At 43.4% G+C, this 57,671-nt stretch carries 52 protein-coding genes and 1 tRNA gene (1 of these 53 running past the window's edge); 27 read left to right on the forward strand and 26 right to left on the reverse strand.

Features of this window, described 5'->3' with window-relative positions; genetic code table 11:
- On the forward strand, nt 1–475 hold a 475-nt coding region (locus tag L4C35_RS05645; protein WP_428461965.1), incomplete at its 5' end, for a transposase.
- 43 nt (nt 476–518) lie between these two features.
- On the opposite strand, the gene L4C35_RS05650 is transcribed toward L4C35_RS05645, so the two are convergent.
- Complete coding sequence (locus L4C35_RS05650) at nt 519–818, reverse strand: hypothetical protein (RefSeq protein WP_428461966.1); 300 nt, start codon at nt 816–818, stop codon at nt 519–521.
- Nucleotides 819–1,174: 356 nt separating this feature from the next.
- Between L4C35_RS05650 and L4C35_RS05655 the strand changes: the two genes are divergently transcribed.
- On the forward strand, nt 1,175–2,155 hold the full coding sequence (locus tag L4C35_RS05655; protein WP_428461967.1) for an integron integrase: 981 nt from the start codon (nt 1,175–1,177) through the stop codon (nt 2,153–2,155).
- Between the two features lie 436 nt (nt 2,156–2,591).
- Here L4C35_RS05655 and L4C35_RS05660 read toward each other — a convergent pair whose 3' ends face one another.
- On the reverse strand, nt 2,592–3,896 hold the full coding sequence (locus L4C35_RS05660) for a Y-family DNA polymerase (RefSeq protein WP_428461968.1): 1,305 nt from the start codon (nt 3,894–3,896) through the stop codon (nt 2,592–2,594).
- Nucleotides 3,896–4,282 carry a LexA family protein gene (locus tag L4C35_RS05665; RefSeq protein WP_428461969.1) on the reverse strand — a complete coding sequence of 129 codons (387 nt, stop codon included), beginning with the start codon at nt 4,280–4,282 and terminating at the stop codon, nt 3,896–3,898. Before L4C35_RS05665 ends, L4C35_RS05660 begins: the two co-directional genes overlap by 1 nt.
- 324 nt (nt 4,283–4,606) lie before the next feature.
- On the opposite strand from L4C35_RS05665, the gene L4C35_RS05670 reads away from it, so the two are divergent.
- Nucleotides 4,607–4,771, forward strand: a complete 165-nt coding sequence (locus L4C35_RS05670) for a hypothetical protein (protein WP_162845618.1) — start codon at nt 4,607–4,609, stop codon at nt 4,769–4,771.
- A gap of 226 nt (nt 4,772–4,997) precedes the next feature.
- Nucleotides 4,998–5,072, forward strand: a tRNA-Gly gene (locus L4C35_RS05675).
- A 204-nt stretch (nt 5,073–5,276) separates the two neighbouring features.
- On the opposite strand, the gene fdhF is transcribed toward L4C35_RS05675, so the two are convergent.
- Complete coding sequence (fdhF, locus tag L4C35_RS05680) at nt 5,277–9,452, reverse strand: formate dehydrogenase subunit alpha (RefSeq protein WP_428461970.1); 4,176 nt, start codon at nt 9,450–9,452, stop codon at nt 5,277–5,279.
- Between the two features lie 444 nt (nt 9,453–9,896).
- Between fdhF and L4C35_RS05685 the strand changes: the two genes are divergently transcribed.
- Both L4C35_RS05685 and L4C35_RS05690 read left to right on the forward strand, forming a co-directional pair.
- Nucleotides 9,897–10,853, forward strand: coding sequence for a chemotaxis protein CheV (locus L4C35_RS05685; RefSeq protein ID WP_428461971.1), 957 nt, complete (start codon nt 9,897–9,899; stop codon nt 10,851–10,853).
- A 310-nt stretch (nt 10,854–11,163) separates the two neighbouring features.
- A complete protein-coding gene (locus L4C35_RS05690) occupies nt 11,164–12,375 on the forward strand; it encodes a glycosyltransferase (protein WP_428461972.1) in 1,212 nt (403 codons plus the stop codon).
- A gap of 6 nt (nt 12,376–12,381) precedes the next feature.
- On the opposite strand, the gene L4C35_RS05695 is transcribed toward L4C35_RS05690, so the two are convergent.
- Both L4C35_RS05695 and pdsO read right to left on the reverse strand, forming a co-directional pair.
- Complete coding sequence (locus tag L4C35_RS05695) at nt 12,382–12,606, reverse strand: hypothetical protein (RefSeq protein WP_428461973.1); 225 nt, start codon at nt 12,604–12,606, stop codon at nt 12,382–12,384.
- A gap of 74 nt (nt 12,607–12,680) precedes the next feature.
- The gene (gene pdsO, locus L4C35_RS05700; RefSeq protein WP_428461974.1) at nt 12,681–13,415 is read right to left on the reverse strand and encodes a sortase-associated OmpA-like protein PdsO; all 735 of its coding nucleotides are present in this window, start codon (nt 13,413–13,415) and stop codon (nt 12,681–12,683) included.
- A 289-nt stretch (nt 13,416–13,704) separates the two neighbouring features.
- Here pdsO and pdsR point away from each other — a divergent pair, with 289 nt between their 5' ends.
- The 3 genes from pdsR to L4C35_RS05715 all read left to right on the forward strand — a co-directional run bounded on the left by pdsR (nt 13,705) and on the right by L4C35_RS05715 (nt 17,660).
- Nucleotides 13,705–14,394, forward strand: a complete 690-nt coding sequence (pdsR, locus tag L4C35_RS05705) for a proteobacterial dedicated sortase system response regulator (RefSeq protein WP_107302696.1) — start codon at nt 13,705–13,707, stop codon at nt 14,392–14,394.
- Nucleotides 14,395–14,445: 51 nt separating this feature from the next.
- Entirely contained in the window at nt 14,446–16,626 is a 2,181-nt protein-coding gene (gene pdsS, locus L4C35_RS05710; protein WP_428461975.1) for a proteobacterial dedicated sortase system histidine kinase, read from the forward strand.
- A 401-nt stretch (nt 16,627–17,027) separates the two neighbouring features.
- Nucleotides 17,028–17,660 (forward strand): hypothetical protein, encoded by a 633-nt coding sequence (locus L4C35_RS05715; RefSeq protein WP_428461976.1) that lies wholly within the window; start codon nt 17,028–17,030, stop codon nt 17,658–17,660.
- A gap of 52 nt (nt 17,661–17,712) precedes the next feature.
- Here the strand turns inward: L4C35_RS05715 and L4C35_RS05720 are convergent, their stop codons facing one another.
- Together L4C35_RS05720 and L4C35_RS05725 are read right to left on the reverse strand one after the other, a co-directional pair.
- Nucleotides 17,713–18,036 carry a hypothetical protein gene (locus L4C35_RS05720; protein ID WP_428461977.1) on the reverse strand — a complete coding sequence of 108 codons (324 nt, stop codon included), beginning with the start codon at nt 18,034–18,036 and terminating at the stop codon, nt 17,713–17,715.
- A gap of 247 nt (nt 18,037–18,283) precedes the next feature.
- Nucleotides 18,284–18,682, reverse strand: coding sequence for a VOC family protein (locus tag L4C35_RS05725; RefSeq protein WP_428461978.1), 399 nt, complete (start codon nt 18,680–18,682; stop codon nt 18,284–18,286).
- A gap of 452 nt (nt 18,683–19,134) precedes the next feature.
- On the opposite strand from L4C35_RS05725, the gene L4C35_RS05730 reads away from it, so the two are divergent.
- The 5 genes from L4C35_RS05730 (at nt 19,135) to L4C35_RS05750 (ending at nt 22,276) form a co-directional block, all read left to right on the forward strand.
- Nucleotides 19,135–20,049, forward strand: coding sequence for a polyprenyl-phosphate transporter (locus L4C35_RS05730; RefSeq protein WP_428461979.1), 915 nt, complete (start codon nt 19,135–19,137; stop codon nt 20,047–20,049).
- A 212-nt stretch (nt 20,050–20,261) separates the two neighbouring features.
- Nucleotides 20,262–20,723, forward strand: coding sequence for a hypothetical protein (locus L4C35_RS05735; protein WP_428461980.1), 462 nt, complete (start codon nt 20,262–20,264; stop codon nt 20,721–20,723).
- Nucleotides 20,720–21,343, forward strand: coding sequence for an SCO family protein (locus L4C35_RS05740; RefSeq protein WP_428461981.1), 624 nt, complete (start codon nt 20,720–20,722; stop codon nt 21,341–21,343). Before L4C35_RS05735 ends, L4C35_RS05740 begins: the two co-directional genes overlap by 4 nt.
- Before the next feature lie 20 nt (nt 21,344–21,363).
- A complete protein-coding gene (locus tag L4C35_RS05745; RefSeq protein WP_428461982.1) occupies nt 21,364–21,834 on the forward strand; it encodes a copper chaperone PCu(A)C in 471 nt (156 codons plus the stop codon).
- A gap of 178 nt (nt 21,835–22,012) precedes the next feature.
- Nucleotides 22,013–22,276, forward strand: coding sequence for an Lpp/OprI family alanine-zipper lipoprotein (locus L4C35_RS05750; protein ID WP_048899034.1), 264 nt, complete (start codon nt 22,013–22,015; stop codon nt 22,274–22,276).
- Nucleotides 22,277–22,460: 184 nt separating this feature from the next.
- Here the strand turns inward: L4C35_RS05750 and L4C35_RS05755 are convergent, their stop codons facing one another.
- The 5 genes from L4C35_RS05755 to L4C35_RS05775 all read right to left on the reverse strand — a co-directional run bounded on the left by L4C35_RS05755 (nt 22,461) and on the right by L4C35_RS05775 (nt 27,351).
- Nucleotides 22,461–23,372, reverse strand: a complete 912-nt coding sequence (locus L4C35_RS05755) for a L,D-transpeptidase family protein (protein WP_428461983.1) — start codon at nt 23,370–23,372, stop codon at nt 22,461–22,463.
- 232 nt (nt 23,373–23,604) lie between these two features.
- On the reverse strand, nt 23,605–24,729 hold the full coding sequence (locus L4C35_RS05760) for an acyl-CoA desaturase (RefSeq protein ID WP_428461984.1): 1,125 nt from the start codon (nt 24,727–24,729) through the stop codon (nt 23,605–23,607).
- Nucleotides 24,730–24,866: 137 nt separating this feature from the next.
- Nucleotides 24,867–25,361, reverse strand: coding sequence for a hypothetical protein (locus L4C35_RS05765; protein ID WP_428461985.1), 495 nt, complete (start codon nt 25,359–25,361; stop codon nt 24,867–24,869).
- Between the two features lie 108 nt (nt 25,362–25,469).
- Nucleotides 25,470–26,867 (reverse strand): MATE family efflux transporter, encoded by a 1,398-nt coding sequence (locus tag L4C35_RS05770; protein ID WP_428461986.1) that lies wholly within the window; start codon nt 26,865–26,867, stop codon nt 25,470–25,472.
- Between the two features lie 58 nt (nt 26,868–26,925).
- Nucleotides 26,926–27,351, reverse strand: a complete 426-nt coding sequence (locus L4C35_RS05775) for a MarR family winged helix-turn-helix transcriptional regulator (protein WP_428461987.1) — start codon at nt 27,349–27,351, stop codon at nt 26,926–26,928.
- A gap of 258 nt (nt 27,352–27,609) precedes the next feature.
- Here L4C35_RS05775 and msrP point away from each other — a divergent pair, with 258 nt between their 5' ends.
- The 4 genes from msrP (at nt 27,610) to L4C35_RS05795 (ending at nt 31,685) form a co-directional block, all read left to right on the forward strand.
- Nucleotides 27,610–28,629 carry a protein-methionine-sulfoxide reductase catalytic subunit MsrP gene (gene msrP / locus L4C35_RS05780; RefSeq protein ID WP_428461988.1) on the forward strand — a complete coding sequence of 340 codons (1,020 nt, stop codon included), beginning with the start codon at nt 27,610–27,612 and terminating at the stop codon, nt 28,627–28,629.
- Nucleotides 28,629–29,258 (forward strand): protein-methionine-sulfoxide reductase heme-binding subunit MsrQ, encoded by a 630-nt coding sequence (gene msrQ / locus L4C35_RS05785; protein ID WP_428461989.1) that lies wholly within the window; start codon nt 28,629–28,631, stop codon nt 29,256–29,258. Before msrP ends, msrQ begins: the two co-directional genes overlap by 1 nt.
- 199 nt (nt 29,259–29,457) lie before the next feature.
- Nucleotides 29,458–30,090, forward strand: coding sequence for a hypothetical protein (locus L4C35_RS05790; RefSeq protein ID WP_428461990.1), 633 nt, complete (start codon nt 29,458–29,460; stop codon nt 30,088–30,090).
- A 185-nt stretch (nt 30,091–30,275) separates the two neighbouring features.
- Nucleotides 30,276–31,685: an amidohydrolase gene (locus L4C35_RS05795; protein ID WP_428462332.1), complete on the forward strand. Its 1,410-nt coding sequence runs from the start codon at nt 30,276–30,278 to the stop codon at nt 31,683–31,685.
- Nucleotides 31,686–31,783: 98 nt separating this feature from the next.
- Here L4C35_RS05795 and L4C35_RS05800 read toward each other — a convergent pair whose 3' ends face one another.
- Genes L4C35_RS05800 through L4C35_RS05815 form a run of 4 tightly spaced genes read right to left on the reverse strand, consistent with a single transcriptional unit; the run spans nt 31,784 to nt 37,272 of the window.
- Nucleotides 31,784–34,855, reverse strand: coding sequence for an efflux RND transporter permease subunit (locus tag L4C35_RS05800; RefSeq protein ID WP_428461991.1), 3,072 nt, complete (start codon nt 34,853–34,855; stop codon nt 31,784–31,786).
- Nucleotides 34,852–35,118, reverse strand: a complete 267-nt coding sequence (locus L4C35_RS05805) for a hypothetical protein (protein ID WP_428461992.1) — start codon at nt 35,116–35,118, stop codon at nt 34,852–34,854. Before L4C35_RS05805 ends, L4C35_RS05800 begins: the two co-directional genes overlap by 4 nt.
- Nucleotides 35,115–36,194, reverse strand: coding sequence for an efflux RND transporter periplasmic adaptor subunit (locus L4C35_RS05810; RefSeq protein WP_428461993.1), 1,080 nt, complete (start codon nt 36,192–36,194; stop codon nt 35,115–35,117). Before L4C35_RS05810 ends, L4C35_RS05805 begins: the two co-directional genes overlap by 4 nt.
- A 1-nt stretch (nt 36,195) precedes the next feature.
- Entirely contained in the window at nt 36,196–37,272 is a 1,077-nt protein-coding gene (locus L4C35_RS05815; protein WP_428461994.1) for an efflux RND transporter periplasmic adaptor subunit, read from the reverse strand.
- A 161-nt stretch (nt 37,273–37,433) separates the two neighbouring features.
- Between L4C35_RS05815 and L4C35_RS05820 the strand changes: the two genes are divergently transcribed.
- Nucleotides 37,434–38,165, forward strand: a complete 732-nt coding sequence (locus tag L4C35_RS05820; protein WP_428461995.1) for a TetR/AcrR family transcriptional regulator — start codon at nt 37,434–37,436, stop codon at nt 38,163–38,165.
- 121 nt (nt 38,166–38,286) lie between these two features.
- On the opposite strand, the gene L4C35_RS05825 is transcribed toward L4C35_RS05820, so the two are convergent.
- The 6 genes from L4C35_RS05825 to nhaD all read right to left on the reverse strand — a co-directional run bounded on the left by L4C35_RS05825 (nt 38,287) and on the right by nhaD (nt 46,349).
- Nucleotides 38,287–39,126, reverse strand: coding sequence for a 2OG-Fe(II) oxygenase family protein (locus L4C35_RS05825; protein ID WP_428461996.1), 840 nt, complete (start codon nt 39,124–39,126; stop codon nt 38,287–38,289).
- 263 nt (nt 39,127–39,389) lie between these two features.
- Nucleotides 39,390–39,692 (reverse strand): hypothetical protein, encoded by a 303-nt coding sequence (locus tag L4C35_RS05830; RefSeq protein ID WP_428461997.1) that lies wholly within the window; start codon nt 39,690–39,692, stop codon nt 39,390–39,392.
- A gap of 179 nt (nt 39,693–39,871) precedes the next feature.
- On the reverse strand, nt 39,872–41,905 hold the full coding sequence (locus L4C35_RS05835) for a diguanylate cyclase (protein ID WP_428461998.1): 2,034 nt from the start codon (nt 41,903–41,905) through the stop codon (nt 39,872–39,874).
- Nucleotides 41,905–42,429, reverse strand: coding sequence for a YfiR family protein (locus L4C35_RS05840; RefSeq protein ID WP_428461999.1), 525 nt, complete (start codon nt 42,427–42,429; stop codon nt 41,905–41,907). Before L4C35_RS05840 ends, L4C35_RS05835 begins: the two co-directional genes overlap by 1 nt.
- Entirely contained in the window at nt 42,429–44,537 is a 2,109-nt protein-coding gene (locus tag L4C35_RS05845) for a TonB-dependent receptor plug domain-containing protein (RefSeq protein ID WP_428462000.1), read from the reverse strand. Before L4C35_RS05845 ends, L4C35_RS05840 begins: the two co-directional genes overlap by 1 nt.
- Before the next feature lie 384 nt (nt 44,538–44,921).
- Nucleotides 44,922–46,349, reverse strand: coding sequence for a sodium:proton antiporter NhaD (nhaD, locus tag L4C35_RS05850; protein ID WP_428462001.1), 1,428 nt, complete (start codon nt 46,347–46,349; stop codon nt 44,922–44,924).
- A 299-nt stretch (nt 46,350–46,648) separates the two neighbouring features.
- Between nhaD and L4C35_RS05855 the strand changes: the two genes are divergently transcribed.
- The 4 genes from L4C35_RS05855 (at nt 46,649) to L4C35_RS05870 (ending at nt 50,345) form a co-directional block, all read left to right on the forward strand.
- Nucleotides 46,649–47,494, forward strand: a complete 846-nt coding sequence (locus tag L4C35_RS05855) for an ABC transporter ATP-binding protein (protein WP_428462002.1) — start codon at nt 46,649–46,651, stop codon at nt 47,492–47,494.
- The gene (locus tag L4C35_RS05860; protein ID WP_428462003.1) at nt 47,491–48,498 is read left to right on the forward strand and encodes an ABC transporter ATP-binding protein; all 1,008 of its coding nucleotides are present in this window, start codon (nt 47,491–47,493) and stop codon (nt 48,496–48,498) included. Before L4C35_RS05855 ends, L4C35_RS05860 begins: the two co-directional genes overlap by 4 nt.
- Nucleotides 48,495–48,989 carry a hypothetical protein gene (locus L4C35_RS05865; protein ID WP_428462004.1) on the forward strand — a complete coding sequence of 165 codons (495 nt, stop codon included), beginning with the start codon at nt 48,495–48,497 and terminating at the stop codon, nt 48,987–48,989. Before L4C35_RS05860 ends, L4C35_RS05865 begins: the two co-directional genes overlap by 4 nt.
- A 150-nt stretch (nt 48,990–49,139) precedes the next feature.
- Nucleotides 49,140–50,345: a serine hydrolase gene (locus L4C35_RS05870; protein ID WP_428462005.1), complete on the forward strand. Its 1,206-nt coding sequence runs from the start codon at nt 49,140–49,142 to the stop codon at nt 50,343–50,345.
- A gap of 20 nt (nt 50,346–50,365) precedes the next feature.
- On the opposite strand, the gene sgrR is transcribed toward L4C35_RS05870, so the two are convergent.
- Both sgrR and L4C35_RS05880 read right to left on the reverse strand, forming a co-directional pair.
- Nucleotides 50,366–52,060 carry an HTH-type transcriptional regulator SgrR gene (sgrR, locus tag L4C35_RS05875; RefSeq protein WP_428462006.1) on the reverse strand — a complete coding sequence of 565 codons (1,695 nt, stop codon included), beginning with the start codon at nt 52,058–52,060 and terminating at the stop codon, nt 50,366–50,368.
- Between the two features lie 216 nt (nt 52,061–52,276).
- Nucleotides 52,277–53,068 (reverse strand): hypothetical protein, encoded by a 792-nt coding sequence (locus L4C35_RS05880; RefSeq protein WP_428462007.1) that lies wholly within the window; start codon nt 53,066–53,068, stop codon nt 52,277–52,279.
- Nucleotides 53,069–53,318: 250 nt separating this feature from the next.
- Here L4C35_RS05880 and L4C35_RS05885 point away from each other — a divergent pair, with 250 nt between their 5' ends.
- The 4 genes from L4C35_RS05885 to L4C35_RS05900 all read left to right on the forward strand — a co-directional run bounded on the left by L4C35_RS05885 (nt 53,319) and on the right by L4C35_RS05900 (nt 57,144).
- Nucleotides 53,319–54,047, forward strand: coding sequence for a nitroreductase family protein (locus L4C35_RS05885; protein WP_428462008.1), 729 nt, complete (start codon nt 53,319–53,321; stop codon nt 54,045–54,047).
- A 190-nt stretch (nt 54,048–54,237) separates the two neighbouring features.
- Nucleotides 54,238–54,756, forward strand: coding sequence for a hypothetical protein (locus L4C35_RS05890; protein ID WP_428462009.1), 519 nt, complete (start codon nt 54,238–54,240; stop codon nt 54,754–54,756).
- Between the two features lie 127 nt (nt 54,757–54,883).
- On the forward strand, nt 54,884–55,423 hold the full coding sequence (locus tag L4C35_RS05895) for a heme NO-binding domain-containing protein (RefSeq protein WP_428462010.1): 540 nt from the start codon (nt 54,884–54,886) through the stop codon (nt 55,421–55,423).
- A 2-nt stretch (nt 55,424–55,425) separates the two neighbouring features.
- A complete protein-coding gene (locus tag L4C35_RS05900) occupies nt 55,426–57,144 on the forward strand; it encodes an ATP-binding protein (RefSeq protein WP_428462011.1) in 1,719 nt (572 codons plus the stop codon).
- Between the two features lie 27 nt (nt 57,145–57,171).
- On the opposite strand, the gene L4C35_RS05905 is transcribed toward L4C35_RS05900, so the two are convergent.
- Nucleotides 57,172–57,671, reverse strand: the 3' portion of a protein-coding gene (locus L4C35_RS05905; protein WP_428462012.1) for an amino acid aminotransferase. The gene runs 682 nt beyond the window's last position; 500 of the gene's 1,182 nt are visible here — the last part of the coding sequence; the start codon falls outside the window, past its right edge — the gene reads right to left on this strand; it ends in the stop codon at nt 57,172–57,174.

Here is a 57,671-nt window from a genome sequence, read left to right on the forward strand (position 1 = left end):
GACCAAGCTAATCAACGACCAAGCTAATCAACTAAAGGCTGACAGAAAAGCACGCCGTTGGATAAAGCGCTCGCGGTGGGTACTGCTGAAAAAAAGAGAGAACTTAAGCGCTAAACAGGCAAGTTACCTAGATGAAATACTGTCGATTAATCGAGATCTCATGATAACGCACTTACTTGGGGCTCAGCTCAAGGAGCTTTGGTATTGTGATTCAGAGGAGCAAGCTATCGGGTTATGGGAAGTATGGTGGCAGCAGGTGAATGAGAGTGGCATACAGCCTCTCATCAACTTCGCTAGAAAACTCAAACCTTACCTTCACGGTATCGTGGCATCCGCTTCATATCATCTGAATACTTGTACGCTGGAGGGGATCAATAACAAGATAAAACTCATCAAGCGTATGGGATACGGATATCGAGATACGGAATATTTCTTCCTAAAGATAAAAGCGGCTTTCCCCGGAAAGCCGCGATGAACCAGAAAAATGCCATAGGTTGGCAGTCAGGTTGAAGCGATTGTTATGTGCTAATTTCGTTATACATATGTAGTATTGGAAAAACCTGCTCCCAAGCTTCTTTTACTATTTTACCTCTATCATCGTTTGGCGTAGCTAAACGGTACACCCTCGCTTCAAGATTCAGTATTCTATTAAATTCTTGATTGCCTTGGTTGAGCTGAATGATCTTAAACAATCTTGCGCACATAGCTAAATGCCCTAAATAAATCTCCCTGTGACTTGCATCTACGTCATTCCCTTCTAAGGCCAAATGTAAAACCTCGGTTAAATCAGCCAAGTTGCAGAGTATATATTCTTTCAATGGAAAACCCTTTTTGTACGCTCAGACGTTCCTTAAGTTATTTTTCAACTTGCTTGTCAAAACATCATTTTATCACACTCAAAAAAGGACTTACATCAAACTATTTTGATGTTTTTTTAGGATCTGGCACATAACATTTTCTTCTACGTAACCGAGTCGTAAAACCTACCAGTGCGGGTAGATAGACGTATCAGTTAGGACCTATTCTTTACGGCCTTTTTGAAACTGACCTTACACTCATTTTCAGTGTTATTTGCTCTCGCTACTAATTCTGGTCATCGCCTTTGCTCTGCTCTTGTGCACAATCTCTATCTGGCCTAACTTTACTGTATATAAAAACAGTTAAATTTAAAAGTATGGATATACCAACCCCATTAAAACAACACTCGGATAATTTCACTCAGCGCTATCGTCGTTATATGCGAGCGCGAGGGTTAGCCTATAGTAGCGAGAAAACCTACTTATACTGGGCTATGCGCTTTATTAAGCATGGGAAATACAAGCGTCAAAGTGACATTCGCTCAGATGATATTTCGACTTATCTTGAGTTTCTTGTGATTAAACGGAATATTTCCCCAAATACGCAAAAGACAGCACTTAACGCGTTAGTCTTTTTATGTCGTGAGTTTTTAAAACTTGAGGTTGAAGATTTAGCCTTTTGTAAGTCAAAGAAGGCAATCAAACTTCCTGTTGTTTTCTCTCATAGTGAGGCAACAACGGTGATAGAAGCCCTAGATTATCCATTTAAGCTTATTGCACAACTCATGTATGGCAGCGGGCTTCGCTTGAATGAGGCACTTAGGCTCCGCCTTAATGATATTGACTTCAATGCAGGTACAATTACAGTAAGAAGCGGTAAAGGGAATAAAGACAGGCAAACTTTGCTCGCCAAGTCACTCTATGCTGATATTAGTCAGCAAATAACACAAGTTAACCTCACCCATGATAGAGATCTAAACAATAATCTGGGGGAAGTTTATATGCCCTTTGCGTTAGCCAGAAAATACCCCAACCATGCTAAATCGTTACATTGGCAGTATCTATTCCCTGCCCCCAAAATCAGTAAAGATCCTCGTACAGGGCGGCACCTACGCCATCACATCATGGATCGCACAATGCAACGACGGATGAAACTTGCCATAGCAGCATCAAATATTACAAAAAAAGCAGGGTGCCACACCTTTAGGCATAGTTTTGCGACACGGCTATTAGAAAGCGGTACTGATATTCGAAGCATCCAAGAACTGCTTGGTCATTCTGATATTAAAACAACACAGATTTATACTCACGTTGTGGGAATACACCATACAGGGGTTATAAGTCCGATGGATAAATAACTCTACTTTATCCACGCTACCGCACACCCGTTTCATTTTGAGTGTCTACGTGTATTCGCACCAATGTATGAAATAGCATACTACACGAACGAAAACCCAAAAATAAGAGCCAACATCAAACAACTGTTGATTTTTAAGGCTAACCTATTATTTAAATCATGGAAGGCCTGCAATATATAGAGCTAAAAGCACGTTAACTTACATGATTAATGAAAAATGCACTTACCAGAGAACATAAAAGAAACTGATTTTTAACAGATTACTTAACAACGCTAGCATGCCTTATAAATAGTAAGCTACACACACCATCCCAAATAGCGACAATCTATCCCCAACTATGGGATTAACATTGGTTACTACAGTTTAGATTTTACAGCAAAAATGAGAGAGAGGGATGATATAGAACATGCATGTAATGACAGGAAATATAGGCAAGCTAGCATGAGGCGACTTGAAGCTCGTCTAATCGTGTCGTCCAGCGATTAGACCGAAATGCTTGTCTCATATGCCAATTGGTTGAACTCATAACAGAGGCTGGTTTTAATCCATTTTTATAACGAGAGTTGATCGAATCGCTGATCGACATTAAGTCTCTGCGCTTTGACTCAACCAATGCACTTGTATCAAACATATCAAGTTGAAATGTGTTATTCCCCGCGTCTGATAGCTCATCGAGGATCACTCCAACTTTTTGATACTCATAGCCTGCACGATAAATTTGCGTTAGTTGGCTCAGTGCACAATCTAAAAACTTGTAGGTATCCTGACTTGGGCACGCTAAAGGAACAGCACTACTGCGGTTATATTGTGGCGCATCTTTATGTCGGTTAGTACGCAAAAATATGCCCACAATATTGGCCTGACTCCCCTGCCGACGCAGTTTTTCACCCGCACACTGACAATGGAACGCAAGCGCTGCCTTTAAATCATCAAACTGAGTAATGCCAACCCCAAAGCTGCGGCTCGATAAAATTTGTTTTTTAACGTCATCGATATCCCTTGGGTCAATACAAGCTATGCCCTGTAGCTCCAACACTGTTCGAGCTAATCCAACATTCCAAAGCCGTTTAATATCCGATGGTTCACTGTCTGCAAGTTGTAGCGCATTAACGATGCCCGCTGTTTGTAAGCGTGTCGCTGTTTTTGCACCAACGCCCCATATTGATTGCACATCCGTACGCTCTAGCAGCCAACGTCGCTTGTGGTCAGAATCAATCTGAATCACACCTCTCACTTTGTGTTCATACTGCTTAGCGGCTTGATTCCCAAGTTTGGCTAAAGTCGGTGTCGCGCCAATTCCAACACGCACTGGCAACCCAATATTGCGCTCAATCGTTGCCTTCATTTCGCGACCATATTCAGTTAAATCCTCGAGTTTAAATCCGTCTAAACGCACAAATGCTTCATCTATGCTGTATTGCTCTACATGCGGCGAGAACTGACTCAGCTCTTCGATAAATCGGCGGCTCATATCTGCGTATAAGGTATAATTTGAGCTACGCACCTGGACACCTAATTGTTTAGCTTCACGAGAAATTTTGAACCATGGCGCTCCTCGATTTATCCCTAAAGCCCTTGCTTCGGGTGTCATGGCGACGCAGCAACCATCATTGTTACTCAAGACCACCAGCGGCTTATTCGCCAGCGTAGGATCAAACAACTGCTCACAAGAGCAATAGAAAGATTTCGCATCCACCAGCGCCCACACTTGGTTTCGGTTACCATCAAATCCGACTGTCATTACACTTTCAACAAGTCATGAATATTGCGTGTCACCACACCGAAGATTTCAGAGTCTTCAGGTAATGGAAAAGGCGCCATCATGCTACTCTCCGCTTTCAACCACCAGCCGCCGTTATGACGAATTAAACGCTTACAGGTAAATTCATCATAAATACGCGCAATAACAATCCGCCCCGGCGCGATAGGCTCAGCCCTATCAACCACCAGCAGATCGCCGTCATAAATTCCAATCCCTGTCATCGAATCACCTGCCGCACGCAACATGAAGGTCGCATTCGGGTTACGGATCAGAAAATCATCCAGATCTAAGTTTTCTTCATGGCCATCAGCAGGCGATGGAAAACCACAGCGCACTGATTCAGTAAAAAAAGGGAGCAGAGCCATCTATTGCCTCATCAAAAACAAATAACTGTATATTTATACAGTTTAATTGTATTCCCGACAAAACGTTACTATTTATGTGGATTTACCTTTATAAATGAACACTAAATCACCATAGGGCTATGATACTAAACAGAAAGAATGCTCACACTCTCTTCTAGACCTCGCCTTTTAGGCTTAGCCACATAGAAGGGAATAGGAAAAAGTCGCTATTGAGTCCTATATTTAAACCACTGAGGATAAGTTACTGGCTTTAGCCCTAACTTACCCCATTATTTAGTTGTTCACTCGCACAGCCACTGATGCTATGCATCAAGGGAGATAGATATGGAATTTAAAAATTCTCATGGTGAAACAGCCCAACTCGCAGATAACCTCACATTGAAAGAAGTGGTCGACATGGGGTTTTCAATTGATATTTGCGATGACAATTATGATCCGCAAGAACATTGGCAGATTAAGCAAAAGAAACAGCAGGAAGGGGAATATTAATTCTCATATTGCTCTGAACAATGACGATCCAAAAGACATAAATGTATCGCTTGTTCAGAGCAAAGCTGAGTGATAAAAACCGCTAAAAGTTTGTTTTTTAAACGTTCAATCGACATTTATGTGATATAGATCACACTGGAAAAATAAGCACTTTCTTTAAACTGAAAATTTGCCATTATGTATCTCGTTCGATGCAAATCACCTTCTGAATTTACTTCAGCATAAAGCGGGCATCGTATAATGGCTATTACCTCAGCCTTCCAAGCTGATGATGCGGGTTCGATTCCCGCTGCCCGCTCCAGTTTCTTATTTGTTACAATCCCAGCTTTTATAATTAAACGCTTTAATGCGTGTTTTTCTGTATCTGTTATTCAGACTAATTCCAATAATACGCAGACCATTAGCCTAAAAAAAACCAGCAGGCGTTATACCTACTGGCTTCATAAAGTACATCTTCAAGCAGCAACCATAGAACAGCACCCTCATGGTTGTGCAACAATAACGCTTAGGCTACCGCTTCTACTACTTTTTCCAATTTCACCGCCGCTACCTTAAATTCAGGGATTTTGGCATGCGGATCCGTTGCTGTGGTTGTTAAACGGTTCGCCGGTGATTCAGCAAAATGGAAAGGTACAAAGACCACACCCACTTGCATACGCTTCGTCACAAACGCTGGCGCTTCAATAAAGCCTCGGCGAGTGGATAAACGCACTACTTCACTATTACGAATACCTAAACGTTCAGCATCCGTAACCGACATCATCACACGAGGGCCCGCAAGGTTATCTAACCCCTTGGTTTTGCGTGTCATCGTGCCTGTGTGGAACTGCTCTAATAAACGCCCTGTCGTTAATACCAAGGGGTATTCATCATCTGGCAATTCAGCAGCATAACGGAATGGAATAGCAGCCATCTGCCCTTTACCACGGATAAAGCTTTCCGTGTGCATGATGCGCGTACCTTGATGATTGTCATCTCGACACGGCCATTGCAAACCATCACGGCCAACGCGATCCCAATGAATACCTGCGTATTGCGGCGTCACTTGGGTGATCTCTTCGGTAATATCTTTCACAGAAGTGTACTGCCAATCCGCGCCCATCGCCTGAGCCACATCTTGAATAATACGCCAGTCTTCTTTCGCTTCACCCGGTGGATTAACCGCTTTTGAAATGCGTTGTACACGACGTTCCGTATTGGTGAAGTGACCATCTTTCTCGGCAAACGAACAAGACGGCAGAACAACATCCGCATACTGCGCGGTTTCTGTTAGGAAGATATCTTGCACAACCAAGAAATCTAACGCTTCTAATGCTTCAATCACGTGCGCTTGGTTAGGATCACTCAACACTGGGTTTTCACCCATCACGAATAAGCCTTTCACTTTATGGTGACAAGCTGCATCAATGATTTCTGTTAGTGTGAGTCCGGCTTCGCTTGGTAAGGCTGGCTGCTGCCATGCTTCAACAAACTTTGCGTGAACCTCTGGATTATGGACTTTCTGATAACCCGGGAAGTTGTTTGGTAACGCGCCCATGTCACACGCACCCTGCACATTAGACTGACCACGCAGTGGATTAATACCACCACCTTCAATACCTATGTTGCCACACAGCATTTGTAAGTTAGCAATCGAACGTACGTTGTCGTGACCTGTCGTGTGCTGAGTAATACCCATAGAGTAATAAACAGCAGTGCGTTCCGCGGTACCTATCATCTTGGCCATTGCTTTCACGTCGGCGGCTTTAATGCCCGTGATGAGTTCAACTTTTTCTGGCGAGTATGCCTCTTGCATCACTTCTGCTTTTAACGCTTCGAAACCTTCGGTGCGATCATCGATATAAGCACTGTCATGCCAGTTATTTTCGATGATTTGCTGCATGATGCCGTTAAGTAGCATTACATCGGTGCCTGGACGTTGCGCGACATACAGCTCTGCATGTTCTGCAATGTCGATCTTCTTCGGATCGGCGACGATCAAGCGAGCACTACCCTGCTTCAACGCCTGCTTAATGTGCGAACCAATGATAGGGTGAGCCGCAGTGGTGTCAGAGCCAATAATAAACACCAGATCAGAGTGTTTGATCGATGGAATATCATTGGTCATCGCGCCACTACCAATAGAGGCTTCAAGGCCTGTCACTGTCGATGCATGACATAAACGGGCACAGTGATCGATGTTATTGGTTAACAGTTCACGGCGGAACAGTTTCTGGAAAGCATAGTTATCTTCGTTGGTCGTTTTCGCCGACGAGAAGCCCGCCAGTGCATTACCACCGTGCTGCGTTTTGATGGAAGAAAGCTTATCGGCCACAAGTGTGATCGCCTCTTGCCACGTTGCTGGTTGCAACTCACCATCACGGCGGATCAATGGCGTGGTTAAACGCTCATCACTGCCGACAAAATCAAAACCAAAGCGCCCTTTCACACACAGCATACCTTGGTTAACTGGTGAATCTTTAGCGCCCTGGACATAACGGATTTGGTTACGTGATTCATCCACCAGCATGGTCAATTTACAGCCCACACCGCAGTAGGTACAAATGGTATCGACTGGCTTAAGCATTTCGATACGGCCTTGGGATTTATCACGCGCATCGGTCAATGCACCTGTTGGGCAAACCTGCACACAGGCGCCACATTGCACACAATTTGAATCGCCCATGCCGTAGCGCTTGTCAGAGCCCTTATCCCCACCCTTATCAAAACCAGGACGACATTCAGGGCGGTTCGCACTGGTGCCATCTTCGTTTTTCAAAAAGCTCAATACGCCATGAACCGCTTGGTTACTACAGGTATCAACACACTGACCACAACTGATACAACGGTTGGCATCGAATACTATAAATTCAGAGGTGTTATCGACCGCGAATTTTTGGCAACTGGCTAAATCAATCTCGGTTTCTTCAACTTTATATTCGGTCGCAAAATCACGCAGCTTACAATCTGTATTGGCTTGGCAGCCACACTCTAGGCAGCGCTCTGCTTCACGGATCGCATCTTCATTACTAAAGCCCGTTTCAACTTCCGCAAAGCTCAGCTCTCGCTCTTTGCTTGTTAGCTCAGGCATCACAGAGCGCATCACCTTCTTGAGGCTTTCGAACTGCTTGGTATCTACTTGTTTAAGTTTTGGCGCTTTTTGCGAATTAAACGGCTTAACAGGAATGTGTTCCATCGAACCGTTGAAGAAACGATCAATTGCCTCAGCCGCGACTCGACCATCCGCTACCGCTTCAATTGCAGTAGCAGGGCCACGACGGAAATCACCAATACTGAACACATTGCCCGTGCCTGAGTGCATGGTCTCTGGGTTCGCATCTTGCGTGTTCCAGCGCGTTAATGGCAAATCGAGCTTTTCATTGTCCATGAAAGACAAATCAGGCTTTTGCGATACTGCCGCAATGACAGTATCAAAGGCTTCGGTGAAGTACTCACCTGTGGCTTCAGGGCGACGACGGCCAGAAGCATCTGGTTCACCCAGTGCCATTTTTTCCAATTTTACTTCACAAACACGGCCATTCTGATCGGCAATGTTTTCGACAGGATTGGTCAAAAAGTGGAATTTCACACCCTCGTGCTCGGCTTCCACAATTTCGTAATCTTCCGCGGGCATTTCATCACGGGTACGGCGGTAAATTAGCGTGGTATCCGCCCCCGCACGCACCGCAGTTCGTGCACAGTCAATCGCGGTGTTACCCCCACCGATGACAGCCACTTTTTTACCCGTGGTGTATTGCTTATCGGTCACATAGTCTTTGAGGTAATCAACACCTAGGTAACAGCCATCAAATTCACTGCCTTGATAGTGCATTTCAACCGCTTTAGAGGCGCCAACAGCCAAACAGACAGCATCATAGTCATCGCTCAATTGCGATAAGGTGAAATCATCACCCAGTTTTTTACCGGTTTCGATTTGCATACCGTTACGGCACATCAATTCGATTTCTTGATCAAGAATCGCTTTTGGCAGACGGTACTCCGGAATACCGTAACGTAGCCAACCGCCAGCATGGGGCATAGATTCAAATACAGTGACGTTGTAACCTTCGTTAGTTAAGTAATAACCACAGGTTAAACCACCAGGGCCACTGCCCACGACCGCAATGGATTTACCTTTCGCGGGCTTTTGTTCTGGTACATAACTTTCTTGAGCAGCAAGATCGATATCCGCCGCATGGCGCTTCAACTGACGAATAGCCAGAGGCTCATCGACAATACTGCGGCGACATTCGGTCTCACAAAATGCAGGGCAAACACGACCAATAGATAAAGGCATAGGCAACGTGCGCTTAATCACTTCTACCGCTTTTTGGTGGTCATTTTGCGAAATATGGTAAAGGTAAGATTGAATATCCACACCTGCAGGGCATGCCGTTTGGCAAGGTGCTTCACAGTCTGCATAGTGATCAGACATGATGCGATTCAACGCTTTTTGGCGGGTCGATACTATCTCTTCTGACGTGGTGGTGATCGTCATACCTGCTTGAGGTTTGATTTCACACGCACGTTGGATACCTTGTCCCTCGACATCTACAACACAAAGACCACAAGGGACTTTTTCGCCCTTTTGGTTCAATCCACACAAAGACGGAATTTCAATTTGATGCTGACTTGCAGCATCAAGCAGTGACAGGTCCGCATCTAGTGCATACTCCTGCCCATCAATCGTGACATTAATCATTGCTTGCCTCTATTTATAATGCTCGGCACGCCTATTCAAAGAGGACCACTCAAAAGAGGATCCATACTGTTTGGGGAAACAGCCCTACATATTATTAGCTTCTGTTCAATATTGAGCGGTAGGGATAGATACAAAGCGCACCGAGGATGACGGATATATCATCAATTTTAATTATCCGATCACCATAAAACACGACAGTAGAAAATTCTTTGATTTGGGACACTAAGGCTGTTTATTCGCGCAAGAAATGAACTTGAAGCGCTTATATGCTAACCCTCAATTATTGATAATAATTATCAAATTGAGTTATCGAATAAAACATTAAAGAAATGTAAGCTTAGGTCGCTAACTATATACAAGCGATAGGGCGTGACTTAGCACACCGAGCCCTTTATAATTTAATGATAAACATAACAATTTCTGTGAAGAATTTTAGTAAAGACTATGAGCAACCTTTTAGACTCAGTTGATTTGCGCACCCAGTTAGTTGGTGAAAACCGACTGGAGCTGCTTATTTTCCAACTCAATACATCACAACTTTTTGCCATTAACGTGTTCAAAGTGAAGGAAGTGGTCAAGCTGCCACACTTACATTCGTTACCTGGTTCGCACCCTAATATTTGTGGCGTTGCCAATATCCGTGGGTTATCGATCCCTGTTATTGACCTTCGTTACTCTGTTGGCATGCGTGCTATCGAGCGCAACGAAGACTGTAACCTGATCATTACCGAATACAACCGTACTATTCAGGGCTTCTTGGTCGGCCAAGTCATGAACATTGTAAACATGACCTGGAAAGACATTCAGCCGCCACCAACTCAGGTCGGTAAAGAGAACTATCTGACGGCGATCACCAAGCTTGAACGTGACGGCATGACGCGCCTTGTGAGCATCATCGACGTAGAAAAAGTGCTGGCACAGATCATTCAGTATGATGTGCAAGTTTCAGAAGACGTGCTAGATCAGAAGTTAGTCGAACAAATGCCTGGTCGTAAGATCCTGATTGTTGATGACTCATCGACGGCACGCGCACAAATTCGAGATACACTGGCTCAATTCGGATTAGAAGTTATCGAAAAGAGTGACGGCTTAAAAGCACTAACCATGCTCAAACAGTGGTGTGATGAAGGTAAAAATATTCACGATGAAATTCTGATGATGTTTACCGATGCCGAAATGCCAGAGATGGACGGCTACAAGCTGACACATGAAGTACGAAACGACCCGCGCATGAGCGATTTATTCATTGCCTTGAATACCTCACTCAGCGGTAGCTTTAACGAAGCTATGGTGAAAAAAGTCGGTTGTAACCGCTTTATTTCTAAGTTCCAGCCTGACCGCTTAGTTGAAGTGGTACAAGACCGCTTACGTGAAGTACTTGGCTTTGAGTTTGTTGATTAATCAGCAGCGATAAACCAGCAACTCAACCGACAAAAACTCGCCTAGTGCGAGTTTTTTGCTTCTAGTGCCACTAGCAATACACCAAGCTAAGATGTAACACAGTCACTTTTGTTAGCAGCATAATAAAATTACGATCTTCGAGTAGCGTGATTAAATAATCCATCTCTATCATCCTTTATATTTCATAAATAACAGCGTTCTAATTTGCTGCTTGCATTGCAATCTGCAACACACCTTTATATTTCATTGAATTTTCATACGGCATACGTTTTGCTTTAAATAACAAAGCACTTTATTCATGAGAGCCAGAATGAAAAATATCGCGATTGTTGCCCCAACCTTTCCAGTATTAAGCGAGACTTTCATACGTACCGAAGTTGAATCGATACAAGAGAGCGGCCATCAAGTCATGGTGTTTACTTTTCAAAAAAACACCGTCGCAGGTGCCCCCACAAATAAACAAAAAACGATGTATCCCGTTAAAAAAATAGGTGAGGATTTTTATCTTTCTTTTTTAACCACTCTCTCTTTTGACAAAATAAAAAAGTGTTGGCAATTCATTAACGAACAAGATTCACTGCCTAAACGCTCATTGTTTTTCCACAGTTTGAAACTGGCTTCTCAGCTTGTCGAAGCCAACATTCACCATGTTCATGCCCACTTTAGCCAGCATACTGCTGCTCATGCGATTGCCGCGGCAAAATTAGCAGGGATCACTGTGTCTTTTGTTGGTCATGGACACGATGTGAATGAAACCCCTTTTGATATAGCGACCAAAATAAAGCATGCCGATCTGGTGATCGCCGTCTGCCAATATATGGCAGATAAATTTAATCACGCCTATCAAGGGAATATTCAAGTCTTGCACTGTGGTGTTAAAACCGCCTTGTTTACCCCGCAGCTGCGCCCTATTTCACCGCAATTAAAGTTTGTCTTTGTTGGACGGTTAATTGAATCAAAAGGGCTGACGTACCTTATTTCGAGCCTTAAGCCATTAATCAACCAATATTCATTTTCACTCGATATTATCGGTGACGGTGAACTGGCAGATTCACTCAAACAACAAGCGCATGATCTCGGGCTATCTGGCCATATCAACTTTATTGGTGCGAAGACACATCCATGGATCATTCAAAACCTCCCTTATTACGACTGTTTAATCGCGCCATTTTGTGTTGCACAATCAGGCAGTGTTGATACTGGGCCTTTAGTGTTAAAAGAAGCCATGTCGGTTGGTGTCCCTGTAATAACGTCTGATTTATCAGGCTGCAAAGAAATTGTGACCGCAGGCACTGGGTATATTGTTAAACAAAATAATGTTGAACAACTCACCCATGCAATAGAGCAATTTATTGCGCTACCACACCAAGAACGTCTCGTTATGGGGATGGCGGCACGTAAAAAAGTCAAAGACAGTTTTGATGCCCATAAGCAAGCTTTGACACTTTGTCGCTTGATTGATGCTTTACCGCCGTCACCACCTCAGCCGTCTTTTTCAACACGTCGTTACAGCCATGAATAATCATTATTAGCTGATGATGGTATTCGTCGCGGTCTCCACCGTATTATAAGGCGCAGCTTTTATTGCACGTTCCGATGCTTGCCATAACTGCAAAGTCTCTCCATGTAAGGTGTTGATCTTCTGATGCTGGGCATCATCAAAATTCGCAGCCAGTTGCAGGGCTAATATCATGAGAATCGCCAGTGGAAGCACCCATAATGGTGCCTCCTCGGTATGCTGGTTTGTTGGCATAATCACTCCATCCACATCATTACGCTAAACATAGCTAGGTTCATACATAGCTAAGCTCAAACATAGCCACGAAATTAAAACTGTACCATGCGGGTATCGTCTTGCTGGCTGCGCAAGGTTACGCGGCGGTCGAAGAAATCACCCTCGAAGTTTTGCTCTGCTTTTTCAGGGAACTGATCACCCATGGCATCAATCTCAAACTGCTCGCTATCCACACCACGCATTGCTAAATAGTCACGTACCGCATCGACACGGCGCATTGAAAGGTCCAAGTTTTTCTGAGTATCACCGCGACGATCCGCATAACCTGCTAGCTGCCAATTCACCTCAGGTGCTTGTTTCATCAACTCAGCAATATCATCTAGCTGACGTTGAAATTGCGGTTCAATCTCTGCAGAGCCCGTACGGAAATGAACATTCATCTCTAGTGCTAAATCAATTTGACGTTGGTTGTCATTCGCTTGCTGTAAACGCGCCATTTCAATTTGTGCTTGGTTGTAACGCTGACTGACTTTTTCAAGCTCGGTATTACGCGCGGTTAATTCACTCACTTCAGCATCTTGCGCCTTAATGTAATCTTCCTGACCAACCGTGGTACCAATAATGCCACCGAAAATTGCGCCGATGACCGCACCAGCAGGGCCGCCGACTAACACACCCACTGCTGCGCCTGAACCCGCACCAATTAATTGTTCTTGCTGGCCGACTTTGTATTCATCTTTTACTGCTTCATCTGCGTAAGCGGCTGGAGCCATCATAGAGGTTGCAAATGTTGCGGCGATAAGTGTTGAGATAAGCTGCTTTTTCATAATGATGTTCCTCATTCTGTTTTTAGTAAGGTTGGCGTTACCGAGTTACCTGGCCGTCTAGTGAGACAAAAGCCTGTTCTGACTCTTGAATGGGCTAGATAATGCTCGTCGCCGTTTCGATGAGGTAATTAAACCAAGAAGATCTGGCAATCTTAGGGAGCAAAAAAGGCAATGTGCTGATCAAATGTGGCAAAAAAAAGGCAATCTGGTTTCCCCCCTTTTTTCCCTAACTTTTTGTTGTATAGTCACTTCAATCCAATAGGCCTAAATACTATTAGCAGAAACCATAATGAAAAATATTGCGATTGTTGAAGACGAAGCAGCGATAAGAGAAAACTACACCGATGTACTCAAAAAGCATGGTTATATGGTACATGGCTACGACAACCGTCCCGATGCCCTGCACGCGTTTGAGCAGAAATTGCCTGACTTAGCCATTATTGATATCGGCCTGCAAGATGAGATCGACGGTGGCTTTTCGTTATGCCAATCATTACGGGCGATGTCGCCAACGGTGCCGATCATTTTCTTAACCGCCCGTGATAGCGACTTCGACACCGTCTGTGGGCTAAGAATGGGCGCCGATGATTACTTAACCAAAGACACCAGTTTGCCCCATTTGATTGCCCGCATAGCCGCCTTATTTAGACGCAGTGATTTAATGGCGATGCCCACTGAACAAGACAGCCTGATGGAACGCGGCCACTTAACCATAGATAAGAACCGCATGCAGGTATGTTGGAAACAGCAAGCTGTCGAACTTACCGTCACCGAATTTTGGATGGTTTATGCGCTTGCCAAACGCCCAGGTCATGTGAAAAGCCGTCAAGACTTAATGACGGAAGCACAGGTTGTGGTAGATGACAGCACCATTACTTCACACGTTAAACGCATTCGGAAAAAGTTTGTACAAAGTGATAGCGCATTTGATCGCATCGATACCGTCTATGGCATGGGTTATCGCTGGGGCGGCGAGTAAACCGCGGTATCTCGATGATAAAAAGCAAGAATATAGGTTGTAGGACAGATTATGTTTAAATTCGCAGTAGGCCTTCGTACTAAGGTTATTCTCATTTCCAGCTTGCTATTGGCATTGCCGTGGCTTGGCTACAAATATGTCTGGGAGATGGAGAAGTTACTGCGTCAAGGCCAAGAACAGACGCTGATTGGGACAACCCGTGCAGTGGCAACGGCCTTGAATGAGCGCCCTAACCTATTTAATGATCAAGCCAGCTTTCTCAGCAACGTCAAAAAAGGCCGTGACTTATACGCCTATAGCCTGCAATCACCAATTAAACTGGATGGTCGCTTAACCGATTGGGCAGCATACCAAACAAACATGACTCACTACGGGCGTGAGTTTAGCCAATTTAGCCGCCGTCCGTACTCTGCTGATAGCCTGAGCTTTCGTCACACTATAGGGAAATACCAAGGGTATTTGTATGCCATGTTTGACGTTAATGATCAATTCCCTGTGATGCGCCGAAAAAATTCACTGCGGGTCGATCGCAATGATCACCTGATTGTGGCTTTTACTTCACCCGATGACGTGTTTCACCGTTATGTCATCGCCGCCTATGAAGACGGCTGGGTCAACGCGTTTGAAGTTAATGGGGATATCTCTGATCCTAGCAACTTAACACCAGCCAATCATATTCAAGGGTATTGGCGCACCACAGACAATGGCTACAACATTGAATTGCGACTACCGTTGTCGGATCTTGGCAGCAAATTAGGGTTCACCTTTTATGATGTCAACAATCAATCAAATCGGATGATCGATGCCATTATTGGTACCTCAAACACCTCGCAAGCGAGTCGCTTAGGCACGGTATTAATCCCCTCGCCTGAGATCGATAAAATCCTCAAAGGTATGGGCCACACCAGTTCACGTATTATGGTTATCGACCGCCACCAGCGCGTGCTGGCGCAAAGTGGGGATATTCAAGATTCAAATGGCGTGTGGTCGACCTCGGTCAAATATGACGATCGGGATAATTCATGGTGGACACAATTTGAAGAAGCCTATATCCACCCCATTTATTACCGTTTTTTCATTTCAGAGCCCGAAGCGTTTTCAGACAATGCCCAAGATGCCGCGTGGCTAAAAGGCGTACCCGTTGCGCAGGCATTGCAAGGCCGCGGCTATTCACAGTGGCGGATGTCGTCCGATGGCAAAGCTTTGATCCTATCTGCCGCCTACCCTATCTGGCTGGGTGACAAAGTGATGGGGGCTGTGATTGCTGAAGAATCAACCGTTGGCATTCAAATGCTCCGCAATCGCGCGTTGGAAAAGCTGTTCAATGTGTTTATTGCCATCATTGCCATTGGTACCGTTACACTATTTTTGTTCGCTTCCAATATATCGTCTCGTATCCGCCGATTACGCGATGAAGCCGAAATTGCGATTGATAGCCAAGGCCGAATTAAGCAAGACATGGTGGCCAGTGAAGACAGAGATGAAATTGGTGATTTATCACGCAGTTTGAGCGCGATGGTGGGGCGATTAGGCCAGTATCACCATTACCTTGAGCATCTCTCGTCACGATTGTCTCATGAACTCCGCACGCCTGTTGCTGTGGTACGCTCGTCGTTAGAGAACCTCTCTATGCACAATACCGATGCAGATTCAAAACGCTATATTGAGCGTGCAGAAGACGGTATTCATAGACTTAGTACCATTCTATCAAGCATGACGGAAGCAACCCGCATCGAACAGAGCATTCAAGGGGCAGAGAAAGAAACCTTTCCACTGAACGAGCTTGTTTCTGGCTGTTTACAAGGCTACCAGATGGCCTTTCCGAAACAGGCGTTCATTGTTGACGTACCTGAGCAGCCACTCATGTTTGAAGGTGCCCCCGACTATTTGGCACAGCTACTCGACAAGCTGATTGCCAATGCAGAAGAATTCAGCCCAGATGATAAGCCAATCAGCGTGATATTAGACAAGCACGCAGACTATGCTTCATTAACCGTCAGTAACTATGGGCCGTTACTGCCCGAAAACATGGAAAATCAATTACTGAACTCTATGGTTTCAATACGAGCACAAGAAAAGAAAAGTAAGCCGCACCTTGGGCTAGGGTTATATATCGCTCGCCTTATCACTCATTATCATCACGGTGATATACAAATTAAAAATAAAGCAGACGGGACAGGAGTGGCAGTAACAATCAAGTTCCCGCATACAGAGAAGTTACAAAATAGTTAAACGGTAAAGTAATACCGTCATAACAATGGCAACCACTGCGATCAAGATTTCAAAATGAGAGTCATGCATTGTTGTTTCTCCAATAAAAAAACCTCCAACTGACGAATATTCATCGTCGGTTACCGAACGGTTAAAGGTTTATAAATTCATCATATTTCGGGGTAGCTAGATAAAACCTGAACAGCGATAGTGCTTATCGTTTTATTTGTAGCTCCCCTTAAAAAGCCTGAAATATTGTGAAACAGCGCATCCTTTCTAAGCACTGACTCCCATTCATTCGCATCAAGCATTGCTTAACTCAAGTAAGCGACAACAATGCTCATTCTCTAAACCACCAATGCTGTTTTAGGCTGATTTTCAAGTCAAAAAGTTTAACGCTATATTTAAAAGGGATATTTATTGTGAAGCGGTGCTATCACGGTTTGATGCTAGGTTTGTTAGTGCTGATAAGCACACCAAGTTATTGTGAGCCATTTGAATCTACTCACCATATCGATTTACCCTTTAACCAATACAGCGCTTTAAGTTTACTGGCTAAATGGCAAGTAAGCTCCGCTGAACTGCCTGCGTTTATCGAGATGAATAATGACTCTTTATTTGGTGCGGACGGGAATGAAAATATGGTGCGTGATGATTACGAAAAAGCCTTACTTAATGCCTATCAGAAACCTGAATATGTGGTGATGGGGTTACTGTCGACCCATGTCTGGCAACGCTTATTACAGCTCAATGTCAATGAAGATACAATCACAACCAATAAAGAAGCCATCTCACTGCTTGTGAACAGCATGTCGATTAACCACTGCTACTACTTATTACAACAAGTCGATCAAAACTTAATGTCACCACTGCTTGTCTATTTCAATACTCAACAACGATTAGACGCCAAGAAATACGCAGAGCACCAATTGCTCGCTATTATTGGCAACCAGCAGCATAAAATTGAATTCCCCGCTGAGCCTTGTTCTGTTTTTGCTAATTTGATCCACTCCGAACCTATTCAGCACTATATTGATATTAACAATAACATCTAACAACAATCAGTTAATTCAAGGCAATGAAACATTCAAGCGGCTATCGCTACATTCAGTTTTCGTCCTTCACTTCAGGCAAAACATTGTCAGCCGAGGCATGCTCACTTTCATCGCTATCAACATCAATGAGTAACTCTTTCTCTTTTTCCACTAAAGCTATGTATTCTTGCTCGCACACTGACTGGGTGATCATATCGGCACCATAAGTGTCTAAACAAAGTTGGATATACTCCTGTTTAGATAATAAATACTCAGCTTGAGCAAAGGTTCCAACACTCAGTAATATCCCGCCAAGGCCCCACACTAGAACACTTTTTTTTACTGTGTCTCTAGCACCGAGACTGATATTAACAAAGTTGATACTAATTTTAGCCATAAGCCCCACCTCATACGCGCAATCAATTCGCTAAATCAGTTAAGCAAAAAACAGAGCATGAGGTTGGCTAGAATATGAGACAGCATTAACTTTAAAAAGCTATGATGAAAAAAGAGCATAGTCAGCAGACTATGCTCTTACATTACGAAGCATTACGGTATAAATCACTCTCTTTTCACAATAGCGCACTCAGGAATTCAACATATTCTGTAAAGCAATGCGCAGGCGTCAGTGATTCATTACGCTTTTATAGTGACCAATCTCGGTTTTGAAGCACAACACGATAACCGTCAACATCTTCAAACGTTTTACCAACGCCATTCCAATAAGGATTGTTAGATTCAACAACGTTGAAACCTGCATCGATCATGTTACGACACGCACGTTCCCATTCACGGCTACAGGCTACGTAGAAAACTAACAGGTTATCTAACGTCGCCGCTCGACCAACCGTCACACCGCGCTGGTGCGTAAACTCAAGGTGGTAAGGGTGTTTCGCGTGACCTAGCACAACGCCATCAAATCCATCATGATCTTCAAATTGCTTGACCATTTCAAAACCCAAGGCTTTGCTGTACATCACGGCAATGGCTTTTAGGTTATCGGTTGGGCGAACAACACGTAATGTTGCATCTCTAGGTATCATTTCTCATCGTCCTCTGATTATAGTTTTTTATGCTTTGGTGTAACTGGGGAAGTGACCAAAGTAACAAATGCTACAAGCTCAATAAGCATTGCGCTGTATATATTTCAACTGTGGCAATTGGACCCTATACCGTCAAGTCATTATTGCTCTAAACCTTGTTTTAAATCATAGGTTTGCTACTTGCGGCACATTTTCAAGAACTAACTGAGTCAGTTTAGATATAGTTAAGCCTTTTTATACCCAATAACATTATAGATAAGCATATGATTATTAAATTAATTATATTGAATAAAGTTCCCAACTCCCCTTTAGTTCAACCACCATCAAATTCCTATCTCTGTCCAACAAATCAAAAAGTGAGTAACAATGGCCAATGAATAACGTCACTTTTGATTAAGCTCAGGGTATAATGCTGCGGAAAATCTCTTTCGATACAAGGTAAAAAGGACATAATGAGTAAGCTCTTCACCTTCTTAAAAGGTATGGCAATGGGCGCAGCCGACGTTGTTCCCGGCGTTTCTGGTGGCACGATTGCATTTATCACAGGAATTTACGATACGCTGCTTGAGAGCATCCGTCGTATTAACCCAAGTCTTCTAAAAATCTGGCGCAATCAAGGCTTCAAAGCGGCATTTGAGCACATTAATGGCGTCTTTTTGATCGCATTATTTGGCGGGATCCTAACCAGTATTTTTACCTTGGCACGTGTTATAACTTGGATGCTGCACACTCACCCAATCCCACTGTGGTCATTCTTCTTTGGCTTAATCATCATTTCTGTTATTCATATGCTAAAGCAGATTGAAAGCTGGAAATTAAACCGAGTGGTGGCCTTAATTGCAGGTGCAGCTTTTGCTTACGGTATTACAGTACTGCACCCGCTACACATGGAGCCAACATCATTAAACCTATTACTTGCAGGTTCAATCGCAATTTGCGCCATGATTTTGCCGGGTATTTCAGGTAGCTTCATCTTGCTGCTGTTGGGCATGTATGCCCCTGTTTTAGCAGCAGCAAAATCACTTGATATTATTACCTTGGCACTATTTGCGACAGGCTGTGTCATTGGCTTGCTAAGCTTCTCGCACGTATTGTCTTGGGTACTGCGCAACTACCGCGACATCGCCCTTACCTTCTTAACCGGTTTAATGATTGGTACCCTAAGCAAAATCTGGCCATGGAAAGAAACATTAACGTGGCGTACCAACTCTAGTGGCCAACAAGTGCCGTTATTAGAACAGAACTTATCGCCTTTTAACTTTGAACAAGTTACCGGGCAACCCTCACTGGTTATCTACGCGGTTATCGCCATGATGCTGGGTTTTGGTTTAGTTTGGGGCTTAGAGAAGTTCGCAAGCGACAAGTAATCCAATCTAAGTAATCCAATCAAAGCGCCTTCCGTGGCGCTTTATTCTTCACACTGTCCACATCCCGCTTAAAACACACCAACCTTAGAAAAATTCACCAATAACAACACCGCGATAGCCTAGCTTGCTCACAGAAATCAACCTTCAAACTGCTGCTTGTTAAAACAAATGCTAAGATTCACAAAGTTGTTACAAAACAATCCACTACCATTATGAATCTAGCACTTTTATCTTCGCCACTGAGCTTAACCATTAAAAGCCTCTTCTTTTTTGCAGTCGGTATCGCAAGTTATGAGCTTATTAATCGCTATATAAACCCGACCATAGCCTTGGTTTCTGAGTGCGAACTTAGTCGCACGCCATGCCGTGTGGATGATGCAACTTTGTCTCTCGAAAAAGATCGCGTTGCTCCTATGGTCAGCAATCGATTATCGGTAAATTGGAATGCTCTGCCAAAAGACGTAAATAGCATAATGCTGTCACTGGAGGGGCATGAAATGATGATGGGCACTTACAAACTCTTGCTAACACGCGACACCAACCAAGCATTCACTGGCGATTTATTACTGCCAGTGTGCACATCAGATACTATGACTTGGTTTGGTACTATCGCGCCCATTGATAGTGATTTAATGATCGAACCTCTGCCCATTTCAGTAAGGATGACCCAATGAAATTCCAATGGATTGTTTTAGCCTTAGCACTCGGCGCTGGCTTGCTCACACGCTTTATTGTTGATCAAAACGGCAACACGGCATCAACAACACAAGCTCCCAGTCAGGGACAAAACAGTTCTGTCGATATTCATTCGCTGTACAGTGGCAAAGAAACCATTAACTTATTTGCAGAGGATGATAAAAGGTTACGCATTGTCTATTTTGGCTATACCCATTGCCCCGATGTATGTCCAACCTCACTGGCCGTTTTATCAGCGGCGCTACAGTCGCTATCACAAGACGATTTAACGCAACTTTGGCCTGCTTTTATTACCCTAGATCCAGATCGCGATACACCCGCGAAGAGTGCTGAATATGCAGGCTATTTCCACGCGAACATTACCGGCCTTTCAGGATCAGATACGCAAATAAAAGCACTTGCCGAGAAATACGGCGTACTTTACATGCGAACCGAGATGAAAGATTCGGCGATGAAGTACTCGGTCGACCACAGCTCATATTTTTACCTATTACAACCTGATGGCACGCTCGTTGAAAAAGTGCCACACACCTTAAATAGCGCCATTTTAGTCGATGCTATTACGCGTAATCTGCCACAACAGCTGGCAACAAATTAGCTCAACATAAGGAAATAAGAATGAAACTAAAGACGCTTGCCTGCTCTGCTCTTCTATTAGCATCAACAACAGCTTCAGCGGATGTGATGGTTCATGATGCTTACGCACGTGCCACCCCGCCCAATGCAGTTAACAGTGCCATCTTCATGCACTTGATGAATAAAGAAGACACAGCACGCCAAATTATTGATGCACAAAGTAATGCTGCGGATGTCGTCGAGCTACACAATCACATTATGACGGACGGCATGATGCAAATGCGCAAAGTAAACAGCATCGATATTCCAGCAAATGGCATAGCGGAATTAAAGCCTGGGGGTATGCATATCATGCTGTTAGGTTTAAAAGGTGATCTGCAGGAAGGAGAAGCCATTAAACTGACGCTAAAATTTGCCAATGGCGAAGAAAAAGAGCTGTCTGTTCCAGTGAAAAAAGTGATGGCTGGAATGAAAAAAACACATGCTCACACCACAAAAACTAAAACCCAGTAAGCATTCCAAAACCAAGTAAACATCAGCGATGCAGACAGATTTCTCGCGATTGAGAGCGCTAATTTTGAACAATTAGATTTTTTAACGAGCATTTTTAGGAAGTTATGCCATAATCAATTTGCCGACTAAAACATTTTGTTACTCGGTTTGTAGTGGCAAACTAGGAGAATGTAAAAAAATGAATCGTTCATTACCTATCCTTGCTGGTATCATCTTAAGTGCAGCTCTTGTGGGTTGTTCTAGTTCTGATGAGCCAGACGCAATGCAACAACTAACTAACAAAGTAGACATGCTATCTGATCAAGTTGGTGCGTTACAAAGCCAACAAGACCAAATGGCCGGTGCAGTAAACGATGCGAAAGCGTCGTCTGATGCAGCATACCAAGAAGCAATGCGTGCTAATCAGCGTATTGACAACATGGCTAGCTCATACACAAAATAAGCAATATTGTAATGAAAAAGTGGTGCACTTAGCTGCACCACTTTTTGTTACCGCTATCTTAAACCTCGCTCAAGCTGGTTACTCTAAAGTCGAATAACAGCTGATGTCTAACCTTGGCCTTCCACACCGTTATGGTTTGATATCACTTTCCCTTTCTTAGCCTCCATAGCAGCATTATCTATTGCTAGTTCAGCGCTTTAATCTCAACAGGAATACCCATCTGTAAATTCAATGCAGCATTAAGTCGGGCATAAGCTCTGTCATCATTCGCGATGGTAAGCAAAAGATCTTCGTCGGCTTTCACTGTTTTATCTTTACCTAACTGAGATTCTGTCTTTGACAGTGGCTGATGCACCTCGACATATAAAGAACCATCAGGCTCTTCTGTCTGCTTGAGCGCTTGGTCGATAATACGTACCTTGGTGCCTTTCGGTATTTGTGGGAAAAGCCATTCGATGTCCCACGGATTCATTCGAATACAGCCAGAACTCACACGCATCCCAATACCAAAGTCTTTATTAGTACCATGGATCAAATATTGTCCATTACCGTGCGCTAACCGCATTGCATAATCACCTAATGGGTTTTCAGGACCAGCAGGGACTACCGCTGGTAACTCAATATCTCTTTTTTCACGGTATTCTTTACGAATATTTGCAGTGGGTGTCCACGTTGGATGCTTGGTTTTTTGACTGATCTTGGTGGTCATTAATGGCGTTTCACGCCCGACTCGACCAATACCAATCGGAAACACATGCACGACATCCTGATCATCAGGAAAGTAATATAAACGCAGCTCAGCTAAGTTTATCACCACGCCTTCACGATCAACTTTAGGTAAAATAAGTTGTGTCGGAATAGCTAATAATTTCCCAGGAGCCGGCAAAAAAGGGTCGACACCTTTATTTGCTTCCAGCAACGCTAAAAAGCCCACATTGTAACTGTTTGCTATGTCGGCAAGACTATCGCCCTTCTCTACTTGATAGTACTCCATAGTACCAATCAAATTACTATTATCTTCTGGTAGTGGATATTCAATTGCATTGGCAATCGATGATGCTAAACATGTTAATGATATAAGTAATGAGCGATACACTGCTGCGCCTCCTGCCATCTTATGTGCTTATAAGTATGGCAAATTCTCTACTGTTCGTTGGTTGCGTTACTCTCAGGAATAATACCGAGACAATTTATTTATTGTTATAGCAGATTAAACTCACGCAATTGTCATCCAAATAACAAAAAAGGCGGCATCTGCCACCTTCTTGTCGACTTTACAATAATAGTGATATTTAATTTAAAGCCATGTTGCAGGCGATTGCATAGGTTTATGCATATTGCGCCGTTACCAACTTCCACGCTTTTCGTTGTTCATCAAGGCGCGATTTCATTTGCTCATACTGTTGAACAAATTCAAAATTTTCATAATGCTTCACTAAATGTGCTTTTCGTAATTCAAGCATACGTTTTTGTGCGCAGTAGTAATCCGAGATTTTCAGCATCAAAGCGTCGTATTCTTCTTCCAAGCGCTCAAGTCGCACTTGGCTATTTGGCGCGTCAGCCAATTTTGTTTGGAGTGTTTTAAGCAGCATAGTCGCACGCGCTTTTTCAATCCGATCTTCTGGGCATTTACGTAAATTCTTGGTCAGGCCGAACCATGAACACGCTTTAATTAACCATTTTGTCGGATCAAACTGCCACCAGCGAATACCATTGCGGTAATCGTTTTCAAAAATATGATGGTAGTTATGGTACCCCTCGCCAAAGGTTAAAAAGGCTAACAAGCCGTTATCGCGTGCTGTATTTTTATCAGTATAAGGTTGAGAACCCCAGATGTGTGCCAATGAATTGATAAAAAATGTAGTGTGATGGCTAAGCACTAAACGGACCACACCAACCAACAACAATGCCCCCCATACATCGCCATGGTTCAAACCAAAGGCAAGAGGAATACCAACGTTAGTTGTCAGCGCTAACCATGCATAGTTGCGATGTTGCCACATAACAACGCTATCTTTTTGCAAGTCTCGGCAATTGGAATAATCAGTGTAACGCGAGGCTTGATACTCACGCAACATCCAGCCTATATGGCTATAAAAGAAACCGCGCTTAGCTGAGTATGGGTCTTTGTCATTGTTATCAACATGGCGGTGATGAACTCGGTGATCGGAAGACCAATGCAAAATACTGTTTTGCAAGGCAAATGCCCCACCCAGTGCAAAAATAAACTTCAGTACACTATTGGCTTCATACGCTTTATGCGACCAAAGGCGGTGGTACCCCGCAGTAATAGACAAACCACAATAGCTAAATGCAGCCAATAACATCAGCCCTTGTGCCCAATCAAACCCGACGTAATACGCATATAAAGGCGTGCCTATTACAGCAACGGCAAAGGTTAGGCTAAAAATTGCCACATTTAGCCAAATCACTGGCGGTTTATTCGTTTCCATCTGCATAACTCTCAACTCAGCGAACAAGTGTACGCTAGAATAATCACCGACAATTTGTAGGTCAATGACTATTTGCGAATTATGTTAATAAATGTAAACAGGAAACTCATTATGTTAACCGCGGTGCAATAAGAGTTTTATTGTTGCGATATTTTACATTCATCACCAAGATGGATATCGGCATTTAGGAAGCGTGTAAACGGGTTACCATAATCTTTATGACTAGTTTGATAATAAGACGCAGGCATGGATTTCAATCTACCTTGCTGTTTAAGTTTGGCCTGCTCTTCTCGGGTGATCACAACATAAAACAGCTTTTGATCTAGCGCTGTTTGCAAAGCCGTTAATGATAACTGCTCATCTCTGACCATTGCTTTCAGCTGACCGATAAGCACCGCTGACGGTAAAAACCACTCACGTACTAGTTGCTTTCGATCAGTCACGCGCTGCGCTAGTAGTGAACGTGGTGCAACCTTAAAAATACCTTCCCAATCCACTTTGTCATTATTAGTGACGATCCCATGTCGGTGGCAGTAATAAGATTCAAAAAATAAGGGCAAATAATGAAAACGTTCTGCGTTCACTTCTAAATAGATATGTTGCAATTCAAGATTGAGATGAAAGTTCTTCACCGTATGGCCTATATAACATGATGAATAAAAACAACGTGCATGCTTAAAGCAATGCGACACACAAACAAAAAGAGCAGCCTAAGCTGCCCTTTTAATACTTTACATCATTTACGCTAATGTTTCGGCCCTTGCCTCTGATGTATTTACGTCATGCTCTGCGTGTTTAGCGAGATGTAGCGCATCAAGCTGCTTAATATCTCGATATAACATAAAGGCCACCACACTACTCAACGCAATGTTGGATAATGGTAAAGCTAACCATACCCCTTCCGCTCCAAGCCAAAGCGGTAGCAAGAACAAGAATGGCAGCTGAACAAGCATGTTACCAATGGTCACGAACAAAGATTTAGAGCCTTTGCCTACGGATTGATAATAAGCCGCCGTCACCACTAAGAAGCCATCAAGGAACATCGCAAATAAATGCAATCGTAAACCCAGTACAGTGTGATCAATCAGTTTACTGTCTTCGCTATTAAAAATACTCGCAAATTGATGCGGTGCAATATTAACCACAATCACAAATAGCACACCAACAACAACTGATACCACCATACCTAGCTTAAGTGCTTTACGAATATTCGTTTGATTACCCGCACCGTGGTTATAGCTGACTAAAGGCTGCATACCACCAGCGACACCTTCAGCCACTAAGTAGTAAACCGTGACAATGTAACCTAATATGGCGTACGCCCCCACCATAGTCACTTCACCGTACTTAATAAACTGTACGTTATGCAATGCAACCATGAAGCTACCGTATGCATACATAAAGAAGCTAGATAAACCAATCCATGCAATACCACGGCAATGCGTAAGGGAAAACGATAATGTTTTGCGAGTTAAACGCAAATCGGCTTTATCGGTGAAGAAATACCCTAAACCAATGAAAGTAACCAAACTTTGGGAGATTGCCGTTGCAATAGCAGCGCCCGTTAACTCCCACTGAAACAGCGCAATCAACACATAATCAAGTGCAATATTGGCAATCGCACCCAGTACCATCAATCCCGTTGCAAAATTGGGACGGCCGTCGTTACGCAGCAAAAACGGCACGGCAATCGAGCCAAAAGCAAAGATCACGGCAAATGCGAGTACCGAGATATATTGATGGCCCAATGCAAGCACTTCACCAGTCGCACCTTGTAAAACAAGCAGATCGTGACCGAAGGTAAATAAGCTTAACGAGGCGATAACGCTCGCGATAAGTAGGAAGATAAACCCCGTTGATAAGAATCGCTGTGCTTTTTTATGATCGCCCTCACCTTTACTGACTGAACATAAAGCCCCCGTACCCACACCGATCATTAAACCAACACCTAGCACGGTGCCAATAATCGGCCATGCGACATTAATGGCCGCTAAGCCTTGCGCACCAACATATCGGCCGATAAAAATACCATCGACCACTTGATATAAGCCATTCACTAGCATTGCGGCTATGGTTGGCAATGTGTAACGCCAAAATTGACGTGTAATGGATTCTGTCGATTTAACAGTCTGTTGCATATCGTGCATACTAACAAATCTCGTTCATTTTCATGTGAAAATGCAGGTAGAACTGACCTTATATCGTCAGCTTGGTAAACAACTTCGCGAGGAGCGATTCAAGTTGTTGATATTCTTGTGGTGATAATGCTACTGCTATTTCATCAGAGAAATTGGCGTAAATAGCATCATCGTGATCGAGTTCCACCTTGGCTGTACCTGTTAGCACTATATGGTTTACGCGTGCATCATCGGGGCAAGCTAAACGGGCAATCAAACCTCGCTTTTCAAGACGCACTATCATGGCACTCGCCGAGGGTTTACTCACTTCTAATTCCGTTGCGATGTCAGTCAACCGCATCGGAGCTGCTGCGTATTGAATTACTTTGAGATAATCGTATTCATTAAAGCTCAGCGAAATCTCATTTTTATTTTCTTTACAATGCAATCGCCACAGCTTGGCGCTATAGCGTTCAATATGTTCTAACGATGTTTTTAGCTGCATGATACTGGTTCCAATCAAATCACCGCCCTTAATAGTTAGTTAGTCTAACTAACTATTAAATATTGGTCAAAGCTTTCAACGCGACCCTGTCACTTATTTGCAATCACATACCGCCAATTCCCCGCCCTAACATGACAGCGAGTGATCCTAATCGCTCACTAAGTCGTTTTAATCACAATAAAAATCAAAAATAATGAAAGAAATATACGACGAGCAAGGTCAATACTCATAACCTCTAATACCAGTAGTGAGACAAGGATGAAATTAATCAAGAAGCCCCGATGGGCTATCAACGAAAACGACGTCACCCCAGAGACTGTCTATAAGCAGCGTCGTGATATTCTTAAAAAACTGGGGATCACGTTAGCAACCTTGCCAGTCGCAAGCCAAGCACAGGCGGGGATCTTTGACCTATTTTCGGATAAGCAAAGTACAAGGCCTGCACCAGATAAACGTATCCAGCTCACTACAACTAAACCTCAGCAATACCAAGCGTCTTTGTCGTTAACACCTGAAGACAAAATATTGAAGTACAATAATTTCTATGAGTTTGGCACAGATAAAGCATCACCTGCCGAATTAGCCAGTAACTTCATTACCGATCCGTGGAAGGTCGAAATTGATGGCATGGTTAACTCACCGCTAACGCTGGACTACGATGATTTATTCAAAAAATTTACATTAGAAGAGCGTATTTACCGCCTGCGCTGCGTGGAAGCATGGTCGATGAACGTCCCTTGGATAGGCTTCCCACTTGCTGATTTGATCAAACTTGCCGCCCCTAAGAGTGATGCTAAGTATGTCGCCTTTGAGACCCTATACGATCCAAAACAAATGCCAGGGCAAGCCTCTCGTCGCCTTGGTGGTGGCATCGATTACCCTTACGTTGAAGGTCTGCGCTTAGACGAAGCCATGAACCCATTAACTTTAGTTGCCGTTGGTTTGTATGGCAAAAACCTTGCGCCTCAAAACGGTGCCCCACTCCGCCTTGTTGTCCCTTGGAAGTACGGCTTTAAAAGTATTAAATCCATCGTCAAGATCAGGCTGACAGACAAGCAACCGCCAACAACGTGGAATCAACTCGCCGCGAATGAATACGGCTTCTACGCCAACGTTAATCCTCAAGTTGATCATCCACGCTGGAGCCAAGCGAGTGAACGTTTTATTGGTGAAGGCAGTTTATTCAGTAGCCGCAGACAACCCACGACCATGTTTAATGGTTACCAAGAAGAAGTGGCCAGTTTGTACAAAAGCATGGATTTAAGGAAAAATTACTGATGCGATTAATCCCCAATCATATTTTTTACCTCAAGGTAGCTATTCATACCGTTTCACTCAGCTTTGTCGGACTATTGGTAGGGTTAGTCATCACCGAAGAATTGGGGGCCGACCCAGTCCAAGGGCTCAGCCACTTTACAGGTAAAGCCGCCCTTAACACCCTGATTATTACCATGCTGATTTCGCCTGTCGCGAAGTACTTTAAACAAGCAGCGCTGATAAAAGTACGCAGAGTGATTGGCTTATACAGTTTCTTTTGGGCTGGCCTTCATTTACTGAGTTACATCACGCTCGACCTTGGCTTTGACTGGGGATTAATTGGCAGTGAAATTATCAGCCGACCGTACCTTGCTATCGGCGCTATTAGCTGGGTTATTTTGTTCTTACTCACACTGACATCGAATCAATACTTACAAAGACAACTGGGGAAACACTGGCAAACATTGCACAACACCGTCTATCTCGCACTTGTGCTCAGCCCAATTCACTATTACTGGTCCGTCAAATCTGGGATCACAGAGCCCGCTATTTATATTGGTATCTCTCTTTTATTACTGGCATTTAGATGGAAGACATTCAAACGTTGGTTACCGCAAACAGCAACACGGAAAAAAGCCGCTACAAACTAATAAACAATAAGCATATTAATAAGCAGACATACGCAGTTGAATGGGGCTAGCTTCACGCTTCTTGATGGTGAAACCAGCAAAAAGTCGCTCTCTCGGTAATTCTTGTAAGACATCGTGGAATTTTCTGCTAGGATAATCAAATCTTAGCGGTATTATTCAGTTAACACTTTGTCTTTCATGTTGTTTTCGAGGTTCCACCTTGGTCAGTGATCTACTTACTGTCAGTATCCAGCAGTTTCAAGCTGACTGCCAACAATTATGCGAACAGCATTACCCTACGGTACACAACCGTGGTATGCGCGAAAACCACTTAGGTAAAGCCCTTTGCCGTCGTATTATGACGACCCTGTTGCAGTCTGGTATTCATGCTGATCTTAGCCAGATTGAAGATACTAACAACCTGCCTCAGCCCATTTTTAAGCTACAAACACAGTCTTTTACGATTTGGATCGTCGCACACCGCTTATTAAGTGCCAACCTAGCGCGTCGCCAAGCACTATTAACAGCTGTAGATAGTGTGCTTACTCAACAAGATCCAGAACAAGAAAACCACTTATTGGTTGTCGCCGATCATTGGTTTGATCGCAGCAAAGCCAGCAAGGAGATCCCTGCATGGTGGCTTGGCCAATTACCTGCCGAAATAGATAACTATGTAAAAGATGGGATCCGTTTACTCAGCAGCTCAACTAGCTTAAAAAACACCCTGCAAGACAGTTATGCGATTGATGATGCGCACCTACAAATACATCACCCTCTTCACCGTACCAGCGATCACGCCATACTTCATAAGTATATTGTGCTAACAGGTCATTTTCGTATAAGCGCCGCATAATTACCAAAACACACCTGACGCAAACGTTTCGCTCACTAAAATATGCTGCTATATTCGCCAAAACGCCCATCCACTCAGAGTTAAAACTAGAGCTGCATCACATATAGTGCGCAAATAACTAAGAACTGATTTGCAAGATTTTAGATCTCAGTATTATCTGCGCATCATCCGTGACTGTGGTATTCATCATGTTCAAAAAAACACTGCTAGCCCTTTCCTTTGCAGCTGCTTCGCTTGCAAGTACATCAAGTTTCGCAACTGAAAATGTTGATCTTCTGATTCAAAATGCGACCGTTCTTACCATGAACCAAGATCGTCAGATTTTTGATAATGGCTTGGTCGCGATTAAAGACAATAAAATTGTCGCAGTGACTGACGGCAGCGACATAAAAGAATATCACGCTAAGCGCACCATCAATGCTGACGGTGATATCGTGATGCCAGGTTTGATCAATACTCACACTCACGTATCAATGACAGTTTTCCGTTCATTAGCCGATGATGTGCCAGATCGCCTGCACAGATACATTTTCCCACTAGAGAAAGAATTAGTGTCTCGTGAAATGGTCCGCATCGGTGCCCGCCTTGGTAATATTGAAATGCTTAAAGGCGGCGTTACTACTTATGCCGACATGTACTACTTTGAAGATGAAGTAGCCAAAACGGTCGATGAAATTGGCATGCGTGCTGTTTTAGGTGAGTCTGTTATCAAATTCCCTGTTGCCGATGCAGCAAACGCCGAAGAAGGTATCAAGTACGCGGTTAACTTTATTAAAGAATACAAAGATCACCCGCGTATTACGCCTGCATTTGCCCCGCACGCGACTTACACCAACACCACAGAAATTCTGCAGAAAATCACTAAGCTATCACTTGAGCATGATGTCCCTGTAATGATCCACCTTGCAGAGTCTGAGCGTGAAAATGAAGTGATTGCCAAACGTAGCAATGGTAAAACACCAATTGAGTACATGGCCGACATTGGCGCGCTAACGCATAAATTAGTAGGCGCGCATGTGATCAATGCATCTGACAGTGATTTAGATTTGCTGAAAAAACACGATGTGGGTGTTGCACACAACATGAGTGCTAACATCAAATCAGCAAAAGGCGTTGCACCTGTTACCAAGATGCTAGAAAAAGACATTCGTGTAGGCCTAGGTACAGATGGTCCTATGTCGGGTAATACACTGAGCACCATTGATGAGTTCAACCAAGTCGCTAAAGTTCATAAGTTGATCAACCATGACCGCGCCGCCATGCCACCACAACAAGTGATCGAAATGGCAACCATTGGCGCTGCTCGTGCCTTGCATATGGAAGACACAATCGGCTCACTTGAAGACGGTAAGCTAGCGGATATTATTATTGTTGATACCAAAGCGCCAAACATGGTGCCTATGTACAACCCATACTCTGCGTTGGTTTACTCTGCTTACGCGATGAATGTGAAACACACCATCGTCGACGGTAAAATCCTAATGCAAGATCGTTCAATGACAACGATTGATGAGAACGAAGTGCGTCAGGAAGCCCAAGCGTTCGCCGATAAAGTGCGTAAAACCGTTATTGCAAATGGTGAAGCGGTACAATAATCGTAGCGCTATAAGTTAAAGAATAAAAAGGCCGCATACTCATGCGGCCTTTTTGTATTCAAGCGACCCGACAAGAGCCTCCTGATGTCACTTTGTAATTAGGCTTTTTCTGGTGTCTTCACATTAAAGAACAATGCAAAGATCACAGGTACCACAATCAGTGTCAGTACGGTTGCAAAACCAAGCCCCGCCATAATCGTGATTGCGAGTGAGTCAAAGAATGCATCGAACACCAATGGGATCATACCCAATACCGTCGTTAACGCCGCCATACTCACAGGGCGAACACGGCTAATGGCACTATCGATAATCGCGTGGTACGGTTCTTTGCCTTGATCTAGTTCGATATTGATCTGATCTAAAAGCACGATACCATTTTTCAAGATCATACCGCTCAGGCTTAACAAGCCCAGTAGTGCCGTAAAGCTAAACGGCGTATTCGTCACCAGTAAACCAATCGAAACACCAATAATAGACAAAGGGACTGTTGCCCAAATGACTAACGGTTTCTTAAACGAGTTAAACAACAGCATAGTAATGATGAACATCAGCAAGTAACCCATTGGCATAGAGCCCATCATGCCTTCTTGCGCATCTTTTGATGACTCATACTCACCGCCCCACTGGATCTCATAACCGACAGGCAGTGGCAACGCATCCACTTTGGGTTGAACACGTGCGAACAAGGTTGCTGCAGTATCATCGCCTAACACATTGTGATCCGCTAATACTGTTAGAGTACGCTTACGGTCTCTACGCTGAATCAGTGGCTCTGACCATTCGAGATCTACCCTATCAATCACTTGCTCGATTGGCACATAAGCTTGTTGCACTGGGCTCCACAGCTTTAAGTTCTTCAAGGTATCATAATCAACACGCTCGACTTCAGGTAAACGCGCAATCACAGGTAGCATATGGGTGCCATCACGCATCACACCTATAGCACTGCCGCCATACGCCATCTGTAAAGTTTTCGATAATTCTTCTTTCGAAATACCTAAACGACGCGCTTTCGATTCATTAAACTGCGGCACTAGCTCTTTGGTACGTTCACGCCAATCGTGACGCACATTACGAGACTCAGGATCTTGCAGCAGGATATCTTCAACCTGCACGGCGATATCACGCAACACTTGAGGATCTGGGCCGATGATACGCGCTTCAATTTTCGAGGCTGGTGACGGGCCAAACTCCATGAGTTTAAATTGGAAAGTTGGCTGATCAAACTCATTCGATAACGATGCATCTAGCTTGTTCAACAAGTCGAACATATTGTCACGGCTTGTCGTTCTCACTTGAAGCTGCGCATACGCTTCATAGCTCTTCTCTGGCTGGTAAGTCAGAGAAAAACGCTGCATGCCTTGACCAATTGAGGTCGTGACAAATTCAACATCATCTTGGCGGCGAATGTAACTTTCGACTTTGTCTGTTTGCTTGATGGTTTCACGAATATCTGTGCCTTCGGGCATCCACATGTCCACGTAGAACATGGGCGTGTTTGATGGTGGGAAGAAAGATTGCTTCACATGACCAAAGCCAATCACAGCCCCCACTAACAAAGCAACCATCGCGGCTATGGTTAGCCAACGGAATCGCAGTGCAAACTTAAGTGATGCACCAAAGACAGTAAAGAGTACGCCTTTGTATGGGTCATCTTGATTTTGTTGTTCGCTTTCCGTTTGTTCAGGCTCATTCTTTAGCAATAAATCCGCTAAGAATGGTGTTAACGTTAACGCAGTCACCCAACTTAAAAACAGTGAATAACACAGTACCCAGAACAAAGACCCCATGAACTCACCACTGGCATCTGACGATAAACCAATCGGGGCAAAAGCCGTAATGGCAATCACAGTTGCGCCTAATAGTGGCCACTGGGTTTGTTTCACAATATCGGTTGCCGCTTGTACTTTGCTTCGGCCTTTTTTCATGCCGACCAAAATACCTTCGACCACCACGATGGCATTATCCACCAGCATACCAAGGGCAATAATAAGCGCACCCAAGGAGATACGGTGAAGCTCAATGTTATTCAGATCCATCAGAATAAAGGTGCCAAATACTGTTAATAACAGTACCAAGCCAATGATCAAGCCACTGCGAAGTCCCATCGCAAACAGCAAGACCACAATAACAATCGCGACCGCTTGGCCTAAGCTGACAATAAAATCTTGAACCGAGTTATCAACTTCTTGAGCTTGGTTATAAAAGTAATTCAGCTCTATACCCGCAGGTTTGAAGCTTTCTAATTCAGATAAACGCGCATCAACTTTGGCACCCACTTCAACAACATTTACGCCAGCAGAAAATGAAATACCTAAATTAATGGCTGACTCACCGTTGTAAGTGACAACATTGGTTGGCTTTTCTTGTACCCCTCGTGTAATCGTCGCCACATCTTTTAGGTGAATCAGATTACCTGTGTCACGCCCGTGAATCACAAGGTTCTCTAACTCTTCAACACTGTTCATGTTGCCGTTTGGACGGATCGCTAACGTTTGGCCGTTGATCATCATCTCGCCAGACGCAATCACACTGTTTTGTTGGTTGAGTAAACCACCAATGGTGTTCATGTCTAGGTTCAACGCTGCCATGCGATCAAGTGATATTTCAACAAAGATTTGTTCTTGTTGATCACCCGTAATGCTGACTTTACCCACGCCATCAACAAGCTCTAATTCTCGCGTTAAGTAATCGGCATACTGCTTTAACTCAACATACGAGTAACCTTTTCCCGTCATCATGATCATGACACCAAAGACATCGCCAAAATCATCAATAACTTTTACCGACTGCACACCCGCAGGCAATGTTGGCCTTAGATCATTAACCTTACGGCGCATTTCATCCCAAATTTGGGGTAGATCATCAGGGCCATAAATCATGTCCATACTGACCATGATCTGACTCATTCCCGCAGAAGAGGTCGAGGTCACCTTGTCAATGTAAGGCAATTGTCTCACCGCTTTCTCCAGCGGATAAGTCAGCTCTTCCTCTACTTCCGTTGACGTTGCCCCTGGGTAGGTTGCAATGATCATGGCATCTTTCAGTGTAAAAGCTGGGTCTTCTAAACGCCCTAAGTCTAGAAATGATGTCACACCACCGACAGCCAGAATGACGATAAATAGCCAGCTGATCACTTTATTTTTTATTGAATATTCGGCAATGCTCACCGTATTGTCTCCACCGCTAATGTTGTTAAATCCAACTCTATGTTAAGCACACTGCTTAGCGCGTTATGTTCTGCGCTTTGATACGCTTGCATCGCATTATTTGGCGATACCTTAATTTCAATTCCTGGCACTTGTTCACCAATAAACTGCCACACTAAAAACTGTCCCAGCGCACTTAGTAGCAACACACTAACAAGGGTCAATGTGATCACCACGCCCCAACGTAGTAGTGCGCGTTTGTGTCTGAATACAGCCTTCTTCACTGCGCAGTGTCCTTATTTACAAGGCTTGAAGAAACGACAGATGTCGGCATACCTTCACGAAGTTTACGTAAACTTGAGGTGATCAAAACGTCGCCTAACGCCACGCCACTGCTGACGATCGCGCCTTGGTTATTGACTTGTTCGATACCCACTTCAACCTTGTGCGCGGCACCCTCTTGCTGCTTCCAAACATAAAACTGACCTTTCTCTTGGCCTGCTTGCAGCGCAATCATAGGTAGCTGATAACCTTGCAAAGTACTCAATCCTGCTTCCGCCATGTTGACGCTTAACGCAACACTGGTACCCGGTAAAATGGCAGGGGTTTGTTGTGGCATTTCAAACCACACACGGTAAGTCTGCGTCTGAGGTTCAAGTTCACTGGTGTGCTTAAAGTAACGCACAGGGAAAACGTGTTCATCTGAGCCAAATTGCGCCATTGGCTGGTAAGCCGTACGCTTTTGCGCAGGGTTTACCATGGCTATCACGTTGTCTGAAACTGGAATATTGATATAAACCTTATTGTTTTGATAAAGGCTAAGTACAACCTCACCTGGCGAAACCGCTTCGAAGGATTCCTTCGGTGAAGTTGAAATCATGCCATCAAAAGGCGCAACTAAACGGGTATAGCCTAAGCGCGCATTCGCAGAATCGAGTGCAACTTTGGTTAAGCGTTGATTTGCCGTTAGCTCATCAAATTCAGCTTTAGAGATCATCTTTTGAGCATATAACTCACGGCCACGCGCTAATTGCTTAGACGCTAAGGCAAATTGCACGCTGGCATCACGCTGCTTTTGTTCAAACTTACTCGCATCTAATTCAGCCAGCAGCTGACCTTTCTTCACAACTTGACCCGTATTCACCAATACGCGCTTCAGTTCACCTTCAACCCGAAAAGCTAACGGTGTATTTTCAGCAGCTTCCACTTGACCGTTAAAAATACGGTATTGGCTCTCAACAGGGTCCGACACGGTTAATGTTGATACGGCTAAAGCTTTTTGCTCAACAGCAACTGGCGGCTCTTGGCAACCTTGTAGAAATGCCATCGACAAAGCGAGAAATGAGATTTTCTTCAACATGTTAGATCCCACCTTCACGAGTCCAAGCGCGCACTTGTTGGCCTGAGTACAAATCTTTTGCACCAGCAATAACAATGACAGCACCTTGCGGTAAACCATCGGTCACACTACCGTTTTCATCGAGATTCACTTCTAAAGCATCAATAACTGAAGTCGCAGGATTAAATTGCCAAACGGTACCTGTGCTTGCTCTTTTTTCGATCCAAGCGCCTTCAGGCAGAGTAAAAGATGATGCGGACTTAGGCTGAGCAAAGTGCACCTTCCCAGCCATACCTGATAACACATTAAGATCATCTGGCCGATGAATGGTCACCTTGGCGCTATAAGTGTTAGTGTCTAAATCAGGCTGAGTCGACACCTCTTTCAACTCGGCATGAATAGGCATGTTAGGAAAGTTGTCCATCACCACCCAAGAAGGTGCCGCTTGTATGGCTTCCAACCCCATTTTCTCAACAAAAGTGACTGGCAGATTAAAAGCGATATCTAAGCTGTCTACATTTTGAATGTTCATTATCGTCTGGTTAGCGCCAACAAACTGATGCTGATTAACAAGGCGAAGCGAAACTACCCCATCAAATGGGGCTGTAATTAGGGTGTTTTCCAAATCTGTTTTCGCTTGCTCGATATTTGTTATCGAAGTTTTATAACGCGTATCGTTGCGGTCAAATTGATCTGTACTGATAAGTTTTTTGGCATAAAGTTGCTGCGCACGTTCAAACTGACTTTTTGCTAATTCATATTCTGCAAATTTGGCATCAAATGCTAAGCGGTAATCTTTATCATCCAGCACTGCCAACACTTGGCCTTTTTCGACCTTCTGTCCAACATTCACCAACATCTGCTGTACCTCACCTGGCACTTGAAATGATAACTGTGCACGTTGTGCGGCTTCTGCTTTGCCTGGAAACTCACTGCTTTCTTGCGCTGTGTTCACCGGCACTTCAAAAAGTTTCACCGACTTAATCACTTCTGTTGTGGGTTCAGAGTTTGCTTGATTGCATCCCACTAAAACGCTGCTTAACAAGGCGATAGCGGCTAATTTCACCAAGGGGGTCATTAAGGGCTGCTGTCCTATCACGTGCATTTCTCTCTTCGTTATATGCTGTACACCTGTGCAGCATATATTGATCCCGCTGAAGATCAAGTATATTTTACAGGTGGACAGTAAAGGTTTTCTGTGAGCACAAGGTGACTACAAAACGAATTTCTGGTAAAAAAGATGTGGGAAATTAAGTAACTATGATGATGACAGAAAGAAAACAGGGCCGTCGCAGCGCTCAGGCCGCCGAAGAAACAAAGCTGCTGATAATAAAAACTGCCGCAAAAATGTTTTGCGAACAGGGATATGAGCGTGTATCACTACGAAATATTAGTGAGCGTGCGGGCGTATCTCACAGCCTGATCCGTCATCACTTTGGAAGTAAAGAGAAGATCTGGCATAACATCAGCGACTGCCTGCATGTCTACTTCCTGTCATACATGTATAAACTGCAAGAAAGTATTCCCTCGGATTTACCCAGCAATATCATCTTGTACCGTTTCATCACCATGTTATTGGCACAACAACTGGTGCATCAGCAGCCCATTCAACTTATCACCGATGGCATCCGACAAGGTGATGAACTGATGGATTACTTTTTTGATAGCAAAGGTGATCTTGAAGATTTCGTGAGCCAACTTGTTGATACCTTCCATGAAGATTTCCCTGAATCTTCAATTAACGTGTGGGAAATGAAGTGGCAAATGATGATATTTGCCAACGGTGCGGTAAACCTCAAGCCGTTCTTAATTGAAACTTGGCAGCATGATGACGCGAGTTACTCTCAATGCTTGCTTAACCACTGGGAGTTATTTAACCGCAATATGGCAATGCGCTTAAATGTCACAGAAGAAGAAATGTTACACCCAGAAAAATTAGAAGATATTTTGATTGAACTCCCCTGCGAATGGGGCTGTGAGAACCAAGAATAATTTGATAATTACAGCAATGGGTAACATTCAGACTCAAAAAAACGGCAGTGCTAACCAGCACTGCCGTTTTTATTTCATAACCTTAACTTGGCTGAGCTAAGACACTCAATCGGCTAGAAAACTAAATCACACCCAATTCTTTCAGACGCTCAGTCAGGTATGAGCCCGCTGTATGGCGTTCTGAAAGCACCACTTCTGGCTTAGGGTGCAAGAATAAAGGCAACGAGATGCGTGACTTGGTTTTATCCGCACCTTCAGGGTTGATAACGCGGTGCGTCGTCGATGGGAAATAGCCGCCAGACGCTTCTTGTAACATGTCACCAATATTGATGATCAAGTTGCCAAAATCACATGGCACATCTAACCACTCACCGTCTTTTGATAATACCTGTAAACCAGGCTCATTGGCCGCTGGTAGTACAGTCAATAAGTTAATATCTTCATGTGCGCCAGCACGAATCGCACCTAGCTCTTCATCCCCTTGCAGTGGTGGATAATGCAACACGCGAAGCAGTGTTTGTTCACTGTCTTCAATCATGCTAGATAGCGGCTGGCTAAATGTCTTCGATACATCATTAGGCGCGTGCTTTTCAACCCATGAAAGCAACTCGGCTGCTAGTGCATTAGCTTGATCATAATAGTTTTGAATTTCTGCACGTAATGCTTCAGGACATTGGCCCCATGGGTAGTAGTGGAAAAACTCTTTGATATCTTTCTTCGAGTGCCCTTTTGCGGTTTCAGACACATCAGTTGGAAATAGGCCGTCTTGGGTATCTACGTTGAAAGTGAAATCTGTTTTGCTTTCATCATTGAAAAAGGCGTACCAATTTTCATAGATTGAGTTTACTAACTGCTGCTGGATTGGGTGGTTTTTAAGGACACCAAAACCTGTATTACGTAGGGATTCAACAAACAGCTGTTCTGCATTCTCTGCGGTGTAGTCAACGGCTTCTAGTTTCATTTTGAGGCTTCTTTTGGCTGATTATACGTTCTTCCACTGTGTAAATAGCAGAAGTTATTGAGCAACATCATTGTTATAAACCGAATTTTATGGGTATAACCATCGTGCTACAAGGGCAATTCCAGTAAAATAAAAGAAACACACTGTTTACAACAGGAAACAAGCAAGCGTTTGCCTAATCGTTTGCGCCAATCATTTGTTTCCCCCTCCCCAAAAACAGAAAAACCCTACCGAAGTAGGGTTTCAATACATAATTTTGAGCACTACAAACTCCGCATCAACATTTCAAATTCGTCTTCAGCACGCTCTATCATACCCAGCAACTCACGCGCATCTTCATTGGCGAGATCTAACGTCCACTGTACCGCATCATTGCTATTGCCAGCATGACATACGATTTCTGTTTTCTGAGATCGCCGATGAAAACACAATTGTTCAAAATCAGCTTGGTAGTGTTTTGCTTCATCAGGAATATCTACTTCTATCATCCCTGTTGGTATGATCTTAATGTCGGCAAATTGCGGCTTTTCACCCGACAGTAATACATGCCTGCTTTCAGCTAACATGGGGCCTCCTCGTGAATACCTTATGTGATTTAAACAAGCAGCAGTTACATTATTAGTGTAGTCAAACTGTGACTGTTTAAATTAAAATTCACAAAAAATGCATACTCGCAAAGAGTAATTTTTTAAAATAATACCAATCTAGGTCAAATAAATAGCAGCCACTATTCCTTTACTCTCAATCAAGCACCAAGGGTTTCCTGCATAAGATTCGACGTTGAGTAACACGCACATTGCTCAGAGCAAATAATACTATTCTGGCCCGCATCTTTGGCGCGATACATAGCAGCATCAGCATTTTGTAGAATTCGCTCAACGGATGCCTCTTCAGTATCGTTGATCACGCTGTAACCAATACTCGCACCAATATTCAACACTGTGTTTTCTACTGTCATTGGCTTATTGATTGCAAAAGTAACACGTTCAGCCGCTAATAACGCCTCTTGCGCGGAATGAACACCATCCACCAGAATGACAAACTCATCACCTGCTAGGCGTGCAACTAAATCATTTTCTCGCACACTCTCCTCCATACGGCATGCGACAATTTTAAGCACTTCATCACCAACATGGTGCCCATAGGTATCATTCACGGGTTTAAAGCCATCTAAGTCAATATACAGCACAGCAAACAGTATTTTATTATCGCGGTAGTCTTGCGCTTTCTCTTCCAGCACATCGAATAAGCGCTTGCGGTTAGCCAAGCCTGTTAATGCATCATGATGAGCAAGGTATTCAAGCTGCTCTAATTCTTTTTTATGGCTTAAATCCGTTATCGACATCACGATTTGGGCGGTTTCACCATTATTACTATTAATCACATTAGCCCGTACTTCTAATGGGATCAGAGTGCCGTCTTTATGCTTTTCTAAAATTTCACCACGCCAACGTCCGCCCCCATTTTCGATGGTATGGCGAATTTCATCAAAATTCTCACTCTCTAGAAAGTCATTGATATAGGCCCCCATTAATTCATCTGGGTGATACCCCATAATAGAAGACAGCGACGGGTTTATCATTTGAATATTCCCTTTGTAGTCAACCACTAAGATACCTTCACGGCTTTGTTCAAAAATACGGGCAGCTAACCGTTGCTGTTTCTCGGCCAAGTATTTTTGAGTCACTTCTTCTATTGTAATAAGCACTTGATGGCGCTCAACTAACGGACGAGCTTTCACGCTGTAATAATGCGGCTGCTCTGCACAATCAAAAGCTTTCACTATCTTATCGAACGTTTGCCCCTTCAGGCTCAACACCTGATCTAATGCATCCTTGTGTAAATCCCAAAAGCGCGGGTTCATGATTTGATGTAAGGTAAGGCCTCGAATATCGCCAGATACACAGCCAAAAATATTATCGCATGCGCTGTTGGCAAGCACGATACGGCCACTATAATCCAGCACTAATAACGCATGCTGCACCGTTGATATGACATCATCGGCAAAGGATTTTTCACTCGCGACCTGCTCGATAGACGCCAGAATCTGTTCATCGCGCTCATCCAAGTTATCTAACATGTCATTAAAACATTTAACTAAGCTGCCAATTTCATCATCAGCATGTACCGCTGGCCGCTGTTTAATCGCCCTAATTTTAGTAAGGCTCTGCATTGCATAGCTCAAGCTTTCTACTGGGTTAACCACCCACACTTGCAACTGTTTCAATAAAAAGTAACGAAGCAAAAACATAGGAAATAACAATATCAAACAAAAGCGTAGTACGTCTTTCTTTGTTTTTAATACCTCTTCGAGTGAAATGCAGATATTCATTATCGCGACATTATTATCTGCCACCAGCACAGGGATCGATATATATAGAAACTCAGGAGCAAAGAAGTGATCAAGATCTGTCTTGCTCAGTAACGAAAAGCTATCATTGCTGTGCATAGCATCAGCCTGCTCATCTAGACGGCGATAACTAGCAAAAACAGTACCGTCCGGTTTAATCACATCGGCATGATAAACCATCTTATCAGCCTGAAATGCCGACAATATTTCTTCACCACTGAGCGGATCATCAAACAATAAAGCCGCTTTCAAGTTAATCACCACACCTTTTCCTAAGATAAAGGAGCGCGCTAACAAGTTATCCTTCTCTGTTTTAAACACAGAATAAACACTGAAGATACTAAAAGCGCAGAAAATAAGGATCAAAATTGCACTGACTGGGATTGTCATTTTGCGGCGAATCGAAAGATTCTTAAAAGAGGGGAACATTACTCGTCCTCCTGTGGCGCAGAAACAATCTTTGAGATTCGCAATAACTGAGATCGGATAGAAATATTATTCTTAGCTGCATTATCAACATTTATTACTGGTACAATACGCCCTGATTTTTCTCGGAACTCTACCACACCAACGGATTCAGCAAATGCGCGCACATCGCTGACAGTAACAAGCCCATCTCGCTCTAACTCCAGCTGAATATTGCTACAGCTTTCAGGTGTTAAATAGACAAGCTGACAATCATCCAACTGCTTCTGATTGCTAACTTGATGATAAACAACAGGAATACCACGCACTTGATGTTGGTCTAAAATTTGCTCTAAGGTACTGGTCACTTGGTTATTGCCAACAACGCAATAATTTATTTGCTTCAATGAAGACTCTTGAGGCCAATGAATGAAATTCGCAAAGCGCACTATGTAGACAGCTTTGACTTTATCAGGGTCGAAGGTTAAACCTGCATTGACTGACACACACATCAGTATTGAGAAAGCACCAAGCAGCACTCGATTCATTATTGCATTACCCACACGGCTTTAAGGTATACCTGACGTTCAAGCCCATATGCAGCTCGACGGTTCGATTCGTAGTAAGGCTGGGTATTGAAAATGCCATCCACCAGCAACTCGAGTCGCGGCCAGTCATGTTTCTGCTGCCAAGCTAAACGCGCATCAAGCGTTGATACGGTATCCCAACCAAGCTCTGTATTCCCATTGTTGTTGGCTTGAATATATTTATACAAGAGGTCAAATTGCACAGTATCCGTCACGTCCCACATGGTGTGAGCACTTGCAATGTGATTCGGCTGGGGATCTTCCAGCTTCGTCTTTGAGTCATCAAGACAAACTTCGCTATTGACACAAACACCTGATACTTGGTGATATGCATAATTCACATTCACTCTAAAGTTAGATATAGGTTGCCAAAATACAGCCAATTCAGCCCCCCATGTTTTTGCTTCAATATCATCAACATACTGATAGTTTTCTATGGTGCCAGGTGCTGTACCCCAAGGATCAAATGATGGTGGCGGAAGCAAAGGCATGTCGTTATCTCGACCAATGCCACGAATATTTTCATATTGGCTATAGAATACATTAGTGCTGGTACTAAACGCATTCGATAAAAAGTAACGATGACCAAAATCGAACGTAGTGACCGCTTCCGTTTTTAGGTTTTCATTACCCCGAACTATCGTTGCTTCATCTTGATAGTTATTTTGGGTAATTTGTTCAACCGATAGATCGACCATGGTTGAGGCAGTATCTATGATTGAAGGCGTGACTACGGCACGGCCAAGCCCCGTCCAAAACTGATGCTGAGGCGAATAGTCATAAGATAAACGTGCCTGAGGCAAAAATTCGTAACGATCCACTAAGCCAAAATACTCAACTTTGATACCAAGGTAGCTTGTTACCTTATCTGTTACCGCGGTTTCTAATTGTGTATACACGTTATAGCTGTCATAACTCGACGCCTGATCTTTATACAAGTGTGTGCGAGTCTCCTTTCGATGGCCTATTGGAGCGAGTGATAAAACCGGTAAGACTTCGGTATGCGTTAATCGTCCACCTCCCCCGACTGTTAATTCACTCGCGGTTAACACAGGCAAACGATAGTAGATATCGGCATCCCAGTTGCGATAACTTCCTTTGAAGTACTCATAATCTAATTTATGGCTATCGGCCCATACATTTACGCTCAAAACACCCGTGTTAATTTCAGTGTCGTAATTGAGCATACCGAAAAAGCCACGGCTGTTTTCATCATATTGTTCTGGGGGTAAATCAATACCAATGAAATGAATGGTTTCTACTTCGGTATGTATATCTGTGTTATAGCCGCCAAACTGTACGGTTAATTCACTGTCATAGCCTGAGTGATCGACCCGCATATTAACGTTGTAGTTACGAAAATCCCCAGCCTCATCCATGGCGTAAGCTGAGCGCATGCCATTAACAGAAATACGCGCTTCCGTTTTATCGTTGACAGTACTCCCCAATCGAGCGTTCACTTCTTGGTAGCTTGATCCGCCAACATTTACTTCGGTATATAAGCCTAACGTGTCATCCGCATTCTTGCTGATGATGTTCACAACGCCATTGGCAGCATTCCCTCCCCACATCGTTCCAGAAGGGCCAAGTAAGACTTCAATGCGCTCTATATCAGCCATCATCATCTTGACGTTTTCCCAAATAACGCCAGATGTCATAGGGTTAAAGATACTTCTTCCATCAATAGAAACTAATAATTTATTAAATAGCATTTCATTAGCGCCGCGAGCAGATACTGACCAGTTATTTTCGGACAGGCGTGCGACATGCATACCAGGTACTAATGCTAAGGCTTCAGGGATAGAACGTGCACCTGAGCGACGGATTTGCTCCGCCGTGATGACGTGAACAGCAGCTGGCACTTTATTGAGTGATTGTTCTTTTTTAGCGACAGACGTTAATGTTACCGATGCCCGAGATAAATCTTCTAAAGACATATCCATCAATGCATCAAGCTCTTCACCCGCATTTACAGGTAGGCTAAAAATGATATAACTCGTTGGTAGCAATAAGGAATGGGCCAGTTTCTTGGTTGTGATGGCTTTCGTTATTTTAAAATTTTTTTTCACAGTAACTTCTTGTTCATGACTGCTTTTTATAATTAAGTATTTGCAGCATCTATAATATTTTTATGTCTTATTTTTCCATTGTACCAATGTTCAAGACTTAGTATCCAGACATAACGCTGTTCTTTTAATCTACACATAAGAGGTTTACGTTCATTTATACGCAAGTCGCTAATTTAAAAAGGCTTTAATTTTAGAGCAAACGGGAAAGTTACCTACCATAGATATATTCACGACTGTTTTTTGGTTAAACTTCAACCAAAAAACACATAAATTCTTAACAACGAGATACCTGAGGAGAATAAACCAATGAAGAAAATGGGGATGTTTTATTTGATTTCAAAAAAAAGCATCTAATTTTAAAAATTAGATGCTTTTTATAAGTTATTAAAATGAACTAGAATTTAATAACAGGTGCATTAATATACTCGCAATATAACCAAGGAAAATGACAGGCATCCATTTCAAATGCCCGAAGAATGTATATTTACCATGCGCAGCTCCCATTAATGCAACCCCAGCAGCAGAGCCAACCGACAATAAGCTGCCACCAACGCCTGCAGTAAGTGTTACTAACAACCAGTTTCCAAGGGTCATTTCAGGGTTCATGGTCAAAACCGCAAACATAACAGGAATGTTATCAACGATAGCAGAGAGTACGCCGACCATACTATTTGCCATAATAGGATCCCATTGGCTGTATAGCACTTCAGATACAACGCCTAAGTACCCGAGCAAACTTAAGCCGCCAACACACATAACTACACCGTAGAAAAATAATAACGTATCCCATTCGGCATGAGAGACACGACGGAAAACATCAAATGGAACAACTGAACCTATACGCCTTAACGCCTCTTCATCGTTATTGGCTTCAGCAATGGCTCTTTTCTTGGCTAAAGAGCCAGGAAGCGTTTTTCGCAAGAAATAACCAAAAAATTGCAAATACGCAAGTCCCATCATCATTCCCATCACTGGTGGGAAATGGAAGAACCCGTGGAAAGCAACTGCCGTTGAAATCGTTAATAAAAAGAGAAAAACAATGCGTCTTGCCCCGCGCTTAAGCTCGACATGTTCACAAATAGTATCTGGTTGTGTTTTGGGAACAAAAAGAGACATTATCACGGCAGGAATCAGGTAATTGGCTACAGAAGGGATAAACAATAAAAGGAATTCATTAAATGATGCATGCCCAGCCTGCCACACCATCAAGGTTGTAATATCACCAAATGGACTAAAGGCACCACCAGCATTGGCAGCAACAACAATATTTACACAGGCAATATTAATAAACTTAGCGTTACTACCACCTACTTTCATCACAACCGCACACATCAAGAGCGCTGTTGTTAGGTTATCGGCAATAGGTGAGATGAAAAAAGAGAGGATACCCGTTAACCAAAATAAAGTACGATAGTTAAAACCTTTACTCACCATCCATGCTTGCAGTGCATCAAATAAGCGCCGTTCTTCCATCGCGCTGATATAGGTCATTGCCACCAGTAAGAATAGCAATAATTCGGCATACTCAAGTAAGTTATGCTCCAACGCCTGCTTAGCAATTTCCGTTTGACCATTTTGCTGAAAAACATAGCCAATCATCATCCAGATGATGCCAGCGGCTAATAGCACAGGTTTGGATTTTCTCAGTTGTAAATACTCTTCCCCCATCACCAAACAATACGCAATGGCAAAAATAACGAGTGACGCATAGCCAATATTGGAATGTGTAAGGTCGATTCCCGTTCCACTTGCAAACGACAGAGGGGCAAAGAATAAAAGCCCCACTGCAAGTGAAAGTTGCCGAATATTCATAATACGTAAAACTCCCTAAGAATTGATGAGAATAACAACCCTGTTATCCGTTACTCAAAAATAAAATATGAATCAAAATCTTAAAGTTCACACTATAGATGACGAGCCAATAAACAACTGTGAACAATATCGTAACGCAGCAAATTTAATAACATTTAATCAACAAAACTGTAATGTAACGCTCTTCTAAAGTTTGCTAGATGAATCACTTATTCTCATTATCACACTTTACAACAAGTGATAATGAGAATAGTTTTCAGTTAAGGTTATTTCGTATTGAAAATTATCAGGAGAAAGACATGGAGCAAGCTTTCCACCCTAACCCACTGGTTAAAGTCCGAGATCTAGAAGTTACCTATGTAACGGATAATGGCGACTTTCAAGCCGTTAAACGCGTCAGCTTTGACGTAGGGAAAAGTGAAATATTCGGATTGGCCGGTGAATCGGGTTGTGGAAAAAGCACCATTGCCTTCGCCATTAATCGTTTACACAAGCCACCAGCGCTGATTACTCATGGCTCTGTAGATTTTCAAGGCCGCGATTTACTCACATTAACAGAAGCTGAAATGGGGATTGTGCGCTGGAAAGAGATCGCGATGGTGTTTCAAAGTGCCATGAATTCACTTAACCCAGTGATCCCAGTACAGGAACAATTTGCCGATGTGATGCGCCACCACCTTGGTTACAGTAACGCCCAAGCTAAAGAGCGAGCAGAAAAACTACTCGACCTTGTTAACATTCCCCGCCAACGCTTATCTGAATATCCTCACCAATTTAGCGGGGGTATGCGCCAGCGTTTAGTGATCGCTATCGCCTTAAGCCTCAGCCCTAAATTAATCATCATGGACGAGCCAACCACCGCACTCGACGTTGTTGTTCAGCGCGAAATCTTGCAGCAGATATACCAACTTCGGAATGAATTCGATTTCTCGGTGCTCTTCATCACTCACGACCTTGCTCTTATGAGCCAACTTTGCAATCGCATTGCTGTTATGCGACACGGTGAAATCGTTGAAGTAAACACATCAAAAGAAATCCGCAATAACCCGCAACACCCATACACTCAAAAACTTTGGGCTTCTTTCCCGAATATTCATGAAGAAGCAGCCCAACCAATCAATGTATCTCAGGAGATAGGCGCATGAGTCAGGTTATAGCAGGCAATTCATCAAACCATGACCAACAACCTATCATTGAGGTGAAAAACATCACCAAAGAATTTATTGCAGGTGGTGGCTTCGGAAGCTCTGAGATATTCCGCGCGCTTGATGATATCAGCTTCAATTTATACAAAGGCCGCACCCTTGCGCTAGTGGGTGAATCGGGCTGTGGAAAAAGCACCTGTGCTCGCTTAATTACCAAAGTGCATGATGTCACCGACGGTGAAATCCTATTTAAAGGACAAAATATTCAATCCTTACAATCACGAAAGGATATTCTTGATTATCGGGGCAAAGTTCAAATGATCTTCCAAGACCCATTTGGTTCATTAAATCCCACTCATACCATTAAACATCACCTCACTCGCCCACTTATGATCCACAACCAAGTAGCCAATTCAAATGAAGTGGAACAACGCTTAAAAGAGCTGCTTGATTTAGTGGAATTACCGTATTCCGATTTAAACAAATACCCTCACCAACTCAGTGGCGGGCAGCGCCAGCGTATCAACTTAGCGCGTGCTATCGCAGTGGGGGCTGAGGTGATTTTGGCTGATGAGCCGACCTCTATGCTTGATGTATCAATCCGATTAGGTGTGCTTAACCTAATGAAGGAAATGAAAGAGAAAATGGGGATCGGTTTCTTATACATCACCCATGATCTTGCCACCGCGCATTATGTTGCCGAAGAAACGGCGGTGATGTACCGCGGTCGTATTGTTGAATGGGGTGACACACGCAGTATTTTACGTAACCCACAGCACCCTTACACCCGCTTACTTATTTCGGCTGTGCCCGATCCTGATCTTCCGTTCCATCATTTATTGGAATCAGAACCCGACTATTCTGTCAGTGCAGACAAAATTCGTCAGCTAAGCTTAAAGTCAGTGCAGGGATTCCAAAAAGCGGGTGATAACCATTATGTTGCCAACTGGAGTGCCGACCAAATATCGACTTCTGCCCTCGCAGACAAGGAGCAAGTTGCATGACAGAACTCCACACTTGGTTAGACAACATCAAAGTATGGTACCAAACCCCGCCACCACCTCAGCAGCGGGATATCCAAACCCTAATCGATGCGCTTAATCACGCGCCAGACATGATTTTTACCGACGTTAGCTGTGAAGTTCATAACGAGGCACTGGCGTATTGGTTAGATGCTTGCCAACGGTTAAGTTTCTACTACCAAGATTTGCCTGATGTCGATAAAGCCTTTAGCTATATGCAATTTGGCTATGCAAAACTACAAAGTATGATTTGCGAGCAGGCACTCGAGCCAGATTTAAAGCGCTGGTGCTTAAAAAAGCTCGACCGAATGATTGTCACCATGATGGAGTTTTGTCAGAAACAAGATTCTCCGCAATGGCTAGATGAGAGTTCGCAGCTTATAAACCTTCATGTCGCTTTCATGGAAGGACAAAATAATATTAACCTGTCTTACGAGCCTTCTGTTAAAAAAGGCAACCACGCGGCTTTATAAGCTAAATTGGGCTAGTGATAGGTGGCAATCCACCCGCTAGCCTAATAACCTGAACATGAATAGAATGGGTACAAATCATAAATTTATCCTAACTCTCTCAATATTTTACTAAGCTCAAAGGAGGAATAAAAAGTGACAGAGGGATAAGCAATGACGCTAGCCACCACCATTGTTAAATATGCAATTATTGCAACGGCATCCATAACCGTCGCTTTTAGCTATGCAGCCCCTTTACCCTCTCCACCAGAAGTCAGTGCCAAAGCATGGGTATTAATGAGCTATGGCTCTGGGCAAGTCATCGCCAGTGATAACGAACATTTACCCCTCGCACCTGCCAGCTTAACTAAAATTATGACGTCATATGTTGTCGGGCACGAATTACTAGCGGGCCATATCGCCAACGATGACACAGTGATCATCAGTGAAAATGCATGGGGTAAAAAGTTTCCAGGATCGTCGAAAATGTTCTTGAATGTTGGCGATGAAGTCAGTGTCGACGATCTTAATCGCGGCGTTATTATCTCATCAGGTAACGATGCGACAGTTGCTTTGGCAGAGCATGTTGCAGGGCACCAATCTGCCTTTATTGAAATGATGAATACACATGCCGAAAGGCTTGGCATGCTCGATAGCTATTTTGCTAATTCACATGGCTTAGATGCCGACGAGCAATTCACAACCGCGTATGATATGGCATTGCTGACTCGCGCATTTATCCATGACTTACCCGACACCTATGCGTTATTCCAAGAAAAATCCTTCACCTTTGGTAAAATAAAACAAGGTAATCGAAATGCCCTACTATGGGATTCAACATTAAATGTTGACGGCGTAAAAACAGGTTACACCTCTAAAGCGGGTTATAGCCTTGTGTCTTCAGCAGAGCAAAATGATCAACGTTTAATCGCAGTTGTCATGGGCACAGGAAGCACTCAAACCCGTACAGCGGAAAGCAAGAAACTCTTAACATGGGGGTTTCGATTTTTCCAAGATCTTAAGCCTGAATTTAATAATAAAGAACTCGCTCCCGTCCGAGTTTGGTACGGTAGCCCCGCTAATGTCACTGTTGAGTTAGGTGAAGGTGGTGTGATCACTGTGCCTCGCCGTCAAAGGAAAGATTTAGAGCACAAGGTCTATTACACCCATGATCTTGAAGCACCAATTGAAAAAGGAACAACAGTTGGTAAAGTTGAATGGTATTTAAATGAAGAGTTACTCACCGAGCAACCCATCATTACAGCAGAAACAGTTGAGAAAGCACCTTGGTACAAAAACATGATCGATATGGTGTGGCGACCTATTGGACAGTGGTTTAACAGCCAAGATTGGTCTCCAGAACCGACTAAAACCAATTAAAGCGCTTAATCATATACACTTTATACAGGCTTTTTCCAAACAGAAGTGAAATCAAACCACCCCAGCGAATTCGAGGTCATTCCTTGTAGTTCACCTGTGGTATCTACCCCCAACCACGCATGGAATAAAGGCTGGATTTGCTGATTTTGAACCAGCAACAAGCCAATATCATGGGCCGGAAATGGTAGGGTTTTATCACTTCGCCACTGAGTAATTAAACTATCCATCGCTTTAAAATCCTCCGATGGCATCGCACGGTGAAGGTGATCGAAGTTATAAAGCCAAGGTAGAATGGCATCCTCACGCTTAGTAAAAACGCTCATCCCGCTGATCCAAATATCAACTTTACTCGCCTGTTTACCCGATAGCATTTCCGCGGTCGTTAGCGCCAATACCTTCACTTTTAATCCGTCATCGCTCAGTAGCTGAGTCATCTTCTCGACAATAAGCGGGTAAATCGGGTGATCTTGCAAATGGGCAATTGTGACCGTGCGTTTCGCAGGCGGCTGACTTGCGGATACACAGATCGCCGGATTATGTACCCAACCAGGCAGCAAACCGTATGCATTAACCAAACGTAATTCACTAAATTTTGGTTGATCTAGCAAACATTGCATCGCAAGAGTAGAAAAGCGCTGTGAAAAGTAATTTAGCCAATCTTCATTATTGGCCAGCCCCGTTTGGCGATTGTACATCAAGTAATTACAGCCTTCGTCTAGGTGTAACCGCGACGAAATCGCATACTTACCGACCTCTTGCTCTTCCGAATCAGGCTTCAGGTAAAACACATCGAACCCTACCAGAATCCAAATATCGACAATATCGATCATGGCTCTAAAGCCGTAATACTGATCGAATGCTTCTAATTTCAACCGCTGCTTATCATTTTGAATAACACGGTAAGCCCCAGTTCCAATAGGTAAAGCATCAGGATCGCGGTGAGTCAGCATTTCTTCAGGTTGAATCACGGCAAGTGTATCAGCCAATAACGTCGGTAAATGCACGTCATCACGCTTTAAGTGAATATCTATCGTATGAGCCGCGACGAATTCAACACTGAGGATATGCTTGAATAGACGCTGTTGTTTAACTTCATTAAGCGTTGCAATCACATCTTGGCATTGCAGTAACTTACCATTATGAAAACGTACCGCAGGGCGTAAATAGAATCGCCAATGGCGAGGAGATAATGCTTCCCAATGGTGTGCGAGATCGCCTTCAACTTCCTCTTTTTTTTCATCAATACGGGTTAACCCGCTAAAAATCTGACGAACAATATGCTGCTCAGAACGACGAAGAGGCAATAAGGGGTTTAAGTCACCAAACGATCGATAATAAGGTAAACGAACCACTTGCTTACCTTGCTGAGTTGACACACCAAGCTGTTCTTGAATCAGCTGAGCGAGCATATTAGCATCGTTATTTAACGCCTCTAATGCCGGTTCCAACTTACCTTGCGCCACAAGCTTACGCGCATAACTCTGCTGTAACTCACTGTCTGTGCTATGAAAAACCAAGCGTGACTGTTTACCACGGCCAACCGCAGGGTGCCAATCAATCCAACCTTTATCGGCCATTTTACTCATGACCATACGTACATTACGTCGGGTACAGAAAAGGATCTCTGCAATTTCTTGTAATGTCGTCTCACTATCCTGACCAGAAAAATGGCTATATAGACGATGGAACTGCGTTTTTAACCGTTGACCGCTCATAAAAGGGGAACCTAAATTTAAAAGATGTTCTGTTTTTACTTCCTGATTTTACATCTAAAATCGCTATCGATGAACAAACTTATCCCCTTTTATTACGATAAGTGGAAAGTGTGCTCCTGAAACTCGATGCTCCCCCAAGCATCTTGATAGCATCGTCCATCACTGACAAGGGCAGCCAATGCTGCCCTTGTTTTTTACTTTATCAATGCAACACAATCAGTTTTGATTCTCACGATATTGCTCTAGCTGCTGACTCTTTGACGCAAGCTCTTGCTTTGTCGCTGTTAGCTCCTCATTCAATCCATCAACTTGATGACGTTGAGCTTCAATTTCCTGTTTTGACTGTGCTTCCATATCGACGACTAGTTTTTCATAGTCTAACTTAATCTTCTCTGTCGTCTTTTGCTGCTCTTTAAGTGATTTCGTTAAGGTCGCCAACTGTTTCACTAAGACATCATGTTCTTTTTGTAGTGCAGTATGGGCCGACTTTGCTTTACGGGCATTCTGCTGAGACGTTTGTTTTGCTTTTATCGCTTTCGCAAGATCACTGTGTAACCCATTTAGTGCTGTTTTGTTATTTAAAGAAACCTGCTCAAGCTCCGTATTTTTTGCATCTAAACGAGCCTGAACCGCATCTAATTCTGCTTTAGTTTCATCGAGTACCTCTGCTTGCTCATTTGTCTGAGCCGCATCTTGCGTAGAACTTAAGCCGAACATGACGCGCCAAGCATCGTAATAAGCACTATGCATTTGATTAATCAAATTAAAGGGAAAGTCTAAACCACTCTTTTCCTTCCGTTCACCGTCAATGTAACTGTCCAATTCTTCTAATACTTGCAATGCATTCTGATAACTACCACCTACTGCTTGCTGAAGTTGATTAGCCGTAATAGTTTCGAGTGCTTTCCCTGCTTCTAACCAGGTTTTGATCTGAAAAAAATAGGTATTTGGGTCAATCAATGTTGATCCCTGAATCGGATTGAGCGATGCCATGTTTGTTGTTTGCATAAAAAGTCCCTTTCGAGATAAGCCAGCCTAAGAGAAATGAATCATTCACAACTTTGTTAGACCAATTGTCCGTATATTGCGCATCAAGTTGCAAAAAAATAGAGCAACTTCAAGTTTATTTATTCAAGATGACATTCATATTTATTTGACTGCTTAATATCAATGAAATCGCACAACTCTTTTAGCTTGGCTTGAAATACGCACAAAATACAGGTAGAAAAACCGATAAATTCTCTACCAAAAAATTCTTATGACTGAACAACAATCAACGTTTGAAAAGCTAGTACATAGCAGGCGGTCGGTACGAAAATATGATGCAACGGCCCCTTTCGATCACCAAGCTGTCGCTCGTTCATTGGAACTCGCGGCCTTATCACCTAATAGCTCTAACATGCAGCTATGGGAATTCCACCGTGTGGTTAGCGAAGATAAACGCGCGGAATTAAGCCGTATTTGCATGGGGCAAAATGCCGCCAAGACCGCCAATGAGCTTGTGGTATTTGTTGTGACCCCCTATAAATGGGAATCACGTGCAAAAATGAACGCAAAAACGGTTCGAGATGCATTTGAAGGCCGCGAGGATGCAACGTCAAAGCGCGCGCTCAAATACTATGAGAAACTGATCCCTTTCGTTTATCGTAATGATCGTTTTGGCTTATACGGCATGGCGCGAAAGATACTGTGTGCATTCTTAGGCCGAAATAAACCTATGATGCGTGAAGTCAGCAAAACTGATGTACGTGTCTGCCTACATAAAAGCAGCTCGCTTGCCGCCATGACCTTTATGACAGCAATGCGAGCAGAAGGCTATGATACCTGTCCAATGGAAGGCTTTGACTCAGTAAGAGCAAGGCAACTTCTTGGCCTGCAAAAAGGGGCAGAAATCACGATGATCATCGGTTGTGGTAAGCGCGCAGAAGACGGCATTTACAGCAAACGTCACCGTGTTGATAATGCCGAAATTATATTTGAACACTAAGGACTTTCTGCGAGTTCAGCGCGACACATTATTGTTATGCTGACAAAATCGACGGCGCTGTAATCACACCAGCGCTGTTTGTTACTATTTAGGCCTAAATACCATCAATTCGAATTGTTTGTCGATAAACCATATCATGCTGATTTTATTTACGGTAAGGTGGGGACATCTCAACAACAGAAACGAATTTATGCAGTTAATGATTGAGCAACTAAAAGAATCAAAAAACACTTGGATGGCGAGTCACGTCGCTGATGCAGAATACCCAACCGCATTAAGCGAAAACGGTTTAGCTTTGTACCAAGCGCTACATGCCTCATCTTCTACTTCACAACTCGTTTTACCGCTTACGGCTCGCACTAACAATCTCTCCTTTTACCCCGTCGATTGTCATCCACTGACGATTCGCTATGCCATGACTCTAGCGAACTTTTGGAATGATGAAAAACAACGTGAAGCTGTGATGGAATACCTTACGCAGATCATGTTTGAAGCCGATTCTGCAGCCAGCCTGTTTGTCGGTTTTTTCAAAGGAAAGCCCGCTGCGTGTGGTATGGTATTTCAAGACGCTGAGCAAGCACTTATTTGTGATGTACATGCTCTTCCTCTACCCAACCAAGAAGACTTGATCGAGGAAATGACCGCTTACCTAACCACTCAGATCGCGCCTAGCAATCAGTCTGTTCACCTAGAGCAAACTGCACAATAAGATACCTATATAACGAGCTGATGGATAATCAGCTCGTTACTCACCTTGCCTTTTTGTAATTGATTTTTGACGATTTTTATTTCACTTACCATACTTGCGGTACAGGGACTAAAAATAGGGAAAAACAATGAAGGGGATCATTTTTACCGAGTTTCTTGATATCGTTGAAAACACATTTGGCTTGGATGTTTGCCAACAGATGCTAGATGAAGCTTTTGATGAAGGCTGCTATACCGCTGTTGGGAGTTATGATCATAAAGATCTGGTCAAACTCATTCTTACATTAAGCAAAATTACAGACGTGCCTGCCACTGAGTTACAGGAAGTCTATGGCAAAGCTGTTTTCACACAATTGCTCGCAAGCTTACCGATCCCTATTAACGACACAACCTCCACCTTCGATTTTATTCGTAAAGTAGAAGAACATATCCATATCGAAGTAAAAAAGCTCTACCCTGATGCAACCCCACCACGCTTTGATTTTATCTCAGAAGCAGACTCCATCATGACAATGGATTACCATTCTGCACGTTGCATGTCGCACGTCTGTTTGGGCTTAATTCAAGGCTGTGCTGATCATTTCAATCAAAAGATTCAGGTTGAAATGAAAGCAATAAAGCCAGACCAAAGCCATGTTCGTTTCCATATTCAATTAGTGGCTGGCTAACTATGAACGAACAACGACACATTGAACTCTTACTGAAAAAACTCGATAGAGAAAAATCTGCCCGCAAAGCAGCTGAAAAACTATTAGAAGAAAAAAGCCTCGATTTATACAATGCCAACCAGTTACTACAACATTCAGCAGAGAAACTAAAAGAGCAAGCCGATCTTGATTCAGAACGCTTAGCGTACCAAACAAAAATCGAGACAATGTTGCTCAGCTATAGTCAATGTTTTCTTTCGCAATCGCTAACCCCCCACTTACTCAATCACCTCGCTAACGAATTGGTTGATAATCATTTTGTACGTGCGATCTGTATACATATTAATCCACTCAGCACCTTGGATTTTAATGGTGAATTTTATAGTGGTCGCCGCCAGCAATGGACTCCGCCAGCAACATTACAATCTGCTGCGAGTTATTGGGATAAAAAAGAAGGTGTATATTGGGTTGCACTGAATGTACGTGATGACATGGTGGGCTTTTTTGCTGCCAGAATTAAAGCAACAGGCTCGTGGTTAGCCACGATTCAAAAACATGTCGTATTATTTGGAGAAATGCTTCGCACGACCATAGGCCGAAATATTACTCTTGCCCTGGCTATACAAGCTCGAGAACGGGCAGAAGCCTCTGAACAAGCAACTCGCGACTTTCTTGCGATGATAAACCATGAACTTCGTACCCCGCTCAATGGCTTACTCGGTACCGCTGAGCTATTAGGTGAAAGTCAGCTTGATACAGACCAAAGTAAACTACTAACTACTTTAAACCATTCTGGTGAATTACTGCGCGCGATCATTAATGATCTGTTGGACTACAGCAAGATCAACGCAGGCATGTTAGAACTTATTAATAAACCATTTAATACTTTTTCTATCGCTGAAAAACTGCAAGCGGTTTTCACCCACCGAGCTTCTGAAAAACAACTCGATTTCAAAGTAACCATTAGCAATAAAATCCCCCCCTATTTAATTGGTGACGAAGACCGAATTAAACAAATTTTCGTCAACTTAATAGGTAATGCGATTAAGTTTACTCAAGATGGCAGTGTAAATACGTACATTGATTGGCAAGACGAACAACTTGTTTTTTCCGTAACGGATACAGGTTGTGGTATTGCCGCTGATCAACAATGTAAACTGTTCAAGCCTTTTAGCCAGGTAGATATTTCGAGTAAACGCAGCCATGAAGGCACAGGGTTAGGGCTCGCTATTTGCCGACAACTGACCCTGCAAATGAAAGGTGATATCGGCCTTGAAAGTGATATAGGCAAAGGTTCTACTTTTACCGCAAAACTGCCCCTTGCTGTTCATGATCAACCCATAGTACAAGAAGCGGCAGCACAGTCCATAACGAAACCACTTGATAAGCTCTCGGTGCTGGTTGTTGAAGATTTAAAAACCAATCAGATGATCATCAAACTGATGCTCAATAAAATGGGGATAGAACCAGTAATAGCAAGTAATGGGCAAATTGCTATTGATACGTTAGATCACACTGATTTCGACCTTATTTTGATGGATTGCCGAATGCCAATTATGGATGGCTACAGTGCAACAAAAACCTTACGTAACCAAGGTTACATCAAGCCCATAGTAGCCTTAACCGCAGGTACAACAACAGCAGAAAGAGAACATTGTTTAAATGCCGGTATGAACGATATTCTGTGCAAGCCTTATCAATCATCGGAATTGCGCAGCATGATAGAAAAGTGGGGACTATAGCGAGTATTTGCCCCCACCCTGTACACCTTAGCGTGACACTGTCACTAGCGCATTAGCAAGGTAATCGATCTTTTGCTCTTGCAAGCCCGCAATATTCACTCGGCCATCCGCCACTGCATACACGGCAAATTCGTCGCGAAGACGCCCAACTTGCTCTGGTGACAAACCTGTCACAGAGAACATCCCTTTGTGCTTTTCAATAAAATCAAACTCATTCGATCCTTGCGCCTGAATCGCTTTTACCAAGCCACTGCGCAAATTCAACAAGCGCTGGTTCATGGTGATCAGCTCTGCTTTCCAGTCTTGTGTGAGTGCTTCGTCTTGCAAAATTTTGGCAACAACTGCCGCACCGTGATCAGGTGGCATAGTGTAAGTTGAACGCGCGAGGTTCAAAATGCGCCCTTTCGCCTTCTGCGCTTCTTTTAATGAATCACTGACGATGATCGCCGCACCTGTGCGCTCGCGGTACAAACCAAAATTCTTAGAACAAGAGGTCGCAATGATCATTTCTTCTACATTATCAGCTA

The organism is Photobacterium kagoshimensis (assembly GCF_050337045.1).
Lineage (GTDB): Bacteria > Pseudomonadota > Gammaproteobacteria > Enterobacterales > Vibrionaceae > Photobacterium > Photobacterium kagoshimensis.

What these genes read in the sequence shown, in the direction of transcription:
- nhaD (WP_428462001.1), bottom strand. Translation starts at nt 46,349, where the DNA reads ATGAATATTCGGCAACTTTCACTTGCAGTGGGGCTTTTATTCTTTGCC.
- L4C35_RS05690 (WP_428461972.1), top strand. Translation starts at nt 11,164, where the DNA reads ATGAAAAATATCGCGATTGTTGCCCCAACCTTTCCAGTATTAAGCGAG.
- sgrR (WP_428462006.1), bottom strand. Translation starts at nt 52,060, where the DNA reads ATGAGCGGTCAACGGTTAAAAACGCAGTTCCATCGTCTATATAGCCAT.
- L4C35_RS05810 (WP_428461993.1), bottom strand. Translation starts at nt 36,194, where the DNA reads ATGTTGAAGAAAATCTCATTTCTCGCTTTGTCGATGGCATTTCTACAA.
- L4C35_RS05725 (WP_428461978.1), bottom strand. Translation starts at nt 18,682, where the DNA reads ATGATACCTAGAGATGCAACATTACGTGTTGTTCGCCCAACCGATAAC.
- L4C35_RS05840 (WP_428461999.1), bottom strand. Translation starts at nt 42,429, where the DNA reads ATGAATCGAGTGCTGCTTGGTGCTTTCTCAATACTGATGTGTGTGTCA.
- L4C35_RS05835 (WP_428461998.1), bottom strand. Translation starts at nt 41,905, where the DNA reads ATGTTCCCCTCTTTTAAGAATCTTTCGATTCGCCGCAAAATGACAATC.
- L4C35_RS05665 (WP_428461969.1), bottom strand. Translation starts at nt 4,282, where the DNA reads ATGGCTCTGCTCCCTTTTTTTACTGAATCAGTGCGCTGTGGTTTTCCA.
- L4C35_RS05820 (WP_428461995.1), top strand. Translation starts at nt 37,434, where the DNA reads ATGATGATGACAGAAAGAAAACAGGGCCGTCGCAGCGCTCAGGCCGCC.
- pdsR (WP_107302696.1), top strand. Translation starts at nt 13,705, where the DNA reads ATGAAAAATATTGCGATTGTTGAAGACGAAGCAGCGATAAGAGAAAAC.
- L4C35_RS05685 (WP_428461971.1), top strand. Translation starts at nt 9,897, where the DNA reads ATGAGCAACCTTTTAGACTCAGTTGATTTGCGCACCCAGTTAGTTGGT.
- msrQ (WP_428461989.1), top strand. Translation starts at nt 28,629, where the DNA reads ATGCGATTAATCCCCAATCATATTTTTTACCTCAAGGTAGCTATTCAT.
- L4C35_RS05870 (WP_428462005.1), top strand. Translation starts at nt 49,140, where the DNA reads ATGACGCTAGCCACCACCATTGTTAAATATGCAATTATTGCAACGGCA.
- msrP (WP_428461988.1), top strand. Translation starts at nt 27,610, where the DNA reads ATGAAATTAATCAAGAAGCCCCGATGGGCTATCAACGAAAACGACGTC.
- L4C35_RS05745 (WP_428461982.1), top strand. Translation starts at nt 21,364, where the DNA reads ATGAAACTAAAGACGCTTGCCTGCTCTGCTCTTCTATTAGCATCAACA.
- L4C35_RS05770 (WP_428461986.1), bottom strand. Translation starts at nt 26,867, where the DNA reads ATGCAACAGACTGTTAAATCGACAGAATCCATTACACGTCAATTTTGG.
- L4C35_RS05660 (WP_428461968.1), bottom strand. Translation starts at nt 3,896, where the DNA reads ATGACAGTCGGATTTGATGGTAACCGAAACCAAGTGTGGGCGCTGGTG.
- L4C35_RS05895 (WP_428462010.1), top strand. Translation starts at nt 54,884, where the DNA reads ATGAAGGGGATCATTTTTACCGAGTTTCTTGATATCGTTGAAAACACA.
- L4C35_RS05890 (WP_428462009.1), top strand. Translation starts at nt 54,238, where the DNA reads ATGCAGTTAATGATTGAGCAACTAAAAGAATCAAAAAACACTTGGATG.
- pdsO (WP_428461974.1), bottom strand. Translation starts at nt 13,415, where the DNA reads ATGAAAAAGCAGCTTATCTCAACACTTATCGCCGCAACATTTGCAACC.
- L4C35_RS05760 (WP_428461984.1), bottom strand. Translation starts at nt 24,729, where the DNA reads ATGGAAACGAATAAACCGCCAGTGATTTGGCTAAATGTGGCAATTTTT.
- fdhF (WP_428461970.1), bottom strand. Translation starts at nt 9,452, where the DNA reads ATGATTAATGTCACGATTGATGGGCAGGAGTATGCACTAGATGCGGAC.
- L4C35_RS05655 (WP_428461967.1), top strand. Translation starts at nt 1,175, where the DNA reads ATGGATATACCAACCCCATTAAAACAACACTCGGATAATTTCACTCAG.
- L4C35_RS05740 (WP_428461981.1), top strand. Translation starts at nt 20,720, where the DNA reads ATGAAATTCCAATGGATTGTTTTAGCCTTAGCACTCGGCGCTGGCTTG.
- L4C35_RS05880 (WP_428462007.1), bottom strand. Translation starts at nt 53,068, where the DNA reads ATGCAAACAACAAACATGGCATCGCTCAATCCGATTCAGGGATCAACA.
- L4C35_RS05730 (WP_428461979.1), top strand. Translation starts at nt 19,135, where the DNA reads ATGAGTAAGCTCTTCACCTTCTTAAAAGGTATGGCAATGGGCGCAGCC.
- L4C35_RS05720 (WP_428461977.1), bottom strand. Translation starts at nt 18,036, where the DNA reads ATGGCTAAAATTAGTATCAACTTTGTTAATATCAGTCTCGGTGCTAGA.
- L4C35_RS05775 (WP_428461987.1), bottom strand. Translation starts at nt 27,351, where the DNA reads ATGCAGCTAAAAACATCGTTAGAACATATTGAACGCTATAGCGCCAAG.
- L4C35_RS05830 (WP_428461997.1), bottom strand. Translation starts at nt 39,692, where the DNA reads ATGTTAGCTGAAAGCAGGCATGTATTACTGTCGGGTGAAAAGCCGCAA.
- L4C35_RS05750 (WP_048899034.1), top strand. Translation starts at nt 22,013, where the DNA reads ATGAATCGTTCATTACCTATCCTTGCTGGTATCATCTTAAGTGCAGCT.
- L4C35_RS05865 (WP_428462004.1), top strand. Translation starts at nt 48,495, where the DNA reads ATGACAGAACTCCACACTTGGTTAGACAACATCAAAGTATGGTACCAA.
- L4C35_RS05695 (WP_428461973.1), bottom strand. Translation starts at nt 12,606, where the DNA reads ATGCCAACAAACCAGCATACCGAGGAGGCACCATTATGGGTGCTTCCA.
- L4C35_RS05855 (WP_428462002.1), top strand. Translation starts at nt 46,649, where the DNA reads ATGGAGCAAGCTTTCCACCCTAACCCACTGGTTAAAGTCCGAGATCTA.
- L4C35_RS05900 (WP_428462011.1), top strand. Translation starts at nt 55,426, where the DNA reads ATGAACGAACAACGACACATTGAACTCTTACTGAAAAAACTCGATAGA.
- L4C35_RS05735 (WP_428461980.1), top strand. Translation starts at nt 20,262, where the DNA reads ATGAATCTAGCACTTTTATCTTCGCCACTGAGCTTAACCATTAAAAGC.
- pdsS (WP_428461975.1), top strand. Translation starts at nt 14,446, where the DNA reads ATGTTTAAATTCGCAGTAGGCCTTCGTACTAAGGTTATTCTCATTTCC.
- L4C35_RS05885 (WP_428462008.1), top strand. Translation starts at nt 53,319, where the DNA reads ATGACTGAACAACAATCAACGTTTGAAAAGCTAGTACATAGCAGGCGG.
- L4C35_RS05670 (WP_162845618.1), top strand. Translation starts at nt 4,607, where the DNA reads ATGGAATTTAAAAATTCTCATGGTGAAACAGCCCAACTCGCAGATAAC.
- L4C35_RS05825 (WP_428461996.1), bottom strand. Translation starts at nt 39,126, where the DNA reads ATGAAACTAGAAGCCGTTGACTACACCGCAGAGAATGCAGAACAGCTG.
- L4C35_RS05860 (WP_428462003.1), top strand. Translation starts at nt 47,491, where the DNA reads ATGAGTCAGGTTATAGCAGGCAATTCATCAAACCATGACCAACAACCT.